The 56,286-nt window shown below is 61.5% G+C and carries 48 protein-coding genes, 12 tRNA genes and 1 riboswitch (1 of these 61 running past the window's edge); of the genes, 25 read left to right on the forward strand and 35 right to left on the reverse strand.

The genetic code is table 11. The features are described 5' to 3' along the window. The first annotated feature begins 189 nt into the window (after positions 1-189). Genes apeA through ACT5M9_RS07070 form a run of 3 tightly spaced genes read left to right on the forward strand, consistent with a single transcriptional unit; the run spans position 190 to position 1,942 of the window. Positions 190-588, forward strand: a complete 399-nt coding sequence (gene apeA, locus ACT5M9_RS07060) for an ApeA family protein (protein ID WP_457980748.1) — start codon at positions 190-192, stop codon at positions 586-588. A gap of 18 nt (positions 589-606) precedes the next feature. Beyond that, entirely contained in the window at positions 607-1,689 is a 1,083-nt protein-coding gene (locus ACT5M9_RS07065; protein WP_457980746.1) for a methyltransferase, read from the forward strand. Positions 1,690-1,732: 43 nt separating this feature from the next. Beyond that, a complete protein-coding gene (locus ACT5M9_RS07070; RefSeq protein WP_438551856.1) occupies positions 1,733-1,942 on the forward strand; it encodes a hypothetical protein in 210 nt (69 codons plus the stop codon). A gap of 50 nt (positions 1,943-1,992) precedes the next feature. Here the strand turns inward: ACT5M9_RS07070 and ACT5M9_RS07075 are convergent, their stop codons facing one another. The 4 genes from ACT5M9_RS07075 to ACT5M9_RS07090 all read right to left on the reverse strand — a co-directional run bounded on the left by ACT5M9_RS07075 (position 1,993) and on the right by ACT5M9_RS07090 (position 6,378). Further along, complete coding sequence (locus ACT5M9_RS07075; RefSeq protein ID WP_438551855.1) at positions 1,993-2,742, reverse strand: DNA/RNA non-specific endonuclease; 750 nt, start codon at positions 2,740-2,742, stop codon at positions 1,993-1,995. Positions 2,743-2,987: 245 nt separating this feature from the next. Further along, positions 2,988-3,965, reverse strand: coding sequence for a cytochrome-c peroxidase (locus tag ACT5M9_RS07080; protein WP_457980744.1), 978 nt, complete (start codon positions 3,963-3,965; stop codon positions 2,988-2,990). Between the two features lie 419 nt (positions 3,966-4,384). Further along, entirely contained in the window at positions 4,385-5,293 is a 909-nt protein-coding gene (locus tag ACT5M9_RS07085; RefSeq protein ID WP_457980742.1) for a pseudouridine-5'-phosphate glycosidase, read from the reverse strand. Beyond that, on the reverse strand, positions 5,287-6,378 hold the full coding sequence (locus ACT5M9_RS07090; RefSeq protein ID WP_457980740.1) for a PfkB family carbohydrate kinase: 1,092 nt from the start codon (positions 6,376-6,378) through the stop codon (positions 5,287-5,289). The genes ACT5M9_RS07085 and ACT5M9_RS07090 overlap by 7 nt, the downstream gene beginning before the upstream one ends. Positions 6,379-6,627: 249 nt before the next feature. Between ACT5M9_RS07090 and ACT5M9_RS07095 the strand changes: the two genes are divergently transcribed. Further along, positions 6,628-7,128 carry an RNA methyltransferase gene (locus ACT5M9_RS07095; protein WP_457980739.1) on the forward strand — a complete coding sequence of 167 codons (501 nt, stop codon included), beginning with the start codon at positions 6,628-6,630 and terminating at the stop codon, positions 7,126-7,128. Between the two features lie 172 nt (positions 7,129-7,300). On the opposite strand, the gene ACT5M9_RS07100 is transcribed toward ACT5M9_RS07095, so the two are convergent. Then, complete coding sequence (locus ACT5M9_RS07100) at positions 7,301-8,035, reverse strand: transporter substrate-binding domain-containing protein (RefSeq protein ID WP_457980737.1); 735 nt, start codon at positions 8,033-8,035, stop codon at positions 7,301-7,303. A 189-nt stretch (positions 8,036-8,224) separates the two neighbouring features. Here ACT5M9_RS07100 and ACT5M9_RS07105 point away from each other — a divergent pair, with 189 nt between their 5' ends. Then, the gene (locus ACT5M9_RS07105) at positions 8,225-8,653 is read left to right on the forward strand and encodes a universal stress protein (protein WP_457980735.1); all 429 of its coding nucleotides are present in this window, start codon (positions 8,225-8,227) and stop codon (positions 8,651-8,653) included. 59 nt (positions 8,654-8,712) lie between these two features. On the opposite strand, the gene ACT5M9_RS07110 is transcribed toward ACT5M9_RS07105, so the two are convergent. The 6 genes from ACT5M9_RS07110 to gpt form a co-directional block, all read right to left on the reverse strand. Continuing rightward, positions 8,713-9,348 carry a murein L,D-transpeptidase catalytic domain family protein gene (locus tag ACT5M9_RS07110; protein WP_457980733.1) on the reverse strand — a complete coding sequence of 212 codons (636 nt, stop codon included), beginning with the start codon at positions 9,346-9,348 and terminating at the stop codon, positions 8,713-8,715. A 156-nt stretch (positions 9,349-9,504) separates the two neighbouring features. Further along, positions 9,505-10,809 (reverse strand): glutamate-5-semialdehyde dehydrogenase, encoded by a 1,305-nt coding sequence (locus ACT5M9_RS07115; RefSeq protein WP_457980731.1) that lies wholly within the window; start codon positions 10,807-10,809, stop codon positions 9,505-9,507. Positions 10,810-10,947: 138 nt separating this feature from the next. Continuing rightward, positions 10,948-12,051 carry a glutamate 5-kinase gene (gene proB, locus ACT5M9_RS07120; protein WP_438551846.1) on the reverse strand — a complete coding sequence of 368 codons (1,104 nt, stop codon included), beginning with the start codon at positions 12,049-12,051 and terminating at the stop codon, positions 10,948-10,950. Between the two features lie 177 nt (positions 12,052-12,228). Then, on the reverse strand, positions 12,229-12,621 hold the full coding sequence (gene crl / locus ACT5M9_RS07125) for a sigma factor-binding protein Crl (protein WP_438551845.1): 393 nt from the start codon (positions 12,619-12,621) through the stop codon (positions 12,229-12,231). A 62-nt stretch (positions 12,622-12,683) separates the two neighbouring features. Next, the gene (gene frsA / locus ACT5M9_RS07130; protein WP_438551844.1) at positions 12,684-13,952 is read right to left on the reverse strand and encodes an esterase FrsA; all 1,269 of its coding nucleotides are present in this window, start codon (positions 13,950-13,952) and stop codon (positions 12,684-12,686) included. 184 nt (positions 13,953-14,136) lie between these two features. Continuing rightward, positions 14,137-14,604, reverse strand: a complete 468-nt coding sequence (gpt, locus tag ACT5M9_RS07135) for a xanthine phosphoribosyltransferase (RefSeq protein WP_349919318.1) — start codon at positions 14,602-14,604, stop codon at positions 14,137-14,139. Between the two features lie 930 nt (positions 14,605-15,534). Here gpt and ACT5M9_RS07140 point away from each other — a divergent pair. Next, a complete protein-coding gene (locus ACT5M9_RS07140) occupies positions 15,535-16,986 on the forward strand; it encodes an aminoacyl-histidine dipeptidase (RefSeq protein ID WP_457980728.1) in 1,452 nt (483 codons plus the stop codon). Positions 16,987-17,620: 634 nt separating this feature from the next. Here the strand turns inward: ACT5M9_RS07140 and ACT5M9_RS07145 are convergent. The 5 genes from ACT5M9_RS07145 to ACT5M9_RS07165 form a co-directional block, all read right to left on the reverse strand. After that, the gene (locus tag ACT5M9_RS07145) at positions 17,621-18,622 is read right to left on the reverse strand and encodes an ABC transporter ATP-binding protein (protein WP_457980726.1); all 1,002 of its coding nucleotides are present in this window, start codon (positions 18,620-18,622) and stop codon (positions 17,621-17,623) included. A gap of 100 nt (positions 18,623-18,722) precedes the next feature. After that, a complete protein-coding gene (locus ACT5M9_RS07150; protein WP_520395661.1) occupies positions 18,723-19,739 on the reverse strand; it encodes an oligopeptide/dipeptide ABC transporter ATP-binding protein in 1,017 nt (338 codons plus the stop codon). Between the two features lie 4 nt (positions 19,740-19,743). Next, complete coding sequence (locus tag ACT5M9_RS07155) at positions 19,744-21,561, reverse strand: extracellular solute-binding protein (protein ID WP_457980722.1); 1,818 nt, start codon at positions 21,559-21,561, stop codon at positions 19,744-19,746. A 90-nt stretch (positions 21,562-21,651) separates the two neighbouring features. Then, entirely contained in the window at positions 21,652-22,695 is a 1,044-nt protein-coding gene (locus ACT5M9_RS07160; RefSeq protein ID WP_438552052.1) for an ABC transporter permease, read from the reverse strand. A gap of 106 nt (positions 22,696-22,801) precedes the next feature. Continuing rightward, positions 22,802-23,827: an ABC transporter permease subunit gene (locus tag ACT5M9_RS07165; RefSeq protein ID WP_438551839.1), complete on the reverse strand. Its 1,026-nt coding sequence runs from the start codon at positions 23,825-23,827 to the stop codon at positions 22,802-22,804. Between the two features lie 737 nt (positions 23,828-24,564). Here ACT5M9_RS07165 and ACT5M9_RS07170 point away from each other — a divergent pair. The 7 genes from ACT5M9_RS07170 to ACT5M9_RS07200 all read left to right on the forward strand — a co-directional run bounded on the left by ACT5M9_RS07170 (position 24,565) and on the right by ACT5M9_RS07200 (position 32,314). Beyond that, entirely contained in the window at positions 24,565-27,171 is a 2,607-nt protein-coding gene (locus tag ACT5M9_RS07170; protein ID WP_457980719.1) for a TonB-dependent receptor plug domain-containing protein, read from the forward strand. Positions 27,172-27,274: 103 nt separating this feature from the next. Beyond that, a complete protein-coding gene (locus ACT5M9_RS07175; RefSeq protein WP_457980718.1) occupies positions 27,275-28,039 on the forward strand; it encodes a DUF3450 domain-containing protein in 765 nt (254 codons plus the stop codon). Continuing rightward, entirely contained in the window at positions 28,036-29,409 is a 1,374-nt protein-coding gene (locus tag ACT5M9_RS07180) for a MotA/TolQ/ExbB proton channel family protein (protein ID WP_457980716.1), read from the forward strand. The genes ACT5M9_RS07175 and ACT5M9_RS07180 overlap by 4 nt, the downstream gene beginning before the upstream one ends. Positions 29,410-29,418: 9 nt before the next feature. Beyond that, a complete protein-coding gene (locus ACT5M9_RS07185) occupies positions 29,419-29,946 on the forward strand; it encodes a MotA/TolQ/ExbB proton channel family protein (RefSeq protein ID WP_286040793.1) in 528 nt (175 codons plus the stop codon). Between the two features lie 61 nt (positions 29,947-30,007). Further along, positions 30,008-30,415, forward strand: coding sequence for an ExbD/TolR family protein (locus tag ACT5M9_RS07190; protein ID WP_005327075.1), 408 nt, complete (start codon positions 30,008-30,010; stop codon positions 30,413-30,415). 16 nt (positions 30,416-30,431) lie between these two features. Next, positions 30,432-31,067 (forward strand): energy transducer TonB, encoded by a 636-nt coding sequence (locus ACT5M9_RS07195; RefSeq protein WP_438551835.1) that lies wholly within the window; start codon positions 30,432-30,434, stop codon positions 31,065-31,067. 11 nt (positions 31,068-31,078) lie between these two features. After that, entirely contained in the window at positions 31,079-32,314 is a 1,236-nt protein-coding gene (locus ACT5M9_RS07200) for a tetratricopeptide repeat protein (protein WP_457980714.1), read from the forward strand. Positions 32,315-32,519: 205 nt separating this feature from the next. On the opposite strand, the gene ACT5M9_RS07205 is transcribed toward ACT5M9_RS07200, so the two are convergent. After that, positions 32,520-35,555 (reverse strand): glycosyl hydrolase family 18 protein, encoded by a 3,036-nt coding sequence (locus ACT5M9_RS07205; RefSeq protein WP_457980712.1) that lies wholly within the window; start codon positions 35,553-35,555, stop codon positions 32,520-32,522. Between the two features lie 112 nt (positions 35,556-35,667). Continuing rightward, a riboswitch (cyclic di-GMP riboswitch) is annotated at positions 35,668-35,749 on the reverse strand. A 294-nt stretch (positions 35,750-36,043) separates the two neighbouring features. On the opposite strand from ACT5M9_RS07205, the gene ACT5M9_RS07210 reads away from it, so the two are divergent. Beyond that, the gene (locus ACT5M9_RS07210; protein WP_457980710.1) at positions 36,044-38,194 is read left to right on the forward strand and encodes an ExeM/NucH family extracellular endonuclease; all 2,151 of its coding nucleotides are present in this window, start codon (positions 36,044-36,046) and stop codon (positions 38,192-38,194) included. 148 nt (positions 38,195-38,342) lie between these two features. Here ACT5M9_RS07210 and ACT5M9_RS07215 read toward each other — a convergent pair. From ACT5M9_RS07215 to gltX, 6 genes are all read right to left on the reverse strand, one after another. Then, a tRNA-Ala gene (locus ACT5M9_RS07215) sits at positions 38,343-38,418 on the reverse strand. Between the two features lie 55 nt (positions 38,419-38,473). Beyond that, positions 38,474-38,549: transfer RNA gene (locus ACT5M9_RS07220), tRNA-Ala, on the reverse strand. A 58-nt stretch (positions 38,550-38,607) separates the two neighbouring features. After that, positions 38,608-38,683, reverse strand: a tRNA-Ala gene (locus tag ACT5M9_RS07225). A 64-nt stretch (positions 38,684-38,747) separates the two neighbouring features. Continuing rightward, a tRNA-Ala gene (locus ACT5M9_RS07230) sits at positions 38,748-38,823 on the reverse strand. A 28-nt stretch (positions 38,824-38,851) separates the two neighbouring features. Further along, a tRNA-Ala gene (locus tag ACT5M9_RS07235) sits at positions 38,852-38,927 on the reverse strand. Positions 38,928-39,200: 273 nt separating this feature from the next. Further along, positions 39,201-40,616 carry a glutamate--tRNA ligase gene (gene gltX, locus ACT5M9_RS07240; RefSeq protein ID WP_457980708.1) on the reverse strand — a complete coding sequence of 472 codons (1,416 nt, stop codon included), beginning with the start codon at positions 40,614-40,616 and terminating at the stop codon, positions 39,201-39,203. Positions 40,617-40,865: 249 nt separating this feature from the next. Between gltX and ACT5M9_RS07245 the strand changes: the two genes are divergently transcribed. From ACT5M9_RS07245 to ACT5M9_RS07255, 3 genes are all read left to right on the forward strand, one after another. Continuing rightward, entirely contained in the window at positions 40,866-42,968 is a 2,103-nt protein-coding gene (locus ACT5M9_RS07245) for a methyl-accepting chemotaxis protein (protein WP_457980706.1), read from the forward strand. A gap of 99 nt (positions 42,969-43,067) precedes the next feature. Next, positions 43,068-43,730, forward strand: a complete 663-nt coding sequence (locus ACT5M9_RS07250) for a LysM-like peptidoglycan-binding domain-containing protein (RefSeq protein ID WP_457980704.1) — start codon at positions 43,068-43,070, stop codon at positions 43,728-43,730. Between the two features lie 295 nt (positions 43,731-44,025). Then, positions 44,026-44,235 carry a cold-shock protein gene (locus ACT5M9_RS07255; RefSeq protein ID WP_005327092.1) on the forward strand — a complete coding sequence of 70 codons (210 nt, stop codon included), beginning with the start codon at positions 44,026-44,028 and terminating at the stop codon, positions 44,233-44,235. A gap of 354 nt (positions 44,236-44,589) precedes the next feature. On the opposite strand, the gene ACT5M9_RS07260 is transcribed toward ACT5M9_RS07255, so the two are convergent. The 8 genes from ACT5M9_RS07260 to orn all read right to left on the reverse strand — a co-directional run bounded on the left by ACT5M9_RS07260 (position 44,590) and on the right by orn (position 46,024). Beyond that, a tRNA-Gly gene (locus tag ACT5M9_RS07260) sits at positions 44,590-44,665 on the reverse strand. Positions 44,666-44,689: 24 nt separating this feature from the next. Then, positions 44,690-44,765 (reverse strand) — tRNA-Gly (locus ACT5M9_RS07265). Positions 44,766-44,803: 38 nt separating this feature from the next. Next, positions 44,804-44,879 (reverse strand) — tRNA-Gly (locus ACT5M9_RS07270). A 24-nt stretch (positions 44,880-44,903) separates the two neighbouring features. Then, positions 44,904-44,979: transfer RNA gene (locus tag ACT5M9_RS07275), tRNA-Gly, on the reverse strand. A 37-nt stretch (positions 44,980-45,016) separates the two neighbouring features. Beyond that, positions 45,017-45,092: transfer RNA gene (locus ACT5M9_RS07280), tRNA-Gly, on the reverse strand. Between the two features lie 32 nt (positions 45,093-45,124). Beyond that, positions 45,125-45,200 (reverse strand) — tRNA-Gly (locus ACT5M9_RS07285). A 25-nt stretch (positions 45,201-45,225) separates the two neighbouring features. Further along, positions 45,226-45,301: transfer RNA gene (locus ACT5M9_RS07290), tRNA-Gly, on the reverse strand. Between the two features lie 177 nt (positions 45,302-45,478). Beyond that, positions 45,479-46,024, reverse strand: a complete 546-nt coding sequence (gene orn, locus ACT5M9_RS07295; RefSeq protein ID WP_457980702.1) for an oligoribonuclease — start codon at positions 46,022-46,024, stop codon at positions 45,479-45,481. A gap of 91 nt (positions 46,025-46,115) precedes the next feature. On the opposite strand from orn, the gene rsgA reads away from it, so the two are divergent. Genes rsgA through ACT5M9_RS07320 form a run of 5 tightly spaced genes read left to right on the forward strand, consistent with a single transcriptional unit; the run spans position 46,116 to position 48,964 of the window. Then, on the forward strand, positions 46,116-47,150 hold the full coding sequence (gene rsgA / locus ACT5M9_RS07300; protein WP_457980700.1) for a small ribosomal subunit biogenesis GTPase RsgA: 1,035 nt from the start codon (positions 46,116-46,118) through the stop codon (positions 47,148-47,150). 30 nt (positions 47,151-47,180) lie between these two features. Next, positions 47,181-48,053, forward strand: coding sequence for an archaetidylserine decarboxylase (asd, locus tag ACT5M9_RS07305; RefSeq protein ID WP_457981638.1), 873 nt, complete (start codon positions 47,181-47,183; stop codon positions 48,051-48,053). Further along, on the forward strand, positions 48,050-48,316 hold the full coding sequence (locus ACT5M9_RS07310; RefSeq protein WP_457980698.1) for a VF530 family protein: 267 nt from the start codon (positions 48,050-48,052) through the stop codon (positions 48,314-48,316). The genes asd and ACT5M9_RS07310 overlap by 4 nt, the downstream gene beginning before the upstream one ends. Beyond that, a complete protein-coding gene (locus ACT5M9_RS07315) occupies positions 48,306-48,557 on the forward strand; it encodes a DUF2960 domain-containing protein (protein WP_349919346.1) in 252 nt (83 codons plus the stop codon). The genes ACT5M9_RS07310 and ACT5M9_RS07315 overlap by 11 nt, the downstream gene beginning before the upstream one ends. Positions 48,558-48,559: 2 nt before the next feature. Beyond that, complete coding sequence (locus tag ACT5M9_RS07320; protein WP_457980696.1) at positions 48,560-48,964, forward strand: hypothetical protein; 405 nt, start codon at positions 48,560-48,562, stop codon at positions 48,962-48,964. Positions 48,965-49,070: 106 nt separating this feature from the next. Here ACT5M9_RS07320 and rclC read toward each other — a convergent pair whose 3' ends face one another. Further along, positions 49,071-49,637: a reactive chlorine resistance membrane protein RclC gene (gene rclC, locus ACT5M9_RS07325; protein WP_457980694.1), complete on the reverse strand. Its 567-nt coding sequence runs from the start codon at positions 49,635-49,637 to the stop codon at positions 49,071-49,073. Between the two features lie 42 nt (positions 49,638-49,679). Continuing rightward, complete coding sequence (locus tag ACT5M9_RS07330; RefSeq protein ID WP_438551823.1) at positions 49,680-50,009, reverse strand: carboxymuconolactone decarboxylase family protein; 330 nt, start codon at positions 50,007-50,009, stop codon at positions 49,680-49,682. Positions 50,010-50,121: 112 nt separating this feature from the next. Here ACT5M9_RS07330 and ACT5M9_RS07335 point away from each other — a divergent pair, with 112 nt between their 5' ends. Next, positions 50,122-51,036, forward strand: coding sequence for a cupin domain-containing protein (locus ACT5M9_RS07335; RefSeq protein WP_457980692.1), 915 nt, complete (start codon positions 50,122-50,124; stop codon positions 51,034-51,036). Positions 51,037-51,100: 64 nt separating this feature from the next. On the opposite strand, the gene ACT5M9_RS07340 is transcribed toward ACT5M9_RS07335, so the two are convergent. Next, the gene (locus tag ACT5M9_RS07340) at positions 51,101-51,595 is read right to left on the reverse strand and encodes a hypothetical protein (protein ID WP_438551821.1); all 495 of its coding nucleotides are present in this window, start codon (positions 51,593-51,595) and stop codon (positions 51,101-51,103) included. A gap of 169 nt (positions 51,596-51,764) precedes the next feature. Here ACT5M9_RS07340 and ACT5M9_RS07345 point away from each other — a divergent pair, with 169 nt between their 5' ends. After that, a complete protein-coding gene (locus tag ACT5M9_RS07345) occupies positions 51,765-53,741 on the forward strand; it encodes a putative bifunctional diguanylate cyclase/phosphodiesterase (protein WP_457980690.1) in 1,977 nt (658 codons plus the stop codon). Positions 53,742-53,891: 150 nt separating this feature from the next. Here ACT5M9_RS07345 and rraB read toward each other — a convergent pair whose 3' ends face one another. Continuing rightward, a complete protein-coding gene (rraB, locus tag ACT5M9_RS07350; RefSeq protein ID WP_349922543.1) occupies positions 53,892-54,227 on the reverse strand; it encodes a ribonuclease E inhibitor RraB in 336 nt (111 codons plus the stop codon). 431 nt (positions 54,228-54,658) lie between these two features. Here rraB and ACT5M9_RS07355 point away from each other — a divergent pair, with 431 nt between their 5' ends. Next, positions 54,659-56,286, forward strand: partial view of an immune inhibitor A domain-containing protein gene (locus tag ACT5M9_RS07355; protein WP_457980688.1) — the 5' portion only. Its footprint extends 649 nt past the window's final position; the window shows 1,628 of its 2,277 coding nt (coding positions 1-1,628); it begins with the start codon at positions 54,659-54,661; the stop codon falls past the right edge of the window.

The following is a 56,286-nucleotide window of genomic DNA, read 5'->3' on the forward strand; positions in this document are numbered from 1 at the left end:
TGAGAAAAATGCGCCCAAATAACAACCAGCTTAGCTGGACTTATTATTATCGAGACATCATATCATTATTTAACAGAAAATATAGCCAGCCAAGTATCTCTCTCATGATGACAAATCAGATTCTATTGAAAATGGCCAAATAATGGTGTCTCATTGCCCTATTTCATAAAACGTATATTGGGGTAAATAATGAATTGGATCACAAAATCGGGTTTGGTACTCGGTGCACTCCTGCTCGCCGCCTGCTCAACCAGCAAACCGATACAAAATCTGCCAGCCAACCAGGTGAATTTCAACTTGACCGAAGAGCAGGTGGGTAACGCCATCATCAACGGCGGGATCAGCAAGGGCTGGGTGATGAAAAAAGATCAACCCGGCGTTATTCGCGGCCAGTTGAACGTACGCCAGCATCAGGCCGTGATCAATATTCCATATACTGCTCATGATTATTCCATCAATTATGTCAGCAGCATCAATCTGGATGATAATGGCAAAGGCGCCATCCACCGTAGTTATAATCGCTGGATCCTCGGCTTGAATCAGGCCATTCAGATCGAGTTGGCACGCACCAACACCAGCGCCAAATAACCAGAGACGGGATCCCCATTGAAACACTATCAGTGTGAGCAATATAACGCCCTCGATGCCATCAGCCAGGCCCAGCGTATCGCCTTCGCCCCCATGCTGTTTCAGGCGAGCTGGTGCCTGCGCGAAACCGGCGTGCTCGCCTATCTGGAGAGCCGCGGCAAGAGCGGCGCCACCACGGCCGAGATAGCCGGCCATTGCGAGCTCAGCGAATACGCGGTGTCTGTGCTGCTGGACATGGGCCTCGGCGGCGGTGTCTGTCATCTGGCCGGGGAGCGCTATGTGCTCGGCAAGGTGGGCGCCTACCTGCAAAACGATCCCATGACCCGGGTCAACATGGATTTTACCCAGCACGTCTGCTACCAGCCCCTGGCTCACCTGCTCGACGCCATTCGCGAGGGCAAACCGGAGGGGCTCAAGGTATTCAACCCGGACTGGGAAACCATCTACCCCCATCTGGACGAATTGCCCGAGCCCGCCCGCGCCATCTGGTTCTCATTCGATCATTTCTACTCCGACTGGGCCTTCCAGCAGGCGCAGGATCATGTGCTGAGCTATGAACCTCGCAGCCTCTATGACGTGGGGGGCAACACCGGCAAGTGGGCCATCTCCTGTGCGACCCGGGACCCCGCACTCCAGGTCACCATTTTGGATCTGCCCGAGCAGATCGCACTGGCGCAACCCAGAATTGACGCAGCCGGACTGACGGCGCGCGTCCAGGGTCACGGGGTCAACATGCTGGAGGCTGAAGGCTATCTGCCGGGAGAGGCGGATATCTGGTGGATGAGCCAGTTCCTCGACTGTTTCAGTCACGAGCAGATAGTGGCCATCCTCAAACGCATTCGCCGGCACATGAAACCGGGGGCCAGGGTCTGCATCCTGGAGCTGTTCTGGGACAGGCAGAGCTTCGAGGCCGCCAGTTTCAGTCTCAACGCCACCTCCCTCTATTTCACCGCCATCGCCAATGGCAACAGCCGCTTCTATCACTCCAAACAGATGTACCAGTGCCTGCGTGAAGCAGGTTTCCACGTGGAGGCCGAACACGAGATCCCGGGCCCCGGCCATACCCTGTTGGTTGCCCAACCCTTGCCTGCACAGCCATAATGGCCCATCGGAATGGATGAGACCACAGGATAAGGAGCACCTCATGATGCGCAATGGCAAGGTTCTGCTGACACTGGCCCTGGTGCTGGGTAGCTCGGCTTGTACTCATATCAAGGAGGCGGGCCGCACCGTGGGGCACACCACCCGAGACGTGACCCGGGAGATTGGCCACACCACCCGGGACGTGACCCGGGAAATCGGCCACGGCACCCGGGATACGGTCAAGAAGGTCGGGGATGAGATAAGCAAATGACAACAGGGGCCCAGGCCCCTGTTGTGTTATCTGCGGTTTCCTTTTTCCTCTCACCACATCGCCATCAGCTGGGACTCCATGGCCTCTTCCTGCTCGTCCGGCAAACTGGTGAAGAAGTCGAGCCCGGTCTGCTCTTCCACCGCATCCACCGTCACTATGTAATCCGCCAGCTTACTGGCCGAGACGTTTTCCTGGGGGAGTATGAAGGCGATCGCCTCCTGATTGGCCACGTCCATTACCACCCTGTAATAGGCATGGGGCACGGTCACACCGTTACCGATGGAGGCGTCCGAGTTGGTGAAGATGGGGCCCGTGATCACTTGAACGTTCTGGTAAGCGATGGCCCACTGGCGGGTCTTCTCCTCCAGGATGCGCCAGGCCCCCTGATTGAGCGCCGGCAGCTGGGGGGTCATGTTGGTCAGCAGGAAGCTCTGCTTCATGGTGGTGGCGCTGGTGCGCATGTCTGCCGCCGGGGCCTGATGGCCCCTGTCATAACCGGATCCCTTGTAGTCCGCCAAAGTGGCGCGGAACTGCACCGGCACCTCCTTGTCCTCCGCGAAGGCATCCTTGCGCGGTACCTGCCCCTGGGCGCTGGCCGCCGTCATCCGATAGGAGACCCAGTCAGAGACCTTGGTGTCGTAGTTGTAGCCGGCAGCGTAGCCTTCCCGGCACAACAGTTGACTGGATTGGCTGGGTACCCCCAGGGTGACGTGATCCTTGCACTGGAATCCCGCCGCCAGGGTCGGGAAAGCGCCGAGAGTCAATCCGATAGCCAGAACTAACTTATTAATATTATTCATTATTATGCCACTCCTTGTGTTAGGCGGAGTGATTTGACACCAGGTCTGATGAGTCAGGCAATCGGCTATTTTACGAGCATGTCGTAAATGTGAAGGTGGCGGCAATTCGGCCAAAAAACTGCGCGCAGCTGGGGGATTGTCATCCTGCCGTCATTGTGACGTGCGGGGGGCTTTGTCCCTGTAATCAATCAGATAGGAGCATGATGAAGCGGAGACTGGCTCCGCTTCCGATGCACCCCGGTTCGTCAGCTCTTGACCTGGGGCTTGGGGGTATCCGGTTGGGACGGCGGCAGCATGGGCAGCACTATCCGGGGCTGATCGCCGGTCAGGCTCCTGAGGAAGGCGGTCATGTCTTCCGCCTCCTGCTCGCTCAGACGCTGGCCGAGCTGGATGTCCGCCATGATCTGCACCGCCTCCTTCAGATCCCAGACGGCGCCGTCGTGGAAGTAGGGGTAGGTCAGCTCGATGTTGCGCAGGGTGGGCACCTTGAACCAGCCGATGAACTGCTTCTCACCGGTCACGGCGCCACGCCCCTGAGCCGGGTTGCGGGTCTCGTAGTGCTTGACCAGCCCCATCTTCTGGTAGGAGTTGCCGCCGATGGCGACGCCGTTGTGGCAGGCGGTGCAGCCCTTGTCCTTGAACAGCTGATAACCGGTCAGCTGCTGCGCCGTCAGCGCCTTGCCATCCCCCTTGAGCCAGCGGTCGAAGGGGGCATTGGGGGTGACCAGGGTCTCCTCAAAAGCGGCGATGGCGTCGGTCACCTCGTCGATGCCGAAATCCGGCTTGCCATAGACGGCATCGAAGCGAACCCTGTATTCGGGCAGGGTGTGCAGGGTCTCCACCGCCAGCTTGTGGGTAAAGGCCATCTCCAGCGGATTCTCGATGGGGCCCGCCGCCTGCTCCTTCAGATCCTTGGCGCGCCCATCCCAGAACTGGACGAAGTTGAGGCTGGAGTTGAGCACCGTCGGCGAGTTGATCGGTCCCTCCTTCCACTGGTGGCCGAGGGAGCTGACCTGATTGTCCACCCCGCCCGTCGCCAGGTTGTGGCAGGGGTTGCACGAAATGGCGTTGGATTTGGAGAGCCTAGGCTCGAAGAACAGCATCTTGCCCAACTCCACCTTGGCCGGATCACCCACCTTGACCGCTTCCACCGGTTGCACCGGCTCACTCGCCCACCCCATCCCGGGCAGTGCCAACACCAGTAGCAGATTATATTTATTCATTATTCTCTCTCCCTTGAGTTCGCGAATCATCGCCATCCCAGCCTGCTGGAGAAACGGTGGATATTATTTGCTCAAGATCAAGGGCGGATGATTAAAACCACATTAAAAACAATAGCTTTGTATTTTATGGACGGAATGATGGCGGGGTCTTGCGGGGGAAATTTGACTGAATTCCGATACCTCGATTATCGACAGCCGAGGCGCAAATAACAGCCAATTGATTAGATTGTGGCCATTGAATAAAGCGATTATTAAATATGCAATTCGGCTCCGCACATTATTGGCGTGCATTTTAAATACACCTTTAAATAATGCCCTGAGGCTGAGGTCATATTCTTCCCAGCAGAAATGAGTCGACGGCTTATTAATTGAGAGGGGGCCTGTGGCCCCCTCCCGCTATCTTGCCAACCCTCTTTCTTTTACAGGCTGGCGGCGATACGCGCCCCCAGGGCGGCGTTGTTCAGCACCAGCTGGATGTTGGAGGCCAGGGAGTTGCCGCCTGTCAGCTCGCACACTCGTGCCAACAGGAAGGGGGTGGACTCCTTGCCCTTGACCCCCTGCTCGTCCGCCTCCCGCAACGCCTGTTTGATAGCGGCATCGATGTCGGCCTTGGGCATGGCGAACTTGGCCGGGATGGGGTTGGTCACCACGGCGCCACCCGCCAGCCCCAGTTCCCACTTGAGGCGCAGAGCTTCGGCGATGGCCGCCGGGGTATCGAGGCGATAATCCACCTTGAAGCCGCTCTCCCGGGTGTAGAAGGCGGGCAGCTCCTCGGTCTGGTAGCCGATGACCGGCACGCCCTGGGTCTCCAGGTACTCCAGGGTCAGACCGATATCGAGGATGGACTTGGCACCGGCGCAGACCACGGCCACCGGGGTCTGGGCAAATTCCTGCAAGTCGGCCGAGATGTCGAAGGTCTCCTGGGCACCGCGGTGCACGCCGCCGATGCCGCCGGTGGCGAACACCCGGATACCCGCCATGGCGGCGATGATCATGGTAGACGCGACCGTGGTCGCCCCCATCCCCTTGCTCGCCAGCACGAAGGGAATGTCGCGACGGCTGCACTTGGTGGCGGCGTGACCAGCCTTGCCCAGTGCCTCCAGGGCCCCCTCATCCAGACCCACCTTGAGGCGGCCATCCAGGATGGCGATGGTGGCCGGTACGGCGCCATTATCGCGCACCACCTGCTCCACCTGGCGCGCCGTCTCCACGTTCTGCGGATAGGGCATGCCATGGGAGATGATGGTGGACTCCAGGGCCACCACGGGTTTGCCAGCGGCCAGGGCGGCGGCGACTTCAGGTTGGATATCGAGGTAAGCGTTCAACATGGGTACTCCTCCAGCAAGCGTTCAACGGCGGCCTTGGAGAGGCCGGAAAAGACGGTATCGGGACAATTGACGGTGAGGGCGGCGCAGCCGAGGGCGAAACGGGTGGTTTCGGCCATGGCCTGATCCTGCAGCCAGGCGTGGGCCAGACCGGCCATGAAGGCGTCACCGCCGCCGGTCACGTTGACGACGGGGCTGCCGAGCACGGGCAGATGACCCTGGCACTCCCCGTCGCTATAGAAGATCCCCTGATCCCCCAGGCTCAGGAACAGCCGCTGCACCCCGGCGCGGTGGAACCAGGCCGCCGCCATGGGCCAGGTGTCGGGCCCGGCGATACGGAAGCCGCACAGCTGTTCGGCCTCGCTGCGGTTGGGTTTGAGGGTATGGATGCGATGCAGCCAGGGGCGGATCTTCTCCACCTTGGCTACCGAGACGGTGTCGACGAAGATGATGTGCTCCCCCTGGCGCTCGAACAGCCAGTCCAGGGTGTGGGTCGCGAGGTTGGTGTCGAGCACCCAGAGCCGGGCCGCGGCCAGGAAGCCCGTCAGGGGGGCAAGCTTGGCCGGGGTCAGCTCGTCGATGATCCCCATGTCGTTGACGGCGCAGCTCATCTCGCCGCTGCCATCGTGCAGGCTGAGGTAACAAGAGGTCGATTGACCCTCCAGCACCAGCACCTGACGTACGTCGACGCCGGCCCGCTGGCTCACCTCCAGCAGATGGTGGCCGTACTGATCGTTGCCCACCGCGGTCAGCAGCCGGGTATCGGTGCCGAGGCGCGCCAGGTTCTCGGCGATGTTGCGCCCCACCCCGCCGGCGGAGGTGCTCACCCGGCCCGGGTTGGAGTCACCGATGCGCAGGTTGTCGTGGCTGGCGCCGCAGATATCCATGTTGGCACCGCCGATCACCACGGCGTAGGGGCCCTCGCGCAGCACATAACCCCGCCCCTGCACATAGCCCTGGCGCATCAGGCTGGAGATATGGCTCGCCAGGGCCGAGCGGCTGATGCCGAGCCTGTCCGCCAGCTCCTGCTGGGCAATCATGGGATCCTGGCGCAGCAGGGCGAGGATCTCTTGTTCACGCTCAGTCATAGACAAACATCCAATTGCAAACGTTTGTCCATTATTCTCCGCAAAGGTTTTCCTGCCAGCTTTTTGTGCAAGAAATGTCGGCTGACACACAAAAAACCTCGGGACCCTTACGAAAGGGATCAATATGAAACCCGCTTTGACTTCCCCCCATCACAGAAAGGCCGCCGCCCGCTCTGGATGAGGCAAGGGATGGGCAAAAAGCGGCGCGGGAGTATAATGCGCAGCCCTTGAGCAGGAGAGGATCACGAGATGAGAGAACCGGAGCATGGCTGCGCCACATTGCCGGCGCAGCCCACTAGCCCCTATTGCGCCATTGGCCTGGTCAATCCCAAGTCACCGGAGAACGTGGGGGCCGTGATGCGGGCCGCGGGTTGCTACGGGGCGGAGGAGGTCTACTACACCGGCAGCCGCTTCGAGCTGGCGCGGCGTTTCGCCACCGACACCAAGCAGATGGTGGAGAAGATCCCCCTGCTCGGAGTCGAGGAACTGCTGGATTTCGTCCCCTCAGGCTGCACCCCTGTACTGGTTGATCTCATCGAGGGGGCGACCTCGCTGCCTGACTATGTGCACCCCGAGCGGGCCTTCTACATCTTCGGCCCCGAGGATGGCACCCTGGAACCCGATCGCTTCGCGGCGGTGAAGGAGGTGATCTATGTGCCGACGAATGGCTGCATGAACCTGGCGGCCTCGGTCAACGTCATCCTCTACGACCGGCTGGCCAAGGGGCTCAGAGCGGGGCGGGAAGCCTGAGAGGGCACGTTGCCAGCCTAGTGCTGGCAGCATAAACAGTCCCCCTCAGCGCCTGACAATCCAGGTCATTCACCCAATCCACTCATTGCAGAGAACATGCCTGCCCCCTGAGCCGCATGGCAGAGAATCCAGCGCGAGAGGGCCAAGATGGCGGGCGGTCTGGCACAAGCCGTCACTTTTTCAGGCTCTGCGCCTGCTGCTTTATAAAGTCCCGGTAGTAGTCATAGAGCTGGTTGCGTCTGTAGATATCCGCCAGGGCGCCGGTTTTGATCAGGGATTGCATGCCGGGATCCCAGAGCCGTTCCAGTTGCCGCCCTTTCTCGTTGTCCACGAAGATGGGATAGGTCGGCACCCAGCGCAGGAAGACGCGGATCATGTCGGGGGGGATGGCATCCTTGGGGTAGAGCACCCCGGCGGTCAGGTAGTAGCGGTAACGCCCCTTGGCCAGCAGTTGCAGCGCCATGTCGTGGCTGTCTATCTCATACCAGCGCATGGGTTCGGGGATGAACTTGTCGAAAGCCCAGCCCCGCAGCCAGAGCACATCCTGATCCCGCAGGCTCTGCTCCCCCTCCCAGCTCGGCAGCCACCTCTTTTGCATCAGCACGGTCACGTCATCCGCCGAGGCCGGATGGCGGGGTTGATGCACCCCTTCCACCTCGTCACGATAGACCCCCATCGCCATGTCGCCCCCCTTCTGCGCCACCACCGCCAGCGCCCGCTTGTAAGGCACTATGTGCGGATGAATGCCGTAGCCCGCCGGCTCATAGATGGCGCGCACTATGTCCAGATAGATGCCGCGACCATCCCCCTGGCAAAAGCCCGGCCAGTCATCGCAATAGACATGTATGGTCTCGGCCCGGACGGGCCAACCAAACAGCAGGCAGCACAACAAGATCAAACGAAGCATGTAGCTGTATTTCCTCGGAGGTGGCGTTGTCAGCATGATCTGTTCACCTCTGGACACAGCATAGAAAGTTCTCGCGCAGGCTCCCACCTTTTCCCCGTTTTGCGAGCGAGTCGTGAGTTATTGCCGCCTGAACGGGTAATATGGATAACAAGATTCATTAGTAACCTAACTAGAAAGAGGAGCCACATCATGCCGTCCATCAAATCGCTACTCTGTCCCGTCGACTTCTCCGAGATGTCCAAGGCCGTCCTCGACTATGCGGTCTTCATGGCCCAGAGCCATCAGGCCGAGCTCAAGCTGATCCACGTGGTGGATCAGCTGCACGGTTTCGACAGCTACAAGATCCTGCACATGACCGCCATCGAGATCACCCACGAGATGGAGCGCCAGGCCAAGAGCCAGCTCAAGGAGCTGGTCGCCACCCTGCCCATCCCCGCCACCTTCGAGGTGCGCTTCGGCCGTGCCGCCGACGAGATAGTGCTGCAGGCGAAGGAGGACAAGGTGAACCTGGTGGTCATGGGCAGCCACGGCCGCTCCGGCATCAGCCACCTGCTGGTGGGCAGCGTCGCCGAGTCCGTGGTACGCCACGCCCCCTGCCCAGTACTGGTGGTGCGTTAACCCCAGCCCCGAGCGTCTCCATGACAAGGCCAGCCCAGCGCTGGCCTTGTGCATTCTGCTCACCCGTGGGCGTAGATGACGCTCCCCCCCTTGATGGTGTCGATGATGGCCCTGGACTGCTCCCTCGGCAGGGCGGGACATCCCCAGCTGCGCCCCAGCTTGTCGTATTTCTGCAGGTGTCTCGGGCTCGCGTAGTCCGCCCCGTGCACGACGATGGCGCGCTTGCGGGCATTGCTGTTCTTGCCCGGGCTCAGCCCATCGAGGCGCAGGGAGTAGCCGTGCTTGCCCTGATAGGTCTCGGCGGTGCGATAGACCCCGAGGGAACTCTGCCTGGAGTTGAGCTGATTGGAGAACTGGCGCGCCGCCAGCTCCCCGGAATTGCGACCGTGGCTGACCCAGGTGTGGTAGAGCAGCTTGTGGCGCTTGACGTCGATCACGAACAACCGGCGCTGGTTCGAGGGTTTGCTGTAGTCGATGATGGTGAGAATGGGTTTGCGCTTGTGGCGCACGCTCTGATAACCGTTCAGCGCCTTGCGAAACACTCGGCTGTCGAGCTTGCCTGCCAGACCGAGCTGGCGATAGAGATCCTGATCCCAGCTCGCCTGAGTGGCGCCGCTGAAGCAGATCGTCCCCAGCAGCACCGGCAGGCTCAGCCAGAGCCACCTCAGCCGCGCAATCCAGCTTGTCTGTTTCATCCTTGAAATTGCTCCCGTTTTTACTGGTAGCCTAGTGTGCAAAATCTCGCCACGGCTTGCTGGATAGTTATATGCAAGCCCCTGATGGGGCGCAATAAAAAAGCATAAAAATGCCGACAGGCGTCGGCATTTTTATCGAGGGCCAGAGAAGGCGACTCAGGCGCGGCTCAGGTAATCCGCCACCCCTACCCATTTGTAGCTGGTGAGTTCCGTCAGCCCCATGGGGCCACGGGCATGCAGCATCTGGGTCGACACCGCCACCTCGGCCCCTAGGCCGAACTGGCCGCCGTCGGTGAAACGGGTGGACGCATTGACGTAGACCGCCGCCGAACCCGCGCCGTTCACGAAACGCTCGGCGTTGGCCAGATCATTGGTCAGGATGGCGTCGGAGTGGCCAGCGTTGTGCTCGCGCATGTGGGTCAGGGCTTCGTTCACGTCGGCCACCAGCTTGACCCCCAGGGTCAGCCCCAGCCATTCGGTGTCGAAATCCTCTGCGGCCGCGGCGCTCAGGTTGTCCGCCTCCACCAGCAGTGGCAAGGCCTCCGGGGTCGCCACCAGGGTCACCTTGCGCTCGTTCATCAGCCTGGCCAGTTGCGGCAACAGAACGTCCGCCACCTTCTCATGGACCAGCAGGGTGTCGAGGGCGTTGCAGGCGGAGGGGCGCTGCACCTTGGCGTTGTCGATGACCGCGAGGGCCCGGGTCAGATCCGCGCTCTCGTCCACGAAGATGTGGCTGATGCCAAAGCCGCCGATGATGACGGGGATGGAGCTGTTCTCCTTGCACATCTTGTGCAGCCCGGCGCCGCCGCGGGGGATGATCATGTCCACGTAGCGATCGAGGCGCAGCAGCTCGCCCACCAAGGCTCGGTCCGGATTGTCGATGTACTGGACGGCCTCGGCCGGCAGGCCGGAGGCGGCCAACGCACTCTGGATCACCCGCACCAGCTCCAGGTTGGAGTGGAAGGTCTCCCGGCCGCCCCGCAAGATGCTGGCGTTGCCGGTCTTGAGGCAGAGGCTGGCGATGTCGATGGTGACATTGGGGCGCGCCTCGTAGATGACGCCGATGACGCCGATGGGCACCCGCCGACGGGAGAGACGCAGGCCGTTCTCCAGCACCCGGTTGTCGATTTCGGCGCCAACCGGATCGTCCAGGGTGATCACCTTGCGCACATCCGCGATTATGCCGGCGAGGCGCGCCGGATTGAGCAGCAGCCTGTCCAGCATGGCCTCCGTGAGCCCCGCCTCACGGCCCGCGGCGATATCTTTCTCGTTGGCGGCCAGGATCTGGGGGCTGCGCGCCTCCAGCTCGTCGGCGATGGCGGCCAGCGCCCGGTTCTTCTGCGCCGTGCTGACGGTAGCCAGCTGGTAGGCGGCTTCGCGGGCGGCCTGCCCCATTTTCTCCAGACTCATAACATGTCCTCTTTCAACCCGGGATGCCGCCTCACGGCAGCACCCTGTCATCTCTGTGAATGGCCCATGACCCCGTGGTCGCAATCCCCGTCATGGCTTGAGCCAGGTATGCCGGATTACCGCAGCACTCAGCCATCTCAGTGAATGGCTCATCATGGCTTGTCCGTAGCTGGGCCCAAGAGTGCTGTCTTACAGCAGTACCATATCGTCGCGGTGGATGGCCACGGCGCCATAGCCGTAACCCAATACCTGTTCTATCTGATCGGAATGCACGCCGCGCAACTTGTCCAGCTCGACGTGATCGTAACGGCAGATGCCCCGCGCCAGCTCGCTCCCCTTGGGATCCAGGATCCGCACCACCTCGCCCCGGGCGAAGTCGCCCTTCACCGCAATGATGCCCTTGGGCAAGAGGCTGGAGCCCTTCTCCTGCATGGCGGCGACGGCCCCCTGATCCACCTGCACCTCGCCGTGGGGGGGCGGGCCTGCCAGGATCCAGCTCTTGCGCCCTTCCAGCGGGGAGGCGAGCGCCGGGAACAGGGTACCGACCCGCTCTCCCTTGGCGAGGCGGCCGACCACTTCCGGGATCTGGCCGGTGGCGATCACCACGTTGACCCCGGCCCGGCGCGCCACGTCGGCGGCCTGCAGCTTGGTGGCCATGCCACCGGTACCGAGCCCGCTGACGCTGTCACCGGCGAGCTTGCGCAGGGTGTCGTCTATGGTCTGCACCTCTTCGATGAGCTGGGCATCGGGGTTACTGCGGGGATCGGCGGTGAAGAGTCCCTTCTGATCCGTGAGCAGGATCAGCAGGTCCGCATCCGCCAGGATGGCGGCACGGGCGGAGAGGTTGTCGTTGTCACCCACCTTGATCTCGGCGGTGGCCACCGCATCGTTCTCGTTGATGACGGGGATGATGCGGTGATCGAGCAGGGTGCGCAGGGTGTCGCGGGCATTGAGATAGCGCTCGCGGTCTTCCAGATCGGCGCGGGTCAGCAGCATCTGGCCGATATGCAACCCATAGAGGTTGAACAAGTCCTGCCAGACCCGAATGAGCTGGGTCTGGCCGACCGCCGCCAGCATCTGTTTGTTGGGCAGGGTCGGCGCCAACGGGGGGTGACCGAGGTGTTCACGACCGGCGGCGATGGCCCCGGAGGTGACCATGACGACGCGATGGCCATCACGGTGCAAGGCGGCACACTGTCTGACCAGCTCGACCATGTGGGCACGGTTGAGGCGGGCAGATCCCCCGGTGAGCACGCTGGTGCCCAGTTTGACGACTATGGTTCTGTTTTCCATGGGAACGAAGAGGTTAAAAAGTAAGGAATCCCTTTATACCCACGGCCCCCCTGCCCTGCAAGGCAATTAAGCCAGCCGGCGGCGGCAGACGGAAAAGAAGGCCCGCACGTTAAGCAGGCCTTTCCAGGATGTTGCACGGATAGGGAAAACGGCCCCGTCAACACGGGGCCGGATGAGTCAGGCTGCGGTCACGCTCAGCTCGTTGGTCACCTGCTCGGCAGGGGAGATCTTGCACTCCAGGGTGGCCAGCTTGGCGCTGATGAGCTTGTAGAAGTGGTTGAGGGTACGCTCCACCTCCGCCTGGTGCTTCTTGGGCAGCGGCTTGTCGACCCACTCCCCGTCCGCATTGTAGAAACCGACCTGGTAGTGATAGCTGAAGTGATGATCATCCTGCTCCAGCACCAGCCACCACCCCCAGAACTCCCGTTTGTCCGGCGCCGGCTTGGCGCTGACGCAGACCGACAGACAGTCGAAGCGATAGCGCCCCTCCTCGCACAGATCCTCGCGCAGATAGGGGCCGATGGCGGCGAATTGCCGCAGCAAGCGCTTATAGGTCACTCTCTCTGACATGCTAACCTCCCTGTTGAACAAGCCATACCATCACATGGTGATGTGACACTTTTAGTTTTACATCATGTGCATAGGTGCTTCTTGAGCCAGTCTACCGTCTCTTTCAGCGCCTCGTCATACACCTCTAGCAGAGGCTGTTTATCAAACACCACCGCCTTGCCGTTGCGGCTGGCGGAGGCCAATGCCCGGACATCCTGCTCGGGACAAATAAAATCTCGCTTGTGCCCGATACTCAATATCGGCACAGAGGTGCGGCTCCCCAGCAGACCTTGCGTCTTGAGGGAGAAGACCTGGCACTTGGTGCGCAGCAGATCCCACTGGGCCGCATCGGCCCCCAGCCGGTTCGCCAGGCCATCCCGCATCATGCGCGGACAGCGGGCAAACATCTCCTGATTGGTGAACACCTGATTGACCCCGGCGCCAATGCAGACCACGGTCCGCAGCTTGAACGGCTCGATGAAGGCGAGGCGCGCCGCCACATTGCCCGCCAGCCGGAATCCCACCATGGCGATCCGCTGGTGATCGACCCAGGCCACCTCGGAGAGATGGTGCAGCACAGCCTGATGGAGCCGGCTGGTGTCCTGCACCAGGGGCCAGTGCTCGGCGTAGCCGGTGCCCGGCATGTCGAGCGACAGCATGCCGATGCCGTGGGGCTCGAGGCACTTGAAGTAGAAGTTAAGGAAGTCCACCTGCAGGGAATCGATGCCGCCGCTGACGATGACCAGGGGCACGGGCTTCTCTGTGGTGGGCAGGTGCAGGTAACCCTGAATGGTCTTGCCCCGGAACGGCACCTGCAGCTCCTTGAGGGGCACCTTGAACAACCGCCCCGCCTCCCGATACGCCATGTTGCCGAGCAACTGCGCCTGATCCGCCAGCTCGTCGTGCTTGAGGTGGGGATAGCTCGCGATGGAGTAGTAGCGCACCGCCTTAAGCAGGCTCTTCAGGGCGCTGGCCGACTCCCCTGCAGCCGCCAGTTCACGTCCGCGGTTGAAGTAGCGGCCGCCCAACTGGCTCCACTCGTAGACCCAGTTACCGGGCACATAGCCCTTGATGGTATCCAGGAAGCGTTCGTGCGTACGCTCCCCCTGCCCCATGGCGATATGGGCCAGGGTCTGCTCCACCTCCACCGGATCCGCCCCCTGCCAGGCCCAGGTCGGCCGGCGCAGCAGCCGATACCAGTGGGGTGACAAGGCGCCGTCGATAAAGCTCTCCGCCAGGTTGCTGTCGTGCTCCTCGACCGGGCTGGAGTTGGATATCTCGGAGGTCTCCAATACCTTTTTGATCCGGGTGAACAGCTTTTCCGTCAGGTTGGTATCGTTGTTTGGTTCCAAAATCGTCGCTCTTCTTTCTCAGGCTATGGGCCATCTTAACCACTTTTCACGCCGGGCAGCCATAGCATAAAAAAACAGGGCCCCTAAGTGGGGCCCTTTGAAACCATTTTCGGCATGACAGCGATGAGGATGTCATCGTCTCGTGACCTGCCGCATGGCGCCAGTACTGGCGCCTGGGATGGGTTTACTCTTCGTCGCAGATGGGGTTGGCGAATTCCAGCGCCATGTCCCAGGGCTGCTCAATCCAGGTATCCTGCGGGATGGCCACTTCGAAATCGTCCACCAGGGGCTCGCCCATGGGCTTGGCGAAGATGGTGATGAACTTGGCCTTGGGGTAGAGCTCGCGGATCGCCTTGGCGGTGCCGCCGGTGTCCACCAGATCGTCCACTACCAGCCAACCCTCGCCGTCGCCGGCGGTGGTGGCGGCTTTCACCACCACCAGCTCGCGCTGGCTGTTATGGTCATAGCTGGAGATGCAGAGGGTTTCGACATTGCGAATGCCAAGTTCACGGGCCATCAGCGCGGCCGGTACCAGGCCGCCGCGGCTGACCGCGATGATCCCTTTCCATTGGCTGACAGGCAACTGACGACGGGCCAGACGGCGGGCTTCACGTTGCAGGTTGTCCCAGGACACATAAAACTTTTTCGGCATAATATCGATCTCGAAGAGTTATATAAAACAATCACTTAAAAACCAGCGCCGAACCCAAAACGGCCCGACCTCTGTCGATTCTGGCCCCCTGCCGCCAAATTTGGCTTGCACTGTGGCCGCCTCGGGAGAAGACCCTCGGCAGCGAATACGATGCAATGAGAAGCAGGATGGGCATAGCTGGCGACCTGGTCGCACGAGGGCTAGAACTCAGGCCGGCTGTTGGGCCAGCATGATAGCATCCTTTGCCACCGGATTGCCTGACAAACGTATGCGAAAGCGGGAAAAATTGGTCAGATCCCCATGATGGGCAGAGTCCTGACACGGGATCCCCCTGCCTGATCCACGCGCCATATCAAATTTCGGATAAAAAAATAGCAGGGGGAGGATGAAAACCTCGCGCACCTGCTGTTTGTCGATTCGGTCGTCAGCCTGGCTGATGACCCGCCTTAACGACGGCTGGCGTAGGGGTTCGGGTAGTTGAAGCCCTGGGTATACAGAGACTGGGCAAACCAATAGGTTGAATTGCTGCCTGACATATTAAAACTCCTGATTGCTTAACAAGTTACGTACCTTAATGCGGGCTCAGATCCTTGAACGAACACTCGGTTCCGTGGAGGCGCACTTGCTTTGCTTCGGTTCCCTGGAGGCATTCATTGTCATCCTGACAAGTGGTGTGACCCACGGCGGTTAATTTACCATCCGATTTCGAAAAAACAATATTTTTGTGATGAACATCACACAATATCTTTGTACTGGTTCGGCGCATCAAGGCAGCCATGTGTGCCGTTTGTGCTCTCTTTATCAGCACAAGCAGAGCGCTATTTGCGCCGGATCGCTCACATTTTTGTGTGATTGACTGTATTATCGTTACCCACTTCCCCAGCCCCCGCTGGGGCCCGCTATTATCCCGTGCAGGTAAGGAGTCCCGACGTGGCACAGCTGAGTTCTCTCTCTCCCAAACTGATTTGGCAATTCTTCGAGCAGATCTGCTCCATCCCCCATCCGTCCAAGCACGAAGCCCAGCTGAGCGCCTGGATAGTGCAGTGGGCCCAGGGGGAAGGCCTGGCGGTCAAGCAGGACGCCGTCGGCAACATCATCATCAAGAAACCGGCCACGCCGGGGATGGAAAACCGCACCCCAGTGGTGCTGCAGGCCCACATCGACATGGTGCCCCAGGCCAACGCCGACACCCAGCACGACTTCACCAAGGATCCTATCGATGCCTACATCGACGGTGAATGGGTCACCGCTCGCGGCACCACCCTGGGGGCCGACAACGGCATGGGCATGGCCGGCTGCCTGGCCGTGCTGGCGGACAAGACCATCAAGCACGGTCCGCTGGAAGTGCTGCTGACCACGGACGAAGAGACCGGAATGACAGGCGCCTTCGGCCTGGAGGCTGGCTGGCTGGAGGGCGAGATCCTGCTCAACACCGACTCCGAAGAGGACGGCGAGGTCTACATGGGCTGTGCCGGCGGGGTGGATGCCAATATCCGCTTCCCGCTGGAGCAGGTTGCCGCCGGTGAAGGGGAAGGGTTCGAGCTGCAGGTGAAGGGGCTGCGTGGCGGCCACTCCGGGGTCGACATCCACCGGGGTCGCGGCAACGCCAACAAGCTGCTGGTGCGCCTGCTCAAGGCCGCCGAGCCGCTGGGTGTTCGCCTGGCCGAGATCAGCGGCGGTACCCTGCGCAACGCCATCCCCCGCGAGGCACGCGCCACCCTGCTGGTGCCCGCCGCCAGCGTCAGCGAGTTCAAGGCCCTGGTGGATCGCTATGCCGGCATCTATCAGAGCGAGCTGACCGCCACCGAGGCGAACCTGACCGTGCTGCTGAGCGCGCAGGACAAGCCGGCCAAGCTGATGAGCGAAGCCCTGCAGGCCCGCCTGCTGGACTCCCTGATGGCCTGCCCGAACGGCGTCATCCGCATGAGCGATGCCATCCCGGGCGTCACCGAGACCTCCACCAACCTCGGCGTCATCAAGACCCTCGAGGGCGAGGTGTACGTGCAGTGCCTGATCCGCTCCCTGATCGACTCCGGTCGCGAGAGCGTCGAGCAGATGACCCGCTCCCTGTTCAACCTGGCCGGTGCCAGCTGCGAATTCACCGGCGCCTACCCGGGCTGGGCTCCGAACGTCGACTCCCCCGTGATGGCCCTGGTGCGCAACAGTTACCAGACCCTGTTCGGTGAGTTGCCGAACGTCATGGTGATCCACGCGGGTCTGGAGTGCGGTCTGTTCAAGAGCGCCTACCCGGACTGGGACATGGTCTCCTTCGGCCCGACCATTCGCGGTGCCCACGCGCCGGGCGAGAAGGTGCATATCCCGGCGGTCGACCGCTTCTGGCAACTGCTGGTGCACGTGCTGGAGCAGATCCCCGCCAAATAAGCCCGGCCTTATCGCCAGCATCCATGCCCCGCCACAGTGCGGGGCATTTTATTGGCTGCGCCCCGCCATCCGCGCTGGTTCACCCCTATCTTCTGTTGCGACCGCCCGTTTATCTCTCTTTTCTGTCACTCTCCCCCTTGAAAACGTATCCATAAGAAAACCTTCACCCGAAAACCTTTTCCATGATTTATGTAAATTTACAACACAATAAGTTGATCGGGATCACAAAAGCTCCTAGCATCGAACCGTGACCCAGGTCACACACAACAACGATTAACAGAGCGATGAGGTAAGACCATGTTTGAGAATCTGGCAGTGCTGTTCCACCTGAAGGGTGCAACCAGCAAGAAAGGCGCGGAAGAGAAGGTCACTTATGCACCGGCAACCCGCAACTACTACTTCCGCTATGGCGCCTGAGTGGGCCAATCGAAAGACAAAAGTGGTAAAATTACAAAATAAACGACAACTCACACAGCAGCCATCCCCCAGGGGACGCTGTCCTGCCCTGGCCAGAAGTTCCACGGCCAAACCTGAACTCCAACCATGAAGATGGGGCCTACAGGCCCCATTTTTTATTGCTCTTCCCGCTGACCATCCGGCTCGGATGCCGGTGGCCGTGGCGTGGCCGCCGGCATCAGATCGCCTTTCCCAGGGGGACCGCCTCCGCCGCCGGCAAGGGGAAGTGGCAGGCCACCTGATGGGCCAGCCCATCGCACAGCTTCAGCGCCGGCGAGGTACCGCGGCACAGATCCGTGGCATAGGGGCAGCGCTGATGGAAGTGGCAGCCGCTCGGGGGCGAGATGGGGGATGGCACGTCGCCGGTCAGCAGGATGCGCTGGTTGCGGCGGCGGGGATCCGGCACAGGAATGGCCGAGATGAGCGCCTGGGTATAGGGGTGGCGCGGGCTCAGGTAAAGCTGCTGGGCATCCGCCAGCTCGACGATCCGCCCCAGATACATGACGGCGATCCGATCCGAGATATGCTTCACCACCGACAGATCGTGGGCGATGAAGATGATGGCGAGGTTCATCTCCTGCTGCAGGGTGAGCAGCAGGTTCACTATCTGGGACTGCACCGAGACGTCGAGCGCCGACACTGCCTCGTCGCACACAAGCAGCTTGGGTTTGAGGGCGATGGCCCTGGCGATGCCGATGCGCTGACGCTGACCGCCGGAGAACTCGTGGGGGTAGCGATCCGCCGCGCTGCGGGGCAGGCCCACCTTGTCCAGCAACTCGCAGACCCACTCCCGTCGCTGGGCGGCCGTGCCCTTGCCGTGGATGACGAAGGGCTCCTCCAGGATCTGACCCACGGTGTGGCGGCTGTTGAGGGATTCCGCGGGATCCTGAAACACTATCTGCATCTCCTGGCGCAGAAAGCGCATCTCCTTGGGCGACAACTGGGTAATGTCGCGCCCCTCGAAGCTGATCTGCCCCGAGGTGGGCTCGAACAACTTGAGCAGTGAGCGCCCCAGGGTGGACTTGCCACAGCCTGACTCCCCCACCAGCCCCAGAGTCTCACCCTGTTTCAGATCGAAGCTGATGCCATCCACCGCATAGACGGTGTAGTGCTTGCGCAAAAATCCCCCGCCCATCTTGAAGTGCTGCTTCAAGTCCCGTACCGACAGCAAAACGCTCATAGCCCCCACTCCTTGCCATCCGGGTGCTGAGGCGACATCAATTCAGCCTCCCTCATCACGCAGGAATACCGCTTAAAACCGGCCACCGACAACAAGATGCTCATATACTCAACTCCTTCCAGTGGTGGCAAGCTACCTGGTGGCGCTCTCCCAGGGACTCCGTCACCGGGTTGGTCCCCACGCAGATCTCGGTGGCGTGGGGACAGCGGTTGGAGAAGCGGCAGCCCGCCGGCATCTCGTGCAGGGCGGGCACCTGACCCTTGATGGTCTTGAGCAGGCTCTTGGGCACGTCTTCGAGGCGCGGGATCGAGGCCATCAGACCATGAGTATAGGGATGGCGCGGCCGGTCAAACAGCTCATAGATGTCGGCCCGCTCCACCGCCCGGCCCGCGTACATCACCACCACCTCGTCGCACAGCTCCGCCACCACCCCGAGATCGTGGGTGATGAAGATGATGGCCATGCCGGTCTGGGCCTGCAGCTCCTTCATCAGATCCAGGATCTGGGCCTGGATGGTCACGTCCAGCGCCGTGGTGGGCTCGTCGCAGATGAGCAAGGAAGGCTCGCAGGCGAGCGCCATGGCGATCATCACCCGCTGACGCATGCCGCCGGAGAGGTTGTGGGGATAGACCCCGAAGCGCCGCTCCGGCTCCGGGATCCCCACCTTGTGCAGCATGGCGATGGCGGCCTCTTGGCGCTGCTTCTTGCCGTAATCCGGTCTGTGCAGGCTGAACACCTCCATCAGCTGAGCCCCGACCGTCTGCACCGGGTTAAGGGCCGTCATCGGCTCCTGGAAGATCATGGAGATGCGGTTGCCCCGCACCCGATACATCTGATCCGGCGGCAGCGACAAGAGCTCCTCCCCCTGAAAGCGGATGGAGCCCGCCACCACCTGGCCGTGGGGCTTGGGCAGGAGCCCCATGATGGCCAAGGATGTGACGCTCTTGCCGCAGCCGGACTCGCCGACGATGCCGAGGGTCTGCCCCGGCGCCACGGAGAAACTCACCCCGTCCAGCACCTTGATCTTGCCGTCATCGACGGCGAACTCCACCTCGAGATCGCGTACCTCGAGGATGGGGGCCTCGCCCTTGGCCATGGCCGCACCTCCCTTATCCATGACCTCAATGGTGTGCATAGGTCTTGTCGAGCAGATTGATGGGAGCCAGCGTCTCGCCCGCTTCCTTGGCTTTCTCGGTCTCGTCCTTCACCTTGGGGTCGATCCAGAGCAGGCCGCCGCTGCTGTGGGGGTAGCCATCCATGGGCCAGTAGAGCAGATCCGGGGTGTTCTTGGTGGCAGGCACCTCGGGCAGCATCACGTAGCGCCAGCTGCTGGCCCGCACGTAGTTGAGCTGCACGCCGGGCACGAAGATGGCGAGATCGTAGATGCGTTGCTGGATCTGGCGGGAGAGCTCGGCCCGCTTGGCCATGTCGAACTCCACATCGTAGGCATCGATCAGATTGTCGAGATCCTTGTCCGCCACGTTGAACAGGTTATTGGTCTGGGGCTTGTTGGCGTTCTCGGAGTGGAACGACTCCCAATACTGGGGATAGAGACCACCGCCGGCCCAGCCCATCCAGGCCGCCTCGTGCTTCTTCTCCAGCATCACCTTGAAGCCGGTGGCGCCATCCACCAGGTTCAGCTCCAGATCCAGGCCCGCCTTCTTGGCCTCCTCCTTGAGCACGGTCAGCCGCTTGGTGTGCTCCTGCGTGGTGTAAGTCACCGCCAGACTGAGTCGCTCCCCCTTGTCGTTCTGCAGGATGCCGTCCGGCCCCGGCTTGGCGTAACCCCCCTTGGCGAAATACTCCCGCGCCTTGGCCACGTCATAGGCCCGCTCTGCCAGCTGCATGTCGGTGAACTCGCCGAAGCCCGAGCCGAAGGTGGTGGCACGGTCGTAATCGCCGCGCAGCACGGTGGCGATCATCTTGTCGAGGTTCATGGCGTGCTGGATGCCGAGGCGCACGTTGAGATCCGCCAGCTTGGGATTGGCGATGTTGAGGTGCAGCCCCTGCCCCCCCTGCTTGGTGTCGGTCATGGCCATCACCTTCTGCACGTAGCCCTGCTTGTATTCCGGGGTCACCGCCTTCTCGTGCCACCAGTTCGGCAGGATCATCTCGAAGGTATCGACCTCTCCCTTCAGGAAGTGGCGAAACGCTATGTTGTGATCCCGGATCACCTGCACCTTGATGGTATCGATGTTGAATCTGTGCTGGTTGTAGCGATCGTTCTGGGCCCACCAGTTCGGCTGCTTGCTGAAGGTGATGGACTTGCCTTTCTTCACGTCCGTCATGACATAGGGGCCCGTGGTGGGTACCAGGGACCAGTTGTACTGCTTCACCCAGTTCGGGGTCAGCTTGTAGTAGTGCTTGGGCTGGGGCCAGAGTTCGGTGGTGTTGAGCAGGTCCAGCTTGGCCTTGCGGTTGCCCGACTTGACCTCGATGGTATGGTCATCAATCTTCTCCACCGCCACGATTTCCGTGGTGTAGTAGTTGTTGTACCAGGGGGCGCGGATCTCCTTGGAGCGCATCATCTCGTAGCCGAAGGTGTAGTCATCGGCGGTGACCGGCTTGCCATCGGACCACTTGGCGCGGGGATCCAGCTTGAAGTAGACGGTCTGGTTGTCCGGGGCTATGGCCCAGTGAGTCGCCAGCGACGGAATGGGATTGCCGGTGTTGGGATGGAAGCTGATGAGGCGCAGCTGGTTGTCCTGGATGAAGGAACGAAACGTGCCGTTGGAATCGGGCCCCACGGTGCGAAACGTCAGCGGGAAGCTGTCGATGAACATGGTGAGGGAGCCGCCGGGCAGCGCCTTGGGGGAGGCAAACACAGGATCAGTGTCATTGGTCTCCCACTTGAGATCCGCGGGCAGGCTGGCGGCCCAGACCCAGGATCCGTTCACCAGCAGGAAAATAGCACCTATCCATTTGATTTTATTCTTCATATTTGACTTCCTGGTCATGACCCCTGCGATGGGGCTTCTTGATTAAGGGTTAAATCACATCATTCCATGTACTGCCGGCATCTCATTCCATCATTGGTAGCGGGTGAACTTGCGCGGATCGAACGCCTCCCGGATGGCCTCGCCGATGAAGGAGACCATGATCAGCACCAGGCTCACCGCCGCCACCACGGAACTCACTATCCAGATGGCATCCAGGTTGTTGATGCCCTGGGAGAGCAGTTCCCCCCAGCTCGGGGTCGGCGGCGCCAGGCCGAAGCCCAGGTAGTCCAAGGCCGTCAGGGTGGAGATGTTGCCCACCACGGCGAAGGGCGCCAGGGTGACGATCATCATCAGGGTGTTCGGCAAGATGTGATGGAAGATGATGCGCCCCGTGGTCGCCCCCTGGGCCCGCGCCGCCATCACATAGTCCCGCGCCCGCTCCTTGTAGGTGAGGGTGCGCATGTACCAGGTGATCCCCATCCAGCCGAACAGCACGTTGATGCCGACGAAGAGCCCGAAGTTCGGCTTGGCCAGCGACACCAGGATCATGATGACGTAGAGGAAGGGCACCTGGGACCAGATCTCGATAAAGCGCTGCAACACCAGGTCGAAGCGCCCGCCGAGAAAGCCCATCATGCAGCCTATGCTGACCCCGATGACATAGCTCGCCACCAACGTGATGAAGGCGAAACCGATGGCGATGCGAAAGCCGTACACCAGGCGCGCCAGCACGTCGCGGCCGCTGGTGTCGGTGCCGAGGAAGTGACGCTCCGCCAGGCTGGGGGCATAGGGTGGGTAGGCATCCTGCTTGAAGTCCTGCTCATAGGGGTTCCAGGGCACCAAAGGCAACAGCACCCAATCCCCCTTCCCCTCCTTCTCGAATTTGGCCTGCAACTGGCGGTAGTTGGTCTCGTACTCATAATCCAGCCCGAACTGCTGGCCCGGGATCACGTCCCCGTAGGTCGGGAAGTAGAACTCCCCCTGATGGCTCACCATCAGGGCCCGGCTGTTGACCAGGAGCTCCGCCAGCAGGGAGACGATCACCAGGGCCGAGAAGATGACGAAGGAGTAGTAACCCCGCTTGATGGATTTGAAACGCTTGAGTTTTTTCAGCGTGACCGGATTCAGGTTCATGGTCAGTCTCCAAACCGCATGCGGGGATCGACGAGGGAGATGGCAACGCAGATATCGGCGACAAAACTGAGCGCTATCGGCATAACGAACGACATAGGCTTCATGCTCAGTCTCCAAACCGTACGCGGGGATCGACGAGGGCCACGCAGATGTCGGAGACGATATTGCCCACCAGCATCAGCATGGAGGTGATGGCCAGGATCCCCATGACGGTGGGGTAGTCCCGCTCGACGATGGCCTCGTAACCGAGCAGGCCGATGCCGTCGATGTTGAAGATGGTCTCGATGAGGAAGGATCCCCCGAAGAAGACGGTGAGCACTGACCCTAAGTGGCTGGCGATGGGGATCAGGCTGTTGCGCATGGCATGGCCGGTGACCGCCTTGCGAAACGGCAGCCCCTTGGCCACGGCGGTGCGCACATAATCCGCCGACAGGTTCTCCATCAGGCTGTTCTTCATGGTCATGGTGAGGATGGCGAAATCGCCGATGGCGTAGGCGATGAGCGGCAGCAGGGCGTGGGCGAAGACGGTGCGGATCTGATCCCAGCTGCTCTCCATGTATTCGAAGTCGTCCCCCGGGAAGCCCCCCATGGGCAGCCACTCCAGGTGGAAGGCGAAGACGGTGATGAGGAAGATCCCCACCACGTAGGCGGGCAGCGCATAGGCCATGTAGATGAGCATGGAGCTCAAGGAGTCGAAGCGGCTGTTATGTTTGAGCGCCTTGGCCACCCCGAGTGGGATGGAGACGGCATAGCTCAGCAGGAAGGTGGCCAGCCCGAAGAAGGCGGTGACCGGCAGCCGCTCCTTGATGAGATCCCACACCGGCTCGTAGTAGCGGGTCGACTCCCCCAGATCCAGCACGGCGAGTTTTTGCAGCCACTCCCAATAGGCGACCAGCATGGGCTTGTCCAGACCGTAGAAGGCCTTGAGCTCCTCGATCTGCTCGTCGGAGAGGGCCTGGGCCCCCTTGCTGCCACTGGAGCGCCCGTTTTCGTTCTGCGATACCTGCGCCTGCATCAGCATGCGTTCGACCGGGCCGCCCGGCACGAAGCGGGTGATGGTGAAGACGAGCAGGGTGATCCCGAGAAACGTCGGGATGATCAAAAGCATCCGACGTAAGAAATACGACAGCATGGTGGAACCTCGTCCTTGTTGTTCTTGTATGGCCGTTTCATTCCAATGAACAGCCTGTCCTTCCTGGCATTACTCACTGAATTGACTGTTATTGGCAGTCAATCCCGCTCGGTCACTGTAAAAGCTCTGCAACAAAAATCAAGTAAAACGAGGCCCATGAATACCTACCGACAGGGGCAGTATAAAAAACTGAGATTTTTTTCCAGAAAACCCAACTTCAAGATAAAAAACTGCTACGCCATCGGGTTTAAATTGTTTTTAATTAATAAAATTTAATTAAACAAACCTTGCAGCAAGACATAAAATGCAAAAATAACAACAACATACAATCAAACCCCTTCAACTTCATTTTTACCTATAAGAGAAGAGGGAATTTCCAGTGAACGGAACCGGGGTACGAGCGAGGACATGAACGACGACAGATTTAAATGCTACCAAAGTAGACTCTTGCGATATATCCATCATCAAGACATATGCATTATCGATAAGTTCAAAAATAATCAATAAAATCGAAACCACTTCATTTAACATCGTTTTCACATCGCTGAATGTTATCTGAACAGTATAAAATCCTAAAAAATATCCACATATAAAACATAGTCAGCTTATTACCGCACGCCTCCCCATCCGCCCCGCCTCATTTGACGTCAAACCTCAAACCTTGATAAGCCTTACGCACCGCTCCAACGAGGGCGGTACAGGAAGCAAACAAAAAACAATCAGGAAGGATACTAGCGATGCTTAGGAAAAGCAGACTCTCTGCTGCCGTAGCGTTTGCCTTGGCGAGCGCGGCAGTTGTGGCCACCCCTGTCCTGGCCGAAGAGGGCCAGAACGTAGAAAAACTGCAAAAAATCAAGGTCACTGGCTCCCGGATCTCCCGGGTCGACGTGGAAGGTTCCACCCCTGTCGTCTCCGTCAGCAAGGCCAGGATCGAAGAGTCCGGCCAGCAAACCGTCGCGGATTACCTCAAGCAAGCCTCTTACAACTCCTTCGGGGGTGTCTCCCCCGCCTCCGGCAGTTCCTTCCAGTCCCAGTCCACCGTAGGCCTGCGCGGTCTGGGGTCTGAGCGCACCCTGGTACTGCTGAACGGCAAGCGGGTCGCCGGCTCCCCCACCATGGGCGGCACCTCCATCAACCTGAACACCATCCCCATGGCCGCCGTCGAGCGGGTCGAAGTCAACCTGGACGGTGGTTCGGCCATCTACGGCTCCGACGCCATCGGTGGTGTCATCAACGTGGTGCTCAAGGAAGGCTATGACGGCCTGACCTTCCAGGGCCGCCTCGGCTCCCCCACCGAAGACGGTGGTGACGAGGCAAGCGGTTCCGTCGTCGCCGGCATCAACGGCGAGAAGGGCTCCCTGATGGCGGTCTACGAGCATGACAAGAAAGACGTCATCTACGCCCGCGACCGGGATTATCTCTCCAAGCAGGGCAATGACTCCCCCAGCCCCTATGGCCGCAACGTGGAAGGGATCACTGGCCTGGATGCGAACGGCGACCCTATCTGGAAATACGGCCCCCTGGCCGGTGCCACCAATGCCGATGGCAGCTGCAAGTCCCCCTTCGTGGGCTTCGAGGACGGCTGTAACTACAACTACGGCCAGATTGCCGCCACCACGGCCTCCCGCAGCCGTGACACCCTGTATGTGAACGGCCGCTATCACATCAACGATACCGTGGACTTCGTGCCCCAGATCATCGGCTCCCGGGTCGAGAGTTTCGGGCGCTTCGCCCCCGCCGCCGGCGCCTTCACCATAGATCCGGCCAACCCGAAGAACGCCCAGTTCTTCACCGACAACGGCCTGGACGCCGCCGCGACTCAGGGCCTGGGTGAAGCCGCCTACGCCTACTACCGCTTCAGCAACGTCGGTCCCCGTGACAACCTGGTCACCGACCTGACCGGCAGCCTGAACCTCGGCTTCGAGGGCACCATCACCACGGAATCCGTCGGCGACATGCAGTGGAACGCCGGCTACCTGTACTCCAAGACCGACAACAAGGAGAACGGCACCGGTTATGTGCTGAAATCCGCTGCCCAGCAGGCGGTGGCCGACGGCAAGTTCGTGGGTGGTGAGTTCGATGCAGAAAGCACCAAGGCGATGACGGCCGACACCAGCCGCCGCTCCACCATGGACTTCTACCAGTGGTACGCCGGGGTGCAGTGGGACATGGGTGAACTACCCGCCGGTCCGGTCAGCTGGTACGCTGGCGCCGAGTACAACGACTGGGTCTACTCAGACAAGTACGATGCCCAGTCCGAGGCACTGAACATCATCGGCTCCGCCGGCAACTCCTCCGGTGGGGTGCGCGACGTGACCGCCGCCTACATCGAATCTCTGGTGCCCATCACCGAGCAGATCGAGATGAACCTGGCCGGCCGCTTCGATGACTACAGCGACTTTGGCAGCGCCTTCTCGCCCAAGGCGAGCCTGCGTTACCAGCCGCTGGACAACCTGATGCTGCGCACCTCCTGGTCCCGCTCGTTCCGCGCCCCCAGCCTGAGCGACCTCTATGCGGCGGATTCGGAGTCGGCCGACTGGGCCAAGGACTATGTCTACTGCGAGGCCAACGGCATCTCGGCGGCAGATTGCCCGAATCGTCAATACACCACCATCCGCACCGCCAACGAGCAGTTGAAGGAAGAGACCGCGGATACCTGGAACTTCGGGGTGGCTTACAGCCCGATCGACGATCTGAACCTCTCTCTGGACTACTACACCATCAGCATCGACGACGTGATCCAGCTGAACTCCCTGCAGTCCGTCATCTATGACGAGATGAACAGCGGCGGATCCAGCAGCGTCACCCGTAACAGCCAGGGCAAGATCACTCAGGCCATCGCCCCCATGGTCAACCTGGGTACCCTGGAGACCTCGGGCCTCGATCTCAAGGTGGATTACAAGTACGACCTGAACTACGCCACCATCCGTTATGACCTCGGCGGCACCTACATCCTGGATTACAAGGAAGGTCTGTACGCCGGCGGCCCCGTCATCGACAAGATCGGCCAGAACGGTCTGCCCCAGTTCCGCTTCAGCTCCGGCGTGGGCGTCAACGTTCCCCAATGGTGGAACATGGACACCTACCTGAGCGCGAACTACATCGACTCCCAGAGTCAGGACTACATCGCCGATACCGGTGAGGAAGTCGGTCACATCGCGTCCCAGACCACCTGGAACCTGAACGTCGGTGTGGAAGCGCCCTGGAACGGCAAGATCCAGGTCGGGGTGAAGAACATGTTCAACGTGGGCCCGTCCCTCGAGAGCGATGGCTTTACCTATGACGACGAGCTCTACAGCATCGACGGTCGCATCTACTACATCGACTACGCCCAGAAGTTCTAACCCAACAAGCAAGAGACAAGCCGGCCCATTCGGGTCGGCTTTGCCCAACATTCCAAGGAAGTAATGGAGATAGGGTAATCCTATGAAAAAAAGGACTATTACAATGAAGAAAGCGCTCCTCGGCAGCCTGATTTCGGCCGCCTTGCTGACCAGCTTCAATCTGAGTGCCGCCTCTGCCAGCCAGGCAGTGGACGCTCAAGCCGCCACCGACAATGCATCCAAAGTCTCCCAGCAGAAGATCGACACCTATGCCGAGTCTGCCGAGACCGCCCTCGCCCAGTACAAGGCCGCCCTGCGTCAGGTCGACAGCCTGCGCACCTACAACGAGCAGGTGGGCAAGATGGTCGAGTCCCAGAGCAGCGAACTGGCCTCCATGCAGCGCCAGATCGCCCAGATCGATCAGACCAGCACCGAAGTGGTGCCCCTGATGCTCAAGATGATCGACTCCCTCGATCAGTTCGTCTCCCTGGATCTGCCGTTCCAGAAGGTGGAGCGCGAGGACCGCGTGGCCGCCCTGACCGATCTCATGAACCGGGCCGACGTCACCATCTCCGAGAAGTACCGCAAGATCCTCGAGGCCTACCAGATCGAGGAGGGTTTCAGCCGCACCATCGAGTCCTACAAGGCGAGCCTGGACAAGGATGGCGGCGAGAAGACCTACGAGTTCCTGCGGGTCGGGCGCATCGCCCTGCTCTACCAATCCCCGGATGGTAACGAGACCGGCATGTGGAACAAGAAGACCCGCCAGTGGGAAGAGTTGCCCCAGGAGTATCGCAGTGCAGTGGAACAGGGCCTTCGCATCGCCAAGAAGCAGGCGCCCCCCGCCCTCATCAAGCTGCCGGTTCAAACTGCGGAGAAAGCATCATGAAAGGAATCAAACTCGCCATTGCCTCCCTGATCGCGGGAGCCACCCTGATCACCCTGCCGGTGACCGCCGCCGAGCAACCGGTGGATCTCAATGCCCTGCTGAACCAGGTCAAGGCCGCAAGCACCAGCGAATCCCAGCTCAACAAGGAACGGGAGGCCCGCTTCCTCGCGGACAAGAACGAGCAAGGGGCCCTGCTGGCCAAGGCCAAGGCCGAGCTCGCCGCCGAGACCGCCAAGGGCGAGCAGCTCAAGGCGACCTTCGACGCCAACGACAAGCAGCTCACCGAGTTGACCGAGACCCTGCGCCAGCGCTCCGGCAACATGGGGGAGATGTTCGGCGTGCTGCGCCAGTTCGCCGGTGAGTTCAAGGGGATCTTCAACGCCTCCGCCCGCCGGGTCGAACACCCTGAGCAGGCGGCGCTGCTGACTCGTCTCGCCGAGAGCAAGGAGCTGCCCTCCAGCGACGACCTGACCGCCTTCTGGACAGTCACCCTCGGCCGCATGGTCGATGGCGGCAAGGTGAGCCAGATCCCGGCGACCGTGGTCTACGGCGAAGGCAACCAGGCCGAGAAGACGGTCACCCAGATCGGGGAGTTCAACACCGTCTCCGAAGGGAAATACCTGACCTTCGTGCCGGAGACCGGCAAGTTCGAACAGCTGCCGCGCCAGCCCGACAACAGCGTGCTGGAGCCGGTGGCCAAGTTTGAGCAGGGCGGCGGCGCCGTCGAGCCCATCTTCGTCGACCCGTCCCGCGGCGTGATCCTCTCCCTGCTGGTCCAATCCCCCACCTTCAAGGAGCGGGTCGATCAGGGGGGTGAAGTGGGCTACGTCATCATGGTGCTCGGCGTGCTCGGTACCCTACTGGCCCTGTTCTGCGGTGCCCGCCTCTCCCTCATCGGCGGATCCATGCGCAAGCAGCTGAAATCCGATCAGATCGTCAAGGGCAACCCCATCGGCGAGATGCTGGAGGCCTATCAGAACCATCGTGGCGACAACATCGAGGATCTGGAGTCCAAGCTCGACGAGATCATCCTGCGCAACGTGCCCAAGTTCGAGAAGGGGATCAGCATCATCAAACTGATCGCCTCCGTAGCCCCGCTGCTGGGTCTGCTGGGTACAGTGGTCGGTATGATTGCCACCTTCCAGGCCATCACCCTGTTTGGTACCGGCGATCCCAAGCTGATGGCGGGCGGTATCTCCGAGGCCCTGGTTACTACCATGCAAGGCCTGGTGGTCGCGGTGCCCATGCTGTTCCTCTACACCATAGTGCAGACCCAGAGCCGTCGTCTCATCCAGATCCTGGAAGAGCAGAGTGCCGGCTTCGTCGCCCGCTATCAGGAAAATCTGCACGCCGCCAAAGCCGCAGCCTAAGGAGTCACCATGTGGTTCTGGTTGATTGAAGAAGTCGAGTCGGTCCGCCGGTTTCTGGGATTGGGGGGCGACGTACTGGTCGCCCTGTTCTTCCTGACCCTGATGATGTGGGCCCTGCTGCTGGAACGCTGGTTCTACTTCATGACCGTCTACCCCAAGCAGGTGAAACAGACCAAGGCCGCCTGGCTGGCCCGCAGCGACCATCTCTCCTGGTCGGCCAAGCAGATCCGGCGCGAGCTGGTCTCCCGGGTCGCCATGGCGGTGGACAAGGGGATGCCGGTCATCAAGGTGCTGATCGCCCTCTGTCCGCTGATGGGGCTGCTCGGCACCGTGGTGGGCATGGTACAGGTGTTCGACACCCTGGCCATCACGGGCACCGGCTCCCCCAGGGCGATGGCCTCGGGCATCTCCAAGGCGACGGTACCGACCATGGCGGGCATGATTGCCGCCCTTTCCGGCCTGTTTTTTGTCAACCAGCTCGACCACAAAGCCAAGCTGGCGGTCGAGAAGCTGGAAGACAACCTGAAACACGGTTAATGCAGGATGCATGCGCCAGACGGCACGCCGTCTGGCCACAGTTAAGCAAGGAGTTTTTGCCATGAGAAAACGTCACAGCGACAGCGGTGCTGATGAGGCGGCCATCGATTTGACCCCCATGCTGGACATAGTGTTCATCATGCTGATCTTCTTCATCGTCACTACCTCGTTCGTCAAGGAGTCCGGGGTGGAGATCAACCGTCCGAGCGCCAGCACGGCGGAGACGGTGAAGAAGGGGAACATCATGGTCGCGGTTCGCGAGAACGGTCAGGTCTGGGTCGACAAGCGGGTCGTCGAAGTGGGGGCCGTGCGCGCCAACATCGAGCGTCTGCGCGCCGAGAACCCGGAGAGTGCCGTGGTGATCCAGGCCGATACCGAATCCCGTTCCGGTCTGGTGGTCCAGGTCATGGATCAGATCCGCATGGCCGGTGTCCAGAACATCTCCATCGCGGCGAGCAAGAGCAGCTGATGCCGGAGCGAGCACCATGAGATACCTGATAGCGATTACGGTCTCCTGTGTGGTGGTGTTCTTCCTGTTCCTGGGAATGAACAAGCTCATCACGCCGGATCACCGGGAGCTGACGGAGAGAGAAGACGTCACCATGACGGACTTCATTCGCCTCAAGCCCCAGGAGACCCTGCAAGAGAAACAACGGGAACTGCCCAAGCCGCCGCCCCCGAACCGGCCCCCTCCCCCTCCGGAGATGGAAGTGGCCAGCACGGACAGGCCGCAGATGGAGAGCTCGTCCATGGACATGCCCAAGCTCGACATCCCGGTCAACATCGGCGGCGGCAATGCCCTCGGCGCCTACAGCACCGGTGGTGGCGGCGGTGGCATGGGGGGCAACAACGGCGCCATTCCCATGGCGACCTTCGAGCCCATGATGCCCCGCAAGGCGGCCCTGGCAGGGCTGGCGAGCGGCAAGGTGCTGGTGGAGTTCACCGTCACCGAGCGCGGCACCGTCAGCAACGTGCGGATCGTCAAGGAAGAGCCACGCAGCTACGACCTCGGCAAGGAGGCCCGCAAGACCATCGCCAAATGGACGTTCAAGCCGGCCATGGTCGATGGCAAGCCGCAGGCTTCCCGTATGCAGCAAGAGATCGAGTTCGCGGTCAACTAAGGAAGGTGGCGATGAAAAAGTTACATACCCTGATCCTCGCCCCGGTCGCCATGGCGGTGCTGCTCAGCACCGCCAACTGGGCCGCCGAGCAACCCGCCCTCTCCGATCGCGCCTACCGCGCGGTCAACAAGGCGCAGGCGTTGATCACCGAAAAGAAATACGGCGAGGCGAATGCCAAGCTGCAGGATGCCCTGTCCGGCGTCGGCGAACGGGTCTACGACAAGGGGGTGATACTGCAGACCCTGGGCTTCGTGGCCGCGCAGCAGGAGAAATACGGCCAGGCGACCAAGTACTTCGCCGATGCCATCGCCACCGGCGGCCTGCCGCAACCGGTGGCCCAGCAGGTGCGCTACAACCTGGCCCAGCTCTACATGGCGGAGGGCAACTTCAAGGCCTCCATCAGCACCATGAACCAGTGGTTCGCGAGCCTTGGCAAGGATGAGAAGCCTACCCCCCACGCCTACATCACCCTGGCCAACGCCCATGTGCAGCTCAAGCAGTACAAGGACGCCATACCGGCGGTGGATCAGGCCATCAAGCTGTCGGGAGGCAAGGCACCCGAGTCCTGGTACCTGCTCAAGATGGCGGCGCACTACGAGCTGAAACAGTACAAGCCGGCCACCGAGGTGCTCACCGCCCTCATCGACAGGTATCCGGAGAAGAAGAAGTACTGGACCCAGCTATCCGCCATGCACATGCAGGCGGGCAACGACGCCAAGGCGCTGGCGGCGCTGGAGGGGGCTTATAACCTCGGCATGCTGACGGAGGCCAATGAGCTGCAGCGTCTGGCCAACTACCTGGCCTTCGCCGGCATCCCCCATCGCGCCGCCCGGGTGATGGAGAAGGCCATGAAGGACGGAGCCATCGAGGGCAATGCGGCCAACTACAAGACGCTCGCCAACTACTGGCATCAGGCCAAGGAGCTGGATCCGGCCATCGACACCCTGGCCAAGTCTTACAAGCTGGCCCCGGATGCCGAGCTGCAGCTCAAGATGGCGCGCATGATGATCCAGAGCAAGCGCTACCAGGATCTGGTGGCCTTCGCCGCCAAACCGGCGGCCAATGCCAACGGTGAGCAGCGCGCCGACCTGAAGTTCCTGACCGGGGTCGCCTACTTCGAGCAGCAGAAACCGAAGGAGGCCCTCTCCGCCTTCAGTCAGGCAGCCCAGAATGGTAACGTCAGCGGCCGGGCCTCACCCTGGATCAACTTCTTGAAGGAACAACAAGGGGGCGCCGTCACCCAGTGACAAGCCAGGCGGAGGCTTGCCTTCGCCCTGCCTCCACGACACAAGGGGCCCTGCCCCACCAGTTGCCTTGGTGGCACATTGGCCGCTCCCCGGAGCGGTCTTTTTTTATGGCTCCCCTTCCTTTCTATCTCCCATAAAAAAATCCGGAGCCAGGCTCCGGATTTTTCGTCTCTACTGGGCATCAGAAAGATGCCGCTTCGTCATATCAGTAGTTGCACACCAGCTTCCAGCTACCGTCGCCCGCCTTGGGCTCGGAGCTGGTCCACCAGTTGGCCTGCCACACCGCCTTGCCGTTGGTCACGCGATCGTTGGCATTGGCGTGATCCCCCCGTGGCCAGCTCGGATAGGCCGGGTAGCTCGCCGGGTTGACGTTCTGGCTGCTGCAGGTCGTGCCACCGGTACCGCCATCACCGCCGCCCGTACCCACGACCGCCTCGGCCAGGGCCGGGAAGTCAGCCTTGAGGCCTATGGTCTGGCTGCCGACAATCAGGCGCACGCCACTCGGTACACCCGCCGCTGGCAGGTAGTAGGTCATGGCCACTTCGACGTCAGAACCCGGTGCCCAGGCCTTCCAGGTCGGCAGCGTCATGGCCACCTTGTGGAAGTCCTTCTCATTGGCGATGCCGTCGGAGTTTTGGTTGCCACCACTCTCGACCACCTTGAGGCCCATGCCGCTCTGATCCGTGATGGTGTCAGAGGTGGAAGTGGGCACCAGGAACTCGATGCGGGTGCCGCCCGGAATGGTCTGGGTCGACTTGTTGGTGAGTTTCAGGGTCGGGTTGATCGGGTAGTTGGAATCCCCTTCCTTGAAGCCGGAGAGGCTGACGCCGATGTCGAGCTGGGCCGCCGGAGCAGGCAGATCGTTCTGCTTCAGGTTGGGAGGCGTTGCCGTCCTGAACTTGTCATAGGCCAGGCTCGTCAGTGTGCTGCCCATCACATACTCGTTCTTGGCCGGATCGAACGCATAGTCCCCCGCCATCTCCCAGAACATGACGCCCCCCAAACCGCGCTTGACGATGTAGTCCAACTTCTTGCCCATGGACTCTTCATCTTCGGTGGAGAGGAACACCTTCTTCTGCTCGTTCCACAGCCAGGGCACCTGCGCCTTGTCGTCGAAGTAGCGCACGTACTGACCCTGGATCACGTCAGCGGGATCGTTCGGATCCAGACCCCAGGCGGTGCCATAGCTCGGCAGAGTAGTGATGCCGAGGCTGGCCGCGTGCTCCAGGTTCTTGGCGTGCCACATGGGCACGGCACCGGCGCCGACTTCCTTGCCGTTCTTGTCCAGATCGTGCCAGATGTTGTCGATACCGACCGCCCCGTTGCCGCAGGGGATGGTGCTGCCACCGGTGCCCGGCTGGCAGTTGCTCTGGCTCGGCAGGGCCGCCTTGCCGTTGAGACCATGAGTCCCGCCGGTCACCCCTTGCCAGCCACGGGTGTAATAGGGCACACCTATGTTGATCTTGCCGGCCGCCAGGGCGCCACGGAAGTAGTGGGCCGCCCAGGCCGAGTTCAGGTAGCCGATGGCGCCGTACTGGGCCTGACTGTAGACACCCCACTGGGCCAGCTCGGGATCCGCCTTGTTGTCGAACAGGGCGGCGTTGTGGGCCACGAAGTTGTTCCAGGCTCCGTGGAAGTCATAGGTCATCAGGTTGACGTAATCCAGGTACTGGGTGACCTGGAAGTTCTCCATGCCGCGCAGCAGATAGGCGGACGCCGGCGAGGCGATGGTCAGCATGTACTTGCGGCCATCCTCGGTGCCGGCGTTGTCCAGCCGAGTGCGCAGTGTCTTCATCAGCACTTCATAGTTGGCAAACAGCTTGGCCCGACACTGGTTGGAGAGCGGGAAGTCGTTGGGGTTACCCGCGTCCTTCATGGAGGTGGGGTATTCATAGTCCACGTCCACGCCGTCGAAGCCGTACTGGCGGATGAAGCTCACAGCAGAGTCGGCAAAGGCGTTGATGCCGGCTGTGTTGACCGAGCAGTCGCCCTTGGTGGTGGCGGTATAGAAGCCGCGGGTATCGGCCCAGCCCCCCACCGAGATCAGGGTCTTCACGTCCGGATACTGCTTCTTGTACTTGGAGAGCAGGTTGAAGTGACCCTGATAGGCGAACTCGGGATCCATCTCGGCACCCGGCACCCCGCTCCAGGTCATCTTGGTGGCGGCGTCATCCACCTTGATGGTGTGGCTCTGCTCATCCACCGCCGCGAAGGCGTAGTTGATGTGGGTGATCTTGTCCCAGGGGATGTCGTTGACCAGGTAGGCGGGCAGACCGTTCTTGCCGGTGCGCCAGGAGGTGAAGTAACCGATGACACGGCGGGCATGGTCATCCCCCATGCACTCGCTGCCATCGGCGCGGTAGATCTGGCGCACGTCGCAGGAGAGGTTACCGCCTGTGGGGGGCAGGGCCGCCTCTTCCACCTGCACATCCACCTGGGCCGACTCGCCAGAGAGGCCACCCTTGTCGGTGGCCACCAGCTTGAGGCCGGTCAGCCCCTTGTTCTGGGGCGTCCAGTTCACCTGCCAGGGGGCGCTGGTGTCTTCGCCCACCTTCTGGCCGTTCACGAAGAGCTCGACCCTGGCCACGTCGTTGTTGGCGTCGGTGACATTGCCGCTCACCGCCGTGCTGCGACCCAGGGTCACCTTGGCACCGGCGGCCGGGCTAGCGATGCTCACCTTGGGCGCCTCGGGCGCCACCACGGCGGCGACATTGAAGCTGGCGCTGGCCTCGCCGAGCACCTTGCCATCCTTGTCCAGGGCGCGGGATGTCAGCTGGTGGGCTCCGACGCCGCTGGCGGTCCAGCTCGCCGACCAGGGGGCCGCGCTGCTCACCGCCACCTGGGTGCCATCGATCAGGTATTCGACCTTGACCAGGGCGCTGCTGTTGCCACCAAGGCTCACCGTCAGGGCGACCGGCGCCCCTTCGTTGACGCTGCTGCCGGCGGCGGGCGAGCCGATGGTGAGGGTCATGCCCGGCGTCGTGCTGCCATCGGTGAAGGGTTTCCAGGCATCGGCCCAGACGGTACCCACCCCGGGAGCATAGTGATAGGGCGAGGCGCCACACCAGCCGGAGTAGGGGAATTCCTTGCATTCGTAGAGGTTGCCCACGTTGCTGACGACGTCGCCAGCCTTGTAGGCGGTACCGGCCTGATAGGCGGGATAGGCGGCCTGCGCCCAGGCGGGCATGGCCGCGAGGGCAACCAGCATGGCGAGCCTGCTGGGCCTGAGGGTCTGTTGCATCTTGTTATCTTCCTTGTTGGTCTTGGCTTTTAATGACCGGGCAAAGCGCAACAGCAACAGGCGAAAGGGGTCGACAACAGGCCATGGACGGGCCACATACCCTCATGTCACCCGGGGAAGCCCCGCTATCTGTCATCGCTGGCAGACCGGAGGCTTTGCGTCCCGACATCACTGTCGGTTTGCTCTTTACCTGGGTTCCGTGAGGAACAGCCCGAGTATAGGAAGCAAGTGGCTAACACTCAATCTTCATTCTCAAAGAGAAATATGTAAACGCCGCCGTGCTCACACAATTTCGGCTTCGATGAGATGACATCTTTATCATCAATTTCATAGTGTTAGCTGTGTCAAAAAAATAGAGACAGCCTCTTTTGCTTCCCCATAATGTGCGCTGGTTCACTGGTATGAGCAGCCAGAAGTGTGACAATGCGCGCCCTTGGTTCAGGCACCAAGGCTATGGAAACACTGGCAAAAATAAAAAAGGAAACACAATGAAAGGTACCCCTACCCTGCTGTCACTGGCCGTGGGGCTCGCGCTCGCGTCCCCGTCACTCCAGGCCGCCGGCTTCAGCTGCCCGGCCGACAGCGCCCTCATCCCCATCCCCGCCATCCAGGGCAGTGGCGACAAGAGCCCCCTGGTCCCGGACGGTCAGTTCGAGAGCACCCAGAGCGTCTCGGTCAGGGCCGTGGTCAGCGCCCTCGGCGAGAGTCTGAACAAGGGCTTCTACCTGCAGGATCCGCAGGGGGATGGCGATCCCCAGAGCTCGGACGGCATCTTCGTCTATCTCAACGACAAGAACTTCGCAACCAAGTATCCGGGCATCAAGCCGGGGGCCGAGATCTGTCTGGAGGCCAAAGTCGAGGAGTATTACAACCACACCCAGCTCAAGCCCGTCTTCGACGGCGGCACGCCCCGTCTGCAGGTCTTGGCCCAGGGCACTGCCCCTGCCGCCACGGCGCTGCGGGTGCTGGAGGGGGAGACCCTGGCCCGGGCGCTGGAGCGCCACGAGGGGATGCGGGTGCGCCTCGATGCCGGCAGCGAGCTGAAGATCAGCCGCAACTTCAGCTACGACTACGCAGCCAGGCGCAACAACCTGGTGCTCTCTCACCTGGCCCCCCTGGTGAAACCGACCCAGCTGCACGTGGCCAATAGCGACGAGGCCAAGGCATTGGCCGAGGCCAATGCGGGCAACCGGGTGTTCCTCGAATCCGACTTCAAGGCCGCCGATGGCAAGCTGCCCTGGCTGCCCGCCTGGGAGCCCGAGCAGGGGTATCTGCGCATCGGCGATGCCCCGGTCAACCTGGAGGCTCTGGTCGGCTACAGCTACAACGAGTACCGGCTGATCGTGCCGAAAGAGCAGGCCATCACGGTCGGGGATCTGCTGCGCACCGACGAGAACGATCGCCTCCCTGCCCCTGCCCGCACCGCCGGCGCGGATCTGCGGGTCGGCAGCTTCAACGTGCTCAACTACTTCACCAGCCACTCCAGCGTGGGCGGAGCCCTCAACGTGCTGTGCAAGGATCAGGCGGATGCGGACAGCGCCAAGGGCTGCAACCGCGGCGCCAAGAGCCTGGAAGACTTCCAGCAGCAGCGCACCAAGATAGTCAACGCCATCACCGAGATGGACGCAGACCTGCTCGGCCTGATGGAGATGGAGAACAACGGCTTCGACGATCACTCCGCCATCAGCGACCTGGTCAAGAGCCTCAATGCCCAGCAGAAAGACGCCAGCCAACACTACGCCTTCGTCAGCCTGCCCAAGGCTTCGCTCGGCCAGGAACGCTACTTCGGCGGTGACGCCATCATGGTGGCCATGCTCTATCGCCCGGCCAAGCTGACTCCGAGCGGGGACGCCAGCGTAATCCTGCTGCCGGAGCAGCGTTACACCGTCGGTGGCGTTGCCAAGACCGCCGGTCAGCGCGACTCTCTGGTGCAGAGCTTCACCGTAACGGGCAGCAAGGATCCCCTGACTCTGGTGGTCAACCATCTGAAATCCAAGGGATCGGGCTGCTACGAGAACGGGGATGGCAAGACGGAGCCTGCGGATCTGCAGGGCAAGTGCACCGAGTTCCGGGTCAGCGCCGCCAAGGTGCTGGGGGAAGCGGTGAGCAAGTTGCCGGGCCAGGTGCTGCTGGTGGGGGACTTCAACTCCTACGCCAAGGAGGACCCGATCCGGGTGCTGACCGACTATGTGCCGGCCAGCAGCGATCGCAAGATCCGCTCCGCCTCCCACACCTTCATCGGTGAGCAGGCGTATGAACAGATAGGCCAGGAGGTAGGCAAGAGCTATGGTCTGGTGGACCTGAACGTCAAGTTCAATCAGGCCAAGGCCATCTCCTACAGCTATGAGGCCGAACTCGGCACCCTGGACTACGCCCTCGCGAACCCGGCCCTGGCCAAGAAGGTGGTGGCCGTCGCCGACTGGCACATCAACTCCTATGAGAGCAACCTGTTCGAGTACGGCCGCGGCTTCACCGGTGACATGATCAAGTCGGACAACCCGTTCAGCGCCTCGGATCACGATCCCATCATCGTCGACCTCAAGCTGCAGGAGCCGAGCAAGGACGGCGGTGGCGGTGCCATGGGCGCCCTGTTACTCGCCCTCTTGCCTTTGGCCTGGCGTCGCCGACATGCCCAATAATCCCAGCTGAATAACGAAAAAAGCCCGCGACAGTCGCGGGCTTTCTCATGTTGGCCATGTGATGTGTAAATGAAGAGGCGCTGGCCATGAAAAAACAAATGCCCGAACAAACAAAAAGGCCACCGCGATAACGGTGGCCTTAAGTATTTGGTGGAGCTACGCGGGATCGAACCGCGGACCTCTTGCATGCCATGCAAGCGCTCTCCCAGCTGAGCTATAACCCCAAATTTTACTCTTTAAACAAGCGGTTCTGGCGGCTGCTTGTTTCACTGCTAATAATGGTGGAGCTACGCGGGATCGAACCGCGGACCTCTTGCATGCCATGCAAGCGCTCTCCCAGCTGAGCTATAACCCCGAAATCTTTACTCTTTAGACAAGCGGTTCTGGTGGCCGTTTGTCTCACTGCGAAATAATGGTGGAGCTACGCGGGATCGAACCGCGGACCTCTTGCATGCCATGCAAGCGCTCTCCCAGCTGAGCTATAACCCCACAAAGGTCGGCCTGGGTGATACACACCGCACTGCCCTGGGTACTGCATTGTCAATCTGAAACCTGGTGGAGCTACGCGGGATCGAACCGCGGACCTCTTGCATGCCATGCAAGCGCTCTCCCAGCTGAGCTATAACCCCTTGGATTCCAGATTGTTCGAGGAGAATTTGGTGGAGCTACGCGGGATCGAACCGCGGACCTCTTGCATGCCATGCAAGCGCTCTCCCAGCTGAGCTATAACCCCAACTCACCTCGGTGCTACCAAAGTTATCTCTGGCAACGGAGGCGCATGATAGGCATCACCCGCTTTGCTGTCAACCCTAAAATATCACCGGCCGGAGCGTTTAGTCAAAATTCAGGCAGTTCGCTGTTTTTACCGCCAATCTCATCGCTATCTCCCTGTTTTATGTCACAAATCCCATTACAGCACCAAAACAAAGAGCCCCCGTTCGGGAGCCCTTTCTGGTCATTTACAGCGGCTTGTTCGGCCGTCTTGGAAAACCGACTGGCAGCGAGCTTACTCGGCAGCCATGCGCGCTTCGATGTACGCCAGGGCGCGATCGATGCGAGCCAGCACACGCTCCTTGCCCACCAGCGCCATCACGGCGTCGATGGCCGGGGATTGACCCAGACCTGTGACGGCGACGCGCAGCGGCATGCCGACCTTGCCCATACCCTGACCCAGCTCGGCGGCGGTGGCTTCGATCAGCTCGTGCAGTGCTTCGGTGGTCCAGGTCTCCAGCGCGGCCAGCTTGGCCTTGGCCAGAGTCAGCGGCTCTGCGGCCACACCGCGCAGGTGCTTCTTGGCGGCGGCCTCGTCGATGGCCTCGTACTCCTCGAACAGGTAGCGGCTCTGGGCGGCCACCTCCACCAGGGTATTGCAACGTTCCGCCAGCAGGGTCACCACCTGTGGCAGGGACGGGCCCTTGCTGGTGTCGATCTGCTGGTTTGCCATGTGCCAAGCCAGATGCTTGGCCACATAGGCCGGATCCAGGCTGCGCATGTAGTGGTTGTTCAGCCACAGCAGCTTGTCGGTGTTGAAGGCGGAGGCAGACTTGGAGATGGCGTCCAGGCTGAACAGCTTGATCATCTCCTCCAGGCTGAAGATCTCCTGATCGCCGTGGGACCAGCCCAGACGCACCAGGTAGTTCAGCAGGGCTTCCGGCAGGTAGCCGTCATCGCGGTACTGCATCACGGACACGGCACCGTGGCGCTTGGAGAGCTTGGCACCGTCGTCACCCAGGATCATGGAGACGTGGGCAAATTCCGGCACGGGGGCGTTCAGGGCCTTGTAGATGTTGATCTGGCGCGGGGTGTTGTTGATGTGGTCTTCGCCACGCACCACGTGGGTGATCTCCATGTCCCAGTCGTCCACCACCACGCAGAAGTTGTAGGTCGGCGCACCGTCGGTGCGGCGGATGATGAGATCGTCGAGCTCGGTATTCGCAAACTCGATGCGGCCGCGCACGTGATCGTCAAACACCACTGAGCCTTCGGTCGGGTTGCGGAAGCGAATGACGTGGGGCGCATCGGCCGGATGATCGTGGGCCGCATCACGGCACTTGCCGTCATAGCGCGGCTTCTCGCCGTTCGCCATCTGGCCTTCACGCAAGGCTTCCAGACGCTCCTTGGAGCAGAAGCACTTGTAGGCGCGACCGTCGGCCAGCATCTCGTCGATGAGACCGTTGTAGCGGTCGAAACGCTTGGTCTGATAGTAGGGGCCCTCATCCCAGTTCAGCTCCAGCCATTCCATACCCTCAATGATGGCGTCGATCGCCTCCTGAGTGGAACGTTCCAGATCGGTATCCTCGATACGCAGCACGAACTCACCGCCCTGGTTCTTTGCAAACAACCAGGAATAGAGTGCGGTACGGGCACCGCCGACATGCAAGAAGCCGGTCGGGCTGGGAGCAAAACGGGTTTTGACTTTCATCTTTAAGCCTTGTGTGGAGGGCCTTGGGCCAATTCATTAAAAAACCGACGCATTTTAGCACCGAGAAACCCGGATGGGAAAACCATGGCGCAACCGGGGAGAAAATAGGGCCAGGAGAGATAAAGACCACTATTTTTGAGTGGGATCTCAGAAGCGGGTTCGTTTTTCCGCTTAGCTAGTGCAGAACGCTGGAGAAATCTTCCGCCCTGCCGATAAATCAAACAACTCAGACCCTACAAGGAACGCAAGATGCAGTTTCGTTCTATTCAGAATCGCATCCTGGTGATGGCGGGGATCGCCATGACCACGGCACTGGTCATCCTGATCCTGCTCAACCAATACTCGGGCAAGCAGACCCAGCAACTGACCATAGCCTCCAGTCGCGCCGCCCTGCAGCAGGAGGCATGGCAGAAAGTGAGTGCCAACGCCCGCGCCGAGGCCGCCACCATCACCCAGCTGCTGCAGAAGGGGCTCTCCTATACCCAGCAGATGGCCAGCGTCTTCGCCCAGCAGCAAGGGGGCAAGCTGCCGCTCGATCGCCAGCAGGCCACCGACCTGCTCAAGGCCCAGCTCGGCCTGGAACCCCAGCTGTATGGCGCCTTCGCGGGCTTCGAGCCCAACGGCTTCGATGGCCAGGACAGCCTCTTCGCCGGCCAGACGGCGCTGGGCAGCGACAGCACCGGCCGCTTCGTCCCCTACTTCTACCGTGACAAGGAGAGCATAGGCACCGATCTGCTGCTCTCCATCGAGAAGAGCGACGCGGACGAGTTCGGCAACCCGGCCAACGACTACTACGCCTGCCCGAAACGGGAGGGGCGCTCCTGCCTCATCGACCCCTTCAAGGTGGACATCAACGGCCAGCAGGTGCTGGTGAGCACCATCACCACCCCCATACTGGTGGACGGTCAGTTCAAGGGGGTCGCCGCGCTGGATCTGGCGGTGGACTCCATCAGCCGTCAGGCCCAGTCCCTCAACAGCAACATCTATGACGGCAAGGGGGAGACCCTGATCGTCAGCGCCGCCGGCGTCATCACGGGCACCAGCGGTGATCAGAGCCTGCTAGGCGAGCGCGCCGACAAGCTGCTCGGCGACGGCTGGCAGCAGTACCTCAAACCCGAGGTGCAGCGCCAGGAGCTCACCGACGCGTTTCGCATCTCGGTGCCCATCGCGGTGCCTGGCATGAGCCGCAACTGGGCCATCATCGTCACCCTGCCCTATCAGGTGGTGCTGGCGGGGGCGGACGAGCTGGAGGCCCAGCTCGCCGACATGAATCGCTCCGCCATGACCCAGCAGCTGGTCGGCGCCCTGCTGGTGCTGGTGCTGGCTCTGGCTACCATGCTGGTGATCGCCCGCAGCATCACTGGCCCCATCCGCCAGATGGTCAGCCTGGTGGACGACATCGCCGACGGCGAGGGGGATCTCACCAAGCGTCTCAATACCCAGTCCAAAGACGAGCTGGGGGCCCTGGCCCGCGGCATCAACCGCTTCATCGACAAGTTGCAGCAGCTGCTCGGGGACGTGCAGAAGACGGCCACCGAGGTGCACCGCCACGCCGGTGACACCGACCGCATCGCCGGTCAGACCGACACCAATCTGCAGCATCACCAGGCGGAGATGGAGCAGATGCTGACCGCGGTGCAGGAGATGTCCTATGTGAGCCAGGAGGTCGCCACCCACGCCAACAACACCGCCGACTCGGCCAAGCAGGCCCAGGGGGCGGCAGATCAGGGCAAGGCGCGCTTCCAGCAGGTGATCCAGTCCATGCACAGGGTCGCCGCCGAGGCGGGCAAGGGGGCCGAGGTGGTCGAGGGGCTGGCCCACGACAGCGAGCAGATCACCAGCATACTCACCGTCATTCAGGGCATCGCCGATCAGACCAACCTGCTGGCGCTCAACGCCGCCATAGAAGCGGCCCGGGCCGGCGAGCAGGGTCGCGGCTTCGCCGTGGTGGCGGACGAGGTGCGCAAGCTGGCGGGCAACACCCAGCAGGCGGTGCAAAACACCCAGGAGCTGATCGAGAAGATCCGCCACAGCTCCACCAATGCGGTCAACGCCATCCAGCAGAGCCAGCAGTTGACCCATCAGGCGGTGGGCGAGGCGGATCTGGCGGAGGCGGCGCTGGACAGCATCTTCCAGGCCATCGCCACCATCAACGACATGACCTACCAGATCGCCTCCGCCGCCGAGGAGCAGAGCTCGGTTTCGGAGACAGTTTCCGGCAATCTGTCAAAAACCAACGCACTGGCCAACGACATCGCCCAGGATGCGACCAACACCGCCCAGGCGAGCCAGGCCTTGCGTCAGGCGGCGGAGCGTTTACAGCAATTGCTGGGACAATTCCGTCTCAGTTGATAATTTTCCTACTCAGGACTCTCCCCCTCGGGGGCGAGTCCGTTTACCATAGGCGGCATATTTGCCTGATGGCAGGCAATGTAGTGAGAGGTAAATGCCGTGCCCACCCCGGACCGTCGCCCACGTGGCCATAACAGACGAGCCCAGCAGCGTCGCCAAGACGAATCACAAGGAAACCTGCTCCATCGTATCAATGCCGCTACCCTGCCCCTGCGTCAGCGCCTCGGTCAGGGTCTGAGCGGAAAATCCAACAAGGAACCCAGAGCCGCCTCGTTCAAGCTGGCGAGCCCGCTGCCCCGCAAGCACACCATAGCTCTGCTGGTGCTGATCCCGCTCTGGCTGATAGTGCTCGCCTGGGAGCCCGCCCCTGCGGCCCCGACCGCCGCACCGTCCGGTTCTCTTGCCGTACCGCTGGCGGTGCCGACCCAGGCCCTGACCGTCGGCAATGGCAACACGGGCAGTGCACCTGTCGCCACCAAGCCGGTGGAAGAGAAGGTGGACGGTACCTGGTTGCAGCACGACGTGCAGGCCGGCGAGACCCTCTACTCCATCTTCCGCAAGTTCGAGCTGCCGGGGGCCGAGCTCAGCCGCCTGATCGCCATCGAGGGGCCGGACAGGCCACTGACCCGTTTGCAGTCCGGCAAGTCGGTGTTCGTGCTGGTGGATGCCGGTCGCCGCATCCAGCGGGTCGAGATCCGCTCCTTCGGCCAGGTGAACTACCGCTACGATCGCCAGGGAGAGGGATTCGCCCTCAAGGAGTGAGGCTGGACCTGACTTGAACCATGAAAACGGGAGGCACCATGCCTCCCGTTTTTCATCCTGCCGACCCGAATTACCCCATTGAGACGCCAATACTTTTAGCTTGCTCAAAAAATGAAAAGTGCCAAATTGACAAGGGATCGGCCTTACGTACAATCGTTTGTGCTTTAAACAGGGATAGTACTACATGCGACTGGGACACATCGACGTAGTCAGTCATGGGTAGGCCCCTGCTTTCTTAAGCAAATGCTGCCCAACAAGGCGTTAGTTTCATTTTGTTATAGATAGGACTTACCACATGTCTGACATTCGCACCGGCCAAGTAAAGTGGTTCAACGAAACCAAGGGTTTTGGCTTCATCGAGCAATCCCAGGGACCGGACGTATTCGTTCACTTCTCCTCCATCCAGAGCACCGGTTTCAAGACCCTGGCTGAAGGTCAAAAAGTCCAGTTCACCGTGACCCAGGGCAAGAAAGGCCCTCAGGCTGAGAACGTCACCCTGCTCTAAGCCGCGTCCGTGAGCCCGTAGGAGGAGCCTGAGCCCCTCCTATTTTTTTGCCCGCCGTTCCCCCGCCAGCACGCACCCGTGCCGCCATCCACCACACCGATCTTGCTTGTAGAAAGAGATGAGGGCGGAGCTCGCCGAACGCCGGATACGACAAGTCATCGCGGCGCGATGTGATTGGCAGTTCGAACGGATGATGAGGACTTCAAAGAGAGAGTGGAGCAGGACACGAGGCTCAAAATCGCAGCCCAGCCTTGGCAAAGGCGGATCATGCTCTACCAACAGGATGTGGCAGTGATTGTGCTGAGAAACCGGATTCGTGAACCTGGAGGGGAGAGATGGAATTCGAAGAGAAATTGGAGCGGGAAACGAGACTCGAACTCGCGACCCCGACCTTGGCAAGGTCGTGCTCTACCAACTGAGCTATTCCCGCAACAGGATGTCGTCTGCACATGATTGGAGCGGGAAACGAGACTCGAACTCGCGACCCCGACCTTGGCAAGGTCGTGCTCTACCAACTGAGCTATTCCCGCATCGGAATATCATCTGCAGCACTTCGATAAGACAAGTTTGGAGCGGGAAACGAGACTCGAACTCGCGACCCCGACCTTGGCAAGGTCGTGCTCTACCAACTGAGCTATTCCCGCAACAGGGTGTCTTCTGCACATGATTGGAGCGGGAAACGAGACTCGAACTCGCGACCCCGACCTTGGCAAGGTCGTGCTCTACCAACTGAGCTATTCCCGCATCGGAATATCATCTGCAGTATTTCATAAAACAAGTTTGGAGCGGGAAACGAGACTCGAACTCGCGACCCCGACCTTGGCAAGGTCGTGCTCTACCAACTGAGCTATTCCCGCAACTTGGGTGTCTTGAGGTGCTTGCTGACGATTGGAGCGGGAAACGAGACTCGAACTCGCGACCCCGACCTTGGCAAGGTCGTGCTCTACCAACTGAGCTATTCCCGCATCGGAACATCATCGGCAAATTTTTTGGAGCGGGAAACGAGACTCGAACTCGCGACCCCGACCTTGGCAAGGTCGTGCTCTACCAACTGAGCTATTCCCGCAACTACCTTAAAACGGCCGTACAGCATTTGGTTGCTTGCGCTACTGTACGGGAGCCGAATTATAAGAGCAGTCATTCCAATTGCAAGGGCTTTTTTGTCAGCCTGCGGCTGTTCGCTCAAAAGCTGGTCGAACTGCCGATTTTAGCAACCGAGTGACAGCAAGCCCTTGCCGGCAACTCAGATTTTGAAGACCTGAGCGCGGTAGAACTGCAGCTCGGCGATGGATTCGCGGATGTCGTCCAGGGCCTGATGGGTGCCGCTTTTCTTGAATTGATCCAGCAGCGCCGGCTGCCAGCGGCGCACCAGCTCCTTGATGGTGCTGACGTCGACGTTGCGGTAGTGGAAGAAGGCTTCCAGATCCGCCATGTGCTTGACCATGAAGCGGCGATCCTGGCCTATGCTGTTGCCGCACAATGGGCTGGTACGCTCCGGCACCCACTGGCGGATGAAGTCGAGGGTCTCGGCGACGGCTTTCGCCTCGTCATGCTGACTCGCCTTGACCCGGGCCACCAGGCCGCTCTTGGTATGGGTGTTGACGTTCCAGTCGTCCATCTTGGCGAGCTCTTCATCGCTCTGGTGGATGGCGATGACGGGCCCCTCGGCCAGCACGTTCAGATCCTTGTCGGTGACTATGGTGGCGATCTCCAGTACCACGTTCTGTTCGGGGTCCAGGCCCGTCATCTCCATGTCGATCCATACCAGGTTCTGCGCGCTGACTGTCATGATTGCTCTCTCTATTGGGAGGAATGGCGGAATTTTGCCAATTTGCATGTATCATACTGGCTTTGGATCTGTTCATAAACCGGCAAACCCCGTGGCAAAGAAAGCAAAACTCAATCTGGGTCAACAAAGGCGCGTCCAGGCCAACCGCGAGCGGCGGCTGCAAAAAGAGCACACCACAGTCGTGGATGACACCCTGTTCGGCCCGGCCATCGAAGGGGTGGTGATCAGCCGCTTCGGTCAGCACGCGGACGTGGAGGCGACCGACGGCGCCATCCATCGTAGCAACCTGAGACGCAGCAGCATCAGCAGCCTGGTGTGCGGCGACAAGGTGGTCTGGCGTCCCGGCCTCAATGCCGCCACCGCCGGCGTCATCGAGGCGGTACACCCGCGCCACTCGGTGCTGACCCGGCCGGACTTCTACGACGGGGTCAAACCCATCGCCGCCAACATCGACCAGATCATCATCGTCTCGGCGGTGATGCCGGAGTTCTCCACCAACATCGTCGACCGCTACCTGGTGGCGGCAGAAGACGTGGAGATTTCCCCCCTCATCGTGCTGAACAAGGTGGACATGCTGGATGCCGCCGCTCGCGAGCGCATCGAGAGCCAGCTCTCCGCCTACCGCAAGCTCGGTTATCCGGTGATCCTGGTGAGCTGCGAGAGTGGCGAGGGGCTCGATGAGCTCAAGGCGGCCCTGACCGACAAGATCAGCATCTTCGTCGGCCAGTCCGGGGTAGGCAAGTCCTCCCTCACCAATGCCCTGATGCCGGGGCTGGATGTGCTCACCGGCGAGATCTCGGAGAACTCCGGGCTCGGCCAGCACACCACCACCACGGCGCGGCTCTATCATTTCCCGAGCGGCGGCGATCTCATCGACTCCCCGGGGATCCGCGAGTTCGCGCTCTGGCATCTGGAAGCGGATCGCATCACCTGGTGCTTCGTCGAGTTTCGCGACTACCTGGGTGGTTGCAAGTTCCGCGATTGCACCCACAAGGACGACCCCGGCTGCGCCTTGCGCGCGGCGGTCGAGCGCGGCGACATCAGCGCCGATCGCTTCCACAACTATCACCGCATCCTGGAAACCATGCAGGAAGCCCGCCACGGTCGGCAACAAGCCCGACTGTGACCCATTCAACGAATTCTGTAGATGAAGATCATGAGCATCACTGACAACCTGAAAATTGCCGGTCAATACTGCCTGCCCAAACACGCCGTCTCCCGCCTGGTGGGCAAGCTCGCGGCCGCCGAAGCCGGCAACCTCACCACCAAGGTGATCGAGGCCTTTATCAAGCAGTACCAGGTCGACATGAGCGAGGCCCTGCACGAAGACCCGGCTCACTACCCGAGCTTCAACGCCTTCTTCACCCGCGAACTCAAACCGGGGATCCGCCCCCTGGTGGAAGATGCCATGACCCTGGCCCTGCCGGTGGACGGCACAGTCAGCCAGCTCGGCCCCATTCATCAGGGTCGCATCATCCAGGCCAAGGGCCACGACTACAGCGCCCGCGAGCTGCTGGGGGGTTATGAGGATCTGGTGGCGCCGTTCAAGGACGGCGACTTCGCCACCATCTACCTGGCGCCCAAGGATTACCACCGCATCCACATGCCCCTGGACGGCGTGCTGGAGAGCATGGTGTTCGTGCCGGGGGATCTCTTCTCCGTCAACCCGCTCACCGCAGAGAACGTGCCGAACCTGTTCGCCCGCAACGAGCGCGTGGTCGCCACCTTCCGCACCCCTCACGGCCCCATGGCCCTGGTGCTGGTCGGTGCCACCATCGTCGCCAGCATCGAGACCATCTGGGCTGGCAACATAGCGCCGACCAGGCAGAAGGAAGTGGTGCGTTGGGACTACACAGGGGATGAAGCCATCACATTGCAAAAGGGTGCCGAGATGGGCCTGTTCAAACTCGGCAGCACAGTCGTCTGCCTGTTTGGCCCCGGCATGCTGGCGGGCTTCGAGCCCCACCTGGCCAATGGTGTCACCACTCGCATGGGACAGCCCTTCGCCAAACTGGCGGAGCAGGCATGAGCGAGCAGCCAGCCTCTTCCCAGAAGAACAATCCGCTGCATGGGCTGACCCTTGAGGCGATAGTCACCGCCCTGGTGGCCCACTACGGCTGGGAGAAACTAGGGCAGGAGATCAATATCCGCTGCTTCACCCAGGATCCCAGCATCAAGTCGAGCCTGAAGTTCCTGCGCAAGACCCCCTGGGCACGGGAGAAGGTGGAGAGCCTCTACCTCTATATGCAGCGCAAGCAGGCGAAACAGAAGGAAGCCCCAGATGGCCTTTAAGATCACCTACACGTACAAGAAGCAGGCCAAAGAGATTGGCTACGCCAACGACAAGTTCAACAGCATCTACGATGCCATCGCCCATGCCGAGGGGATCAACTTGGCCAGCTTCCACGCCATGGAGGCCCAGCTGGCCCAGGTGTGTCGCCGCGACAAGAAGAGCGTGAAGGACTATCAGGAGAACTACTTCAGGGAACTGGGTTTCTCCAACATCGTCATCGAGCGGGATCTCAAGGAGTAAGCATGCGCACCCTGACCCTGATGGCCGCCTCCCTGCTGCTGGCGGCCTGCAGCACCCCGACCCAGAACCTGGTGGGCAACGATCAGGATGTCCACGGCTGCCGCGCCAGCGCAGGTTACCAGTGGTCTGCGTTGACCAATCAGTGTGTGCGTCTGTTCGAGCAGGCGGTGCGACTGCAATCCCTTGAGGCGAGCGAAACCGGCAGTGCCTTCGTGCTGTTCAACGACGATCAGAGCCAGGCCGAACTGACCCTGCCAGATGGCGAGCAGGTCCGGCTGAAGCGTCAGGGGGAAGAGGGCAATCACTCCTGGCAGGACGGTCGCTATCAGCTCTTCCCCTGGAAGGGCTATGTGCTCAAGTCCGGTGATGAGGCGCTGTTTCACGGTGACAGCGGCCTGCAACCGTGACCTCAGTCTGACTCACTCAGCCCCGGCCCCTGCCGGGGCTTTTTGTTGGGCCAACGCAAAAAAGCCACACCCAAAGTGGTGTGGCAAACGGTAGGCAGGCTATCACTTAACGTCTGGCCAGCAGGGTTCTGGCAGAATCCACCATGGCAACATAACCACAGGCCAGCATCATGATGTCCTTCAACACCAGCCGGCCCGCCCCCGACAGATAGGGGAAGCCATGGTGGGCGTCTCCCAGATCCGGCACCCAGGTCTCCGGTGTGAACATCAGGAAGCTGAAGGTGACAAAGGGGGTCAAAAAGGCCATCAGGGCCCCGACGAACCCCAGCAACGGGAAACGGAAGTTGGCCAGGATCAACAGGGCAAACACCAGTTCCACCACCCCCAGGCCATAGGAGTAGCCATAGGTGTTGTTGCGCTCGTGCCAGGCCCGGTTTTCCGGCACCAGTTCTCCCTCGTGGTTGAGGTGCTGACTGTACTCGTCCGGCTGCGTATAGAAGAACGACATGAAGGGGCTGTTGGCCACGAAGGGGGTGATGCTGTCCGCCTCATAGGGAATAAACTTCAAAAGCCCTATCCAGATGAACACCACCCCGACGGCGACCCGGCAAAGGTTGGCTCCCCAGCGATCGCTGCCGGCGAGCCAGCCCAAGGCGCGGTTGAATATCGACATCCTCACTCCTCAGGGGCCGGCCAGCTGCGGCCCCGCACAATCTCAGCGGTCGATGGCGTCCAGCACCCGGGCGGAATAGACCATGGCGGCTCCGGTGTTCATGGCGATGGCGACCCCCAGGGCATCGGCGATCTCGGCCCGGCTAGCCCCCTGCTTGAGGGCGGATTCGGCGTGCACGGCGATACAGCCGTCGCAGCGGGTGGTGACCGCCACCGCCAGGGAGATCAGCTCCCGGGTCTTGCCGTCCAGTGCGCCATCCTTGCTGCCGGCGGATGAGAGCAGTTGATAGCCCTTGAGGGTATCCGGGCTCAGGGTGCCCAGTTCCATCACGCGGCCGGTCAGTTCTTTACGGTATTGTGCCCAATCTTGCATCTTGACTCTCCTCTGGGGTGAACGGGCACCTGCCCGTTCGATGGAGCCAGTATTGCATCGAGCGGTGATTCAATTAATACTTAAAAGACGCAAATAAACACCATATCGAATCATGAGTGACATAGACCAGTTGATCGGCCAGGCCGGGATCCGCGGCTCCTTCGACGTGCGCTGCCTCTACCGCGGCGGCTTCGCCCTCCCCCACCCGCAGAGCCCGAGCGGGGTCATGCCCTTTCACCTGCTGATGAAGGGGGAGATCCGGGTCAGCACCCACCAGGGCCAGGAGGTGACCTTGCAACCGGGGGAGCTGTTGCTGTTGCCGGGGGGTGAGCCCCACACCGTCTGGCGGGGCGGGGAGCCTCTGGCCGATGTCGAAGAGGACGAGGGCGTCCTGCCCATCCGCGGTGACGGGGGAGACGAGGTGGAGTTTCTGTGCGGCGAGTTTCACTACCAGGGCCCCCTGCGCCCCCTGCTGCTGGATGCCCTGCCGAGCCCGCTCTGCATCCCCCTGCTCGCCAGCGAGTCCCGCGAGGCGCTGGCCCTGGTGCTGACCCTGATCCGCCAGGAGCTGGCCCGCGAGCAGCAGGGCTCGAGTGCCGTGCTGACGGCCCTGAGCCAGGTGCTGCTGGCCATGGGGCTGCGCGCCCACGCCAGCGATCCGGGCGCGGCCCTCGGCCTCATCGGCGCCCTGCAGGATGCGCGGCTGGGTCGCTCCCTGCAGGCCATGCTGGCGACCCCCGCCCACCCCTGGAGCGTGGATGAACTGGCGACCCTGGCCGCCATGTCTCGCGCCACCTACTTTCGCCACTTCCGTCAGCGCCTCGGCTGCAGCGTCTGGGAGTTCATGGTGCGGGTGCGCATGGTGCGGGCGGCGGAGCTGCTGCGCCAGCCGGATCACCTGCCCATCGGCGAGGTGGCCCAGCTTGTGGGCTATCAGTCAGAAGCCGCCTTCGCCAAGGCCTTCAAGCAATCCACCGGACTGGCCCCCGGCAAGTTTCGCCAGCAGGGGCTGGCCGCCGGGGAGTGACGGGCAAAAAAAGACCCCGCTGCAGGCAGCGGGGTCCGATAATCGAGCGCACAGGGCGGCCGGATCAGTTGCTGAGGGTAGAGAACAGGCTCTGCTCCAGGCTGCCGCGAGAGACGCAGACCGGCGTGATGGAGGGGGCCAGCACACGCTCACCTGAACCCTCGACGAAGTAGAGCTGGGTGTTGCCCTTGACGTTGACGGTGGCGACGCTGTTGGTGCCGCTCTGGGTGATGATCAGGTTGATCTGCAGATTGGGGTTGCCCAGGGCGACTTTGGAACCCATGGTACCGCAATCCAGCCACTCCAGGCCCTCGGCCGAGTTCTCGACGTTGGCGGTCATCAGGCCGGAACCGCGCTGGCTGTTCTCGATGTTGAGGCCGTGATCGCCAAACCACTTCTCGGCACGGGCCCACACCAGATCCACCGGGATCTGCATCTCCTGGGTATTGTTGGTCGCCTTGGCAACCGGCGGGGTGTAGCGATACTGCTCGCCACCATTGTTGTCACTGGCACAACCGACCATCAACAGGGCCAGGGCGCCCCCCATTATCTTCTTCATGCTGCTTCTCTCGTCCATAAGGCCACCACAGGCCAATCGGCGGCTATTATGGCGCCCGCGACACAGACTGTCAGCAGGGATCGACACAAATGGATCATCATTAACCCAGGCTTTACAAAATTGGCCTGTTATCATAGATTTGCTCGAAATCTCCCCTGTGGACGCCCACGTGCATTCCTCGCTCACCCTGGCTCTGCTACAGCAGATCATCGACCAGTTGCCCATGAATATCTTTTGCCGGGATGCCAGCGGACGCTACCTGTTCGCCAACAAGGTATTCGCAGAAGAGGCCGGGCTGCAGCACCCCAGTGAGCTCATCGGCAAGACGGATGCCGAGATGCCCTGGGGGGATCTGTTCAGGGAAGAGGATCAGCGCCTGCTGGCCGAGGGCAAGCCCCTGCTCCACCAGCAACTGCACTGTCATAGCGGCGAGAGCACCAGCTGGATGGAGATCCACAAGGTGCCCCTCTACGACGAGCAGCACCAACCCCTCGCCCTGTTTGGCATGGTCAGCGCCATCGATCAGCGCAAGGAGCTGGAACAGACCTTCCGCCAGCAACAGCTGCTGCAGCGCCGCCTGCTGGACGCCATCCCGGATCTCATCCGGCTGGAGGACCACCAGGGGGTGCTCATCGACTGTAATCAGGCCTTCCTCGACTTCATGGGACTCACGGCGAGCGAGGCCATCGGCCATCGCGTCACGCCGCACCTGCCGGTGAAGCAGACCATGGGGCAGGGCGAGTACTGCCTGATGGATGCCGAAGGCCAGGGCCGCCATCTGGAGATCACCCGCATCGAGGTGCCCGACGAGGAGGGCAACGCCCTCGGCATCCTCACCCTGGGCCGCGACATCACAGGGCTACGCACCACCCAGGCCCAGTTGCAACAGGAGCAGCATTACGACAGCCTCACCGGCCTGCTCAAGCTCTCCCACTTCCTGCAGACCAGCCGCCACCTCGGCTCCCGCAATGCCAGCCTGCTGCTGCTGGATCTGCAACATTTTCGCGAGATCAACGATCGCTTCGGCATTCGCGTCGCCGATCGCCTGCTGAGCCAGGTGGCCCGCCGCCTGCAGCGGCTGGCGCCCCCCAACTCCCTGCTGTGCCGGGTCGCCGCCGATGACTTCGCCCTGCTGCTGCCCGAGCTCCCCATTCCCTTGAGCGACTGGAGCCGCAACCTGCAACAGGAGCTGATGACCCCCTATCAAGTGGAAGAGCACAGGATCCAGATCCCGGTCTTTATCGGCATCGCCCACGGCAAGGCCAAGGAGGCCGAGCGCCTGCTCAGCCACGCCGAGGCGGCCCTGGCCCAGGGCAAGCGCCAGCAGCAGCACTGCACCCTGTTCGATCCCGAACTCGATGCCAAGCTCAAGCGCCGCCAGCTCATCGCCGCCCAGTTGCCGCTCGCCATCAAGTCGGCCCAGCTGACCGCGGTCTACCAGCCCATCATAGGCACCCACAACAACAGGTTGCACGGTGCCGAGCTGCTCTGCCGCTGGCCCCATCCGGAATTTGGCATGATCTCCCCCGACGAGTTCATCCCCCTGGCGGAAGAGCTCGGCCTCATCGGCCAGCTCGGCCAGCTGATGCTGGAAACGGGCTGCGCCCAGTTGGCCCGCTGGCAGCAGGTGGCGCCGGATCTGGTGCTCTCCATCAACCTGTCGCCCCTGCAGTTCCGCGATCCCGAGCTCTGCCCGCAGATCTTCGCCTGCATCGAGCGCCACGGCCTCGCCCCCTGGCAGCTGGAGCTGGAGATCACCGAAGGGGTGCTGATGGAGAACGCGGACGAAATCGAAAGCAACCTCGCGAGCCTGATCGAGGCGGGTTTCCACCTCGCCATCGACGACTTTGGCACCGGCTACTGTTCCCTGGCCTATCTGCCGAGGCTGCAGGTCGCGACCCTCAAGCTGGACAAGAGCTTCACCCAGGGGCTGGCCACCAATCAGGCCACCACCGCCATAGTGCGCTCCGTGATCGGCCTGGCCCACGAGCTCGGCATCCGGATCACCGCCGAAGGGGTGGAGACGGCGGAGCAGCAAGCCTGGCTGGCCCAGGCCGGCTGCGATCGCCTGCAGGGCTACCTGTTCAGTCGCCCCCTCCCCCCCGAGCAGTTCGCCCTCGACTATCAGCTGATCCCGGCCCACTGATCCCCGAGATGCAAAAAGGCCGCATCGCTGCGGCCTTTTGTCATGTGCTGCTGACTCACTCCTGGAAGTAAGTGCCCCAGCCGTCGTAATCCACGCCGTATTTTTCAAGACCGTGGACAGCATCTTTGCAATAAGGCCGGGTTGCGCGACTTACTCCTGAAAGTAGGTGCCCCAGCCGTCGTAGTCCACACCGTATTTTTCCAGGATGGGCAGCATCTTCTCGATGTCGGCCAGGATGGGTTCTATCTCCAGCTTGCGCTCGACGGTGGCATCGAAGCAGAAGATGGTGGCGCCGTCATCCAGCTCCATCTCTTCGGCGTCAGTCACCTCGAAGCCGGCCTTGAACAGGTCGACCGCGGCCTTCTCCAGCAGATCGAAATCCTGGCAGGCGAAGTGGTGCTCGATCTCGTAGTCCACATCCGGATTGCTGCCGTCGGCCAGCAGCTCGTTGACGATGGCGGTGGTCTCTTCGCGCCACTCTTGCATATTGATACTCATATAAACCCCAGACGCTCTTGGATGGATGTCGACACCTGGCCAGGCACCGCGCCAGTGAGCGCGACTCGCCCGCCAGGGCACAGTTGCGGCCAAGCATACTCGCAGAGCCCTGCGGGCTCAATGCGGCAATCCAAGATAAGTGGCGGGCCGTCCCCCTCCCAAATGGTGGTGGCCGGAAAAAGGCTCAAACAGCGCAATAAACCAGCAGTGCACACCCCATCAACAGATCACACCGCCACCCGCGTTCACCTCAGCGTCAGGACCCAGTGGATCATAAAAAAGGCAGTCCCTTTCGCCATCGCCACTTGGGTGACAAACAGCGCCCATGCAGGTATCAAGGGACGCGGGTGAATCATCACCCGCCAGGAAAGCGGAGCCTGGTGGGCTCCCTTTTTGATCATGTGAAGGAGCACATAGTCATGCCCAAAAAAACAATAATGAGCCTGCTCATCGGCTCGACCCTTATGATTGGAAACCACGCCCTGGCCGCCCCGGCCCACGGCCCCTTCGATGCCCCCCTCGCCGACGAGGCGAAGGTGCTGGAGATGCTCAAGAAGAGCGGCCGCATCCCGACCCTGGCCTCCCCGGAGCAGGAACAGGCCGCCCTGGCCCGCTACTACAGTGAGAAGGCCCGTACCTACCCCGGCAGCAGCGGCAGCCTGGCCCAGAAGGAGGGCAAGGTGCGGGAGACCATCCTCAAGAAGATCCGGCTGAATGGCACGGCGCGTCCGGGGGATCGGGTGCCCACCCTGCTGCTCAAGGCCATCGAGAAGGAGACCTACAGGGGCAAGATGCGCAAGGACAAGATCCTCGCCATCCTGGTGGACTTCCCCGACTACCCGAAGAACAGCCTGAGCCCCGAGCTCACCAAGATGTACTACCCGGACTACAACCCGGCCCACTACAACGACCTGCTGTTCTCCGCCAAGGGCTACGCGGGCCCGAACGGCGAGCGCTTCATCTCCATGCGCCAGTTCTACGAGCAACAGTCCGGCCAGAGCTACAGCGTGCGCGGTCAGGTGGCGGGCTGGTATACCGCCGAGAAGAGCGCCACCTACTACGGCAGCAACAAGAACGAGACAGCGGTGCGAGAGCTGGTGAAGGAGGCGCTTGCCCAGGTCGCCGGTGATCCCGCCATCGACTTGTCCGAATTTGATCAGGAAGACCGCTACGATCTCAACGGCAACGGCAATCGCAACGAGCCGGATGGCCTCATCGATCACCTGATGATCTTCCACTCCAGCGTGGGGGAGGAGGCGGGCGGTGGCGATCTCGGCGAAGATGCCATCTGGGCCCACCGCTGGAATCTCGGCGCCCCCTACCCCATCCCGGGCACCAGCAGCCCGAACGGCAACTTCGACGGTCAGTATGCCGCCTATGACTACACCATCCAGCCCATAGACGCGGCGGCCGGGGTCTGTGCCCACGAATATGGCCACGATCTGGGGCTGCCGGATGAGTACGACACCAAGTACAGCGGCAAGGGGGAACCGGTGGCGACTTGGTCCATCATGTCCTCCGGCTCCTGGGCCGGGGTGATAGGCGGCACCGAACCCACCGGTTTCTCCGCCTGGGCCAAGGAGTATCTGCAGGCCTCTCTCGGCGGCAACTGGCTGCACGGCAGCAATGTGCACGTCGATGAGTTGAGTGCCCGCGGCAATGTCTACATGCTGGATCAGGCCAATGACAAGGGGCGCAACGACGACGTGGTGCGTATCAACCTGCCCCCCAAGCAGATCCCCCTGAACCCGCCCTACGCCGGCCAGTACCAATACCATGGCGGCAAGGGCAACAACCTGGACAACCGCATGACTCTGGCGCTGGACTTGAGCGGCAGGCAGAGCGCCAGCCTCACCTTCAAGGCCTGGTACCAGATTGAGGAGGGCTTCGACTACGCGCGGGTGCTGGTCAACGGCGAGCCCATCCCGGGCAACCTGACCCGCACGGACGATCCGAACGGGGTGGGCTTCGGAGTCGGCATCACGGGGGACTCAGGCGGCTGGACCGATGCCGAGTTCGATCTCGGCCCCTGGGCTGGCCAGCACAT

The sequence above is a fragment of the Aeromonas sp. AE23HZ002T15 genome (assembly GCF_054165525.2).

Excerpts from the sequence above, each read along its gene's own strand:
- apeA (WP_457980748.1), top strand. The coding sequence starts at position 190 with ATGAATTGGATCACAAAATCGGGTTTGGTACTCGGTGCACTCCTGCTC.
- ACT5M9_RS07070 (WP_438551856.1), top strand. The coding sequence starts at position 1,733 with ATGATGCGCAATGGCAAGGTTCTGCTGACACTGGCCCTGGTGCTGGGT.
- ACT5M9_RS07075 (WP_438551855.1), bottom strand. The coding sequence starts at position 2,742 with ATGAATAATATTAATAAGTTAGTTCTGGCTATCGGATTGACTCTCGGC.
- ACT5M9_RS07080 (WP_457980744.1), bottom strand. The coding sequence starts at position 3,965 with ATGAATAAATATAATCTGCTACTGGTGTTGGCACTGCCCGGGATGGGG.
- ACT5M9_RS07085 (WP_457980742.1), bottom strand. The coding sequence starts at position 5,293 with ATGTTGAACGCTTACCTCGATATCCAACCTGAAGTCGCCGCCGCCCTG.
- ACT5M9_RS07090 (WP_457980740.1), bottom strand. The coding sequence starts at position 6,378 with ATGACTGAGCGTGAACAAGAGATCCTCGCCCTGCTGCGCCAGGATCCC.
- ACT5M9_RS07095 (WP_457980739.1), top strand. The coding sequence starts at position 6,628 with ATGAGAGAACCGGAGCATGGCTGCGCCACATTGCCGGCGCAGCCCACT.
- ACT5M9_RS07100 (WP_457980737.1), bottom strand. The coding sequence starts at position 8,035 with ATGCTTCGTTTGATCTTGTTGTGCTGCCTGCTGTTTGGTTGGCCCGTC.
- ACT5M9_RS07105 (WP_457980735.1), top strand. The coding sequence starts at position 8,225 with ATGCCGTCCATCAAATCGCTACTCTGTCCCGTCGACTTCTCCGAGATG.
- ACT5M9_RS07110 (WP_457980733.1), bottom strand. The coding sequence starts at position 9,348 with ATGAAACAGACAAGCTGGATTGCGCGGCTGAGGTGGCTCTGGCTGAGC.
- ACT5M9_RS07115 (WP_457980731.1), bottom strand. The coding sequence starts at position 10,809 with ATGACAGGGTGCTGCCGTGAGGCGGCATCCCGGGTTGAAAGAGGACAT.
- proB (WP_438551846.1), bottom strand. The coding sequence starts at position 12,051 with ATGGAAAACAGAACCATAGTCGTCAAACTGGGCACCAGCGTGCTCACC.
- crl (WP_438551845.1), bottom strand. The coding sequence starts at position 12,621 with ATGTCAGAGAGAGTGACCTATAAGCGCTTGCTGCGGCAATTCGCCGCC.
- gpt (WP_349919318.1), bottom strand. The coding sequence starts at position 14,604 with ATGCCGAAAAAGTTTTATGTGTCCTGGGACAACCTGCAACGTGAAGCC.
- ACT5M9_RS07145 (WP_457980726.1), bottom strand. The coding sequence starts at position 18,622 with ATGAGCGTTTTGCTGTCGGTACGGGACTTGAAGCAGCACTTCAAGATG.
- ACT5M9_RS07150 (WP_520395661.1), bottom strand. The coding sequence starts at position 19,739 with ATGGATAAGGGAGGTGCGGCCATGGCCAAGGGCGAGGCCCCCATCCTC.
- ACT5M9_RS07155 (WP_457980722.1), bottom strand. The coding sequence starts at position 21,561 with ATGAAGAATAAAATCAAATGGATAGGTGCTATTTTCCTGCTGGTGAAC.
- ACT5M9_RS07160 (WP_438552052.1), bottom strand. The coding sequence starts at position 22,695 with ATGAACCTGAATCCGGTCACGCTGAAAAAACTCAAGCGTTTCAAATCC.
- ACT5M9_RS07165 (WP_438551839.1), bottom strand. The coding sequence starts at position 23,827 with ATGCTGTCGTATTTCTTACGTCGGATGCTTTTGATCATCCCGACGTTT.
- ACT5M9_RS07170 (WP_457980719.1), top strand. The coding sequence starts at position 24,565 with ATGCTTAGGAAAAGCAGACTCTCTGCTGCCGTAGCGTTTGCCTTGGCG.
- ACT5M9_RS07175 (WP_457980718.1), top strand. The coding sequence starts at position 27,275 with ATGAAGAAAGCGCTCCTCGGCAGCCTGATTTCGGCCGCCTTGCTGACC.
- ACT5M9_RS07180 (WP_457980716.1), top strand. The coding sequence starts at position 28,036 with ATGAAAGGAATCAAACTCGCCATTGCCTCCCTGATCGCGGGAGCCACC.
- ACT5M9_RS07185 (WP_286040793.1), top strand. The coding sequence starts at position 29,419 with ATGTGGTTCTGGTTGATTGAAGAAGTCGAGTCGGTCCGCCGGTTTCTG.
- ACT5M9_RS07190 (WP_005327075.1), top strand. The coding sequence starts at position 30,008 with ATGAGAAAACGTCACAGCGACAGCGGTGCTGATGAGGCGGCCATCGAT.
- ACT5M9_RS07195 (WP_438551835.1), top strand. The coding sequence starts at position 30,432 with ATGAGATACCTGATAGCGATTACGGTCTCCTGTGTGGTGGTGTTCTTC.
- ACT5M9_RS07200 (WP_457980714.1), top strand. The coding sequence starts at position 31,079 with ATGAAAAAGTTACATACCCTGATCCTCGCCCCGGTCGCCATGGCGGTG.
- ACT5M9_RS07205 (WP_457980712.1), bottom strand. The coding sequence starts at position 35,555 with ATGCAACAGACCCTCAGGCCCAGCAGGCTCGCCATGCTGGTTGCCCTC.
- ACT5M9_RS07210 (WP_457980710.1), top strand. The coding sequence starts at position 36,044 with ATGAAAGGTACCCCTACCCTGCTGTCACTGGCCGTGGGGCTCGCGCTC.
- gltX (WP_457980708.1), bottom strand. The coding sequence starts at position 40,616 with ATGAAAGTCAAAACCCGTTTTGCTCCCAGCCCGACCGGCTTCTTGCAT.
- ACT5M9_RS07245 (WP_457980706.1), top strand. The coding sequence starts at position 40,866 with ATGCAGTTTCGTTCTATTCAGAATCGCATCCTGGTGATGGCGGGGATC.
- ACT5M9_RS07255 (WP_005327092.1), top strand. The coding sequence starts at position 44,026 with ATGTCTGACATTCGCACCGGCCAAGTAAAGTGGTTCAACGAAACCAAG.
- orn (WP_457980702.1), bottom strand. The coding sequence starts at position 46,024 with ATGACAGTCAGCGCGCAGAACCTGGTATGGATCGACATGGAGATGACG.
- asd (WP_457981638.1), top strand. The coding sequence starts at position 47,181 with ATGAGCATCACTGACAACCTGAAAATTGCCGGTCAATACTGCCTGCCC.
- ACT5M9_RS07310 (WP_457980698.1), top strand. The coding sequence starts at position 48,050 with ATGAGCGAGCAGCCAGCCTCTTCCCAGAAGAACAATCCGCTGCATGGG.
- ACT5M9_RS07315 (WP_349919346.1), top strand. The coding sequence starts at position 48,306 with ATGGCCTTTAAGATCACCTACACGTACAAGAAGCAGGCCAAAGAGATT.
- ACT5M9_RS07320 (WP_457980696.1), top strand. The coding sequence starts at position 48,560 with ATGCGCACCCTGACCCTGATGGCCGCCTCCCTGCTGCTGGCGGCCTGC.
- rclC (WP_457980694.1), bottom strand. The coding sequence starts at position 49,637 with ATGTCGATATTCAACCGCGCCTTGGGCTGGCTCGCCGGCAGCGATCGC.
- ACT5M9_RS07330 (WP_438551823.1), bottom strand. The coding sequence starts at position 50,009 with ATGCAAGATTGGGCACAATACCGTAAAGAACTGACCGGCCGCGTGATG.
- ACT5M9_RS07335 (WP_457980692.1), top strand. The coding sequence starts at position 50,122 with ATGAGTGACATAGACCAGTTGATCGGCCAGGCCGGGATCCGCGGCTCC.
- ACT5M9_RS07340 (WP_438551821.1), bottom strand. The coding sequence starts at position 51,595 with ATGAAGAAGATAATGGGGGGCGCCCTGGCCCTGTTGATGGTCGGTTGT.
- rraB (WP_349922543.1), bottom strand. The coding sequence starts at position 54,227 with ATGCAAGAGTGGCGCGAAGAGACCACCGCCATCGTCAACGAGCTGCTG.